53 protein-coding genes (2 of these 53 only partly in view) are annotated in these 55,066 nt (G+C 71.6%); 29 read left to right on the top strand and 24 right to left on the bottom strand.

The features are described 5' to 3' along the window. A protein-coding gene (locus CP970_RS38645; RefSeq protein ID WP_055554083.1) for a right-handed parallel beta-helix repeat-containing protein crosses the window boundary here: on the top strand, nucleotides 1-1,009 show its 3' portion. The gene continues 1,400 nt to the left of window position 1, outside the view; only the last 1,009 of its 2,409 coding nucleotides appear in the window; its start codon lies off the left edge, out of view; it ends in the stop codon at nucleotides 1,007-1,009. Here the strand turns inward: CP970_RS38645 and CP970_RS38640 are convergent. Further along, entirely contained in the window at nucleotides 969-3,263 is a 2,295-nt protein-coding gene (locus CP970_RS38640) for a hypothetical protein (RefSeq protein WP_224059377.1), read from the bottom strand. The genes CP970_RS38645 and CP970_RS38640 overlap by 41 nt on opposite strands. A gap of 283 nt (nucleotides 3,264-3,546) precedes the next feature. Between CP970_RS38640 and CP970_RS38635 the strand changes: the two genes are divergently transcribed. Next, entirely contained in the window at nucleotides 3,547-4,443 is an 897-nt protein-coding gene (locus tag CP970_RS38635) for a DeoR/GlpR family DNA-binding transcription regulator (RefSeq protein ID WP_055554079.1), read from the top strand. Between the two features lie 88 nt (nucleotides 4,444-4,531). Beyond that, nucleotides 4,532-5,011, top strand: coding sequence for an SRPBCC family protein (locus tag CP970_RS38630; protein WP_055554077.1), 480 nt, complete (start codon nucleotides 4,532-4,534; stop codon nucleotides 5,009-5,011). Between the two features lie 29 nt (nucleotides 5,012-5,040). Here the strand turns inward: CP970_RS38630 and CP970_RS38625 are convergent, their stop codons facing one another. Further along, the gene (locus CP970_RS38625; protein WP_055554074.1) at nucleotides 5,041-6,138 is read right to left on the bottom strand and encodes an L-cysteine desulfhydrase Cds1; all 1,098 of its coding nucleotides are present in this window, start codon (nucleotides 6,136-6,138) and stop codon (nucleotides 5,041-5,043) included. 329 nt (nucleotides 6,139-6,467) lie between these two features. Here CP970_RS38625 and CP970_RS38620 point away from each other — a divergent pair, with 329 nt between their 5' ends. Continuing rightward, a complete protein-coding gene (locus CP970_RS38620; RefSeq protein WP_055554072.1) occupies nucleotides 6,468-6,797 on the top strand; it encodes a hypothetical protein in 330 nt (109 codons plus the stop codon). A gap of 197 nt (nucleotides 6,798-6,994) precedes the next feature. Further along, on the top strand, nucleotides 6,995-7,474 hold the full coding sequence (locus tag CP970_RS38615; protein WP_079043913.1) for an ATP-binding protein: 480 nt from the start codon (nucleotides 6,995-6,997) through the stop codon (nucleotides 7,472-7,474). A gap of 32 nt (nucleotides 7,475-7,506) precedes the next feature. Here the strand turns inward: CP970_RS38615 and CP970_RS38610 are convergent, their stop codons facing one another. Genes CP970_RS38610 through CP970_RS38600 form a run of 3 tightly spaced genes read right to left on the bottom strand, consistent with a single transcriptional unit; the run spans nucleotide 7,507 to nucleotide 11,164 of the window. Then, nucleotides 7,507-10,077, bottom strand: coding sequence for an ABC transporter permease (locus CP970_RS38610; protein ID WP_055554068.1), 2,571 nt, complete (start codon nucleotides 10,075-10,077; stop codon nucleotides 7,507-7,509). Continuing rightward, the gene (locus CP970_RS38605; RefSeq protein ID WP_055554066.1) at nucleotides 10,074-10,874 is read right to left on the bottom strand and encodes an ABC transporter ATP-binding protein; all 801 of its coding nucleotides are present in this window, start codon (nucleotides 10,872-10,874) and stop codon (nucleotides 10,074-10,076) included. The genes CP970_RS38610 and CP970_RS38605 overlap by 4 nt, the downstream gene beginning before the upstream one ends. Next, nucleotides 10,871-11,164: an SHOCT domain-containing protein gene (locus tag CP970_RS38600; protein WP_055554064.1), complete on the bottom strand. Its 294-nt coding sequence runs from the start codon at nucleotides 11,162-11,164 to the stop codon at nucleotides 10,871-10,873. Before CP970_RS38600 ends, CP970_RS38605 begins: the two co-directional genes overlap by 4 nt. A 161-nt stretch (nucleotides 11,165-11,325) precedes the next feature. Between CP970_RS38600 and CP970_RS38595 the strand changes: the two genes are divergently transcribed. Genes CP970_RS38595 through CP970_RS38580 form a run of 4 tightly spaced genes read left to right on the top strand, consistent with a single transcriptional unit; the run spans nucleotide 11,326 to nucleotide 13,895 of the window. Continuing rightward, complete coding sequence (locus tag CP970_RS38595) at nucleotides 11,326-11,913, top strand: TetR/AcrR family transcriptional regulator (RefSeq protein WP_055554061.1); 588 nt, start codon at nucleotides 11,326-11,328, stop codon at nucleotides 11,911-11,913. A 31-nt stretch (nucleotides 11,914-11,944) separates the two neighbouring features. After that, nucleotides 11,945-12,340, top strand: a complete 396-nt coding sequence (locus tag CP970_RS38590; RefSeq protein WP_055554059.1) for a (R)-mandelonitrile lyase — start codon at nucleotides 11,945-11,947, stop codon at nucleotides 12,338-12,340. A 47-nt stretch (nucleotides 12,341-12,387) separates the two neighbouring features. Beyond that, a complete protein-coding gene (locus CP970_RS38585; RefSeq protein WP_055554056.1) occupies nucleotides 12,388-12,972 on the top strand; it encodes a DUF4865 family protein in 585 nt (194 codons plus the stop codon). After that, complete coding sequence (locus CP970_RS38580) at nucleotides 12,969-13,895, top strand: phosphotriesterase family protein (protein ID WP_107099078.1); 927 nt, start codon at nucleotides 12,969-12,971, stop codon at nucleotides 13,893-13,895. Before CP970_RS38585 ends, CP970_RS38580 begins: the two co-directional genes overlap by 4 nt. On the opposite strand, the gene CP970_RS38575 is transcribed toward CP970_RS38580, so the two are convergent. Further along, nucleotides 13,888-14,469: a DUF4352 domain-containing protein gene (locus tag CP970_RS38575; RefSeq protein WP_063806209.1), complete on the bottom strand. Its 582-nt coding sequence runs from the start codon at nucleotides 14,467-14,469 to the stop codon at nucleotides 13,888-13,890. The two genes, CP970_RS38580 and CP970_RS38575, sit on opposite strands and share 8 nt — an antisense overlap. Before the next feature lie 225 nt (nucleotides 14,470-14,694). Between CP970_RS38575 and CP970_RS38570 the strand changes: the two genes are divergently transcribed. After that, the gene (locus tag CP970_RS38570) at nucleotides 14,695-15,294 is read left to right on the top strand and encodes a TetR/AcrR family transcriptional regulator (protein ID WP_055554052.1); all 600 of its coding nucleotides are present in this window, start codon (nucleotides 14,695-14,697) and stop codon (nucleotides 15,292-15,294) included. A gap of 112 nt (nucleotides 15,295-15,406) precedes the next feature. Then, nucleotides 15,407-16,633 (top strand): MFS transporter, encoded by a 1,227-nt coding sequence (locus CP970_RS38565; RefSeq protein WP_055554050.1) that lies wholly within the window; start codon nucleotides 15,407-15,409, stop codon nucleotides 16,631-16,633. On the opposite strand, the gene CP970_RS38560 is transcribed toward CP970_RS38565, so the two are convergent. Then, nucleotides 16,630-17,862 carry an ROK family protein gene (locus CP970_RS38560; protein ID WP_055554048.1) on the bottom strand — a complete coding sequence of 411 codons (1,233 nt, stop codon included), beginning with the start codon at nucleotides 17,860-17,862 and terminating at the stop codon, nucleotides 16,630-16,632. The two genes, CP970_RS38565 and CP970_RS38560, sit on opposite strands and share 4 nt — an antisense overlap. Nucleotides 17,863-18,003: 141 nt before the next feature. Here CP970_RS38560 and CP970_RS38555 point away from each other — a divergent pair, with 141 nt between their 5' ends. Continuing rightward, nucleotides 18,004-19,284 carry an MFS transporter gene (locus CP970_RS38555; RefSeq protein WP_055554046.1) on the top strand — a complete coding sequence of 427 codons (1,281 nt, stop codon included), beginning with the start codon at nucleotides 18,004-18,006 and terminating at the stop codon, nucleotides 19,282-19,284. Nucleotides 19,285-19,358: 74 nt separating this feature from the next. Next, the gene (locus CP970_RS38550) at nucleotides 19,359-20,105 is read left to right on the top strand and encodes a maleylpyruvate isomerase family mycothiol-dependent enzyme (protein WP_055554094.1); all 747 of its coding nucleotides are present in this window, start codon (nucleotides 19,359-19,361) and stop codon (nucleotides 20,103-20,105) included. Between the two features lie 27 nt (nucleotides 20,106-20,132). Here the strand turns inward: CP970_RS38550 and CP970_RS38545 are convergent, their stop codons facing one another. Further along, nucleotides 20,133-20,534: a MarR family winged helix-turn-helix transcriptional regulator gene (locus tag CP970_RS38545; RefSeq protein WP_055554044.1), complete on the bottom strand. Its 402-nt coding sequence runs from the start codon at nucleotides 20,532-20,534 to the stop codon at nucleotides 20,133-20,135. Between the two features lie 89 nt (nucleotides 20,535-20,623). Between CP970_RS38545 and CP970_RS38540 the strand changes: the two genes are divergently transcribed. Next, nucleotides 20,624-22,144 (top strand): MFS transporter, encoded by a 1,521-nt coding sequence (locus CP970_RS38540; protein WP_079043911.1) that lies wholly within the window; start codon nucleotides 20,624-20,626, stop codon nucleotides 22,142-22,144. A 149-nt stretch (nucleotides 22,145-22,293) separates the two neighbouring features. Then, entirely contained in the window at nucleotides 22,294-22,743 is a 450-nt protein-coding gene (locus tag CP970_RS38535; RefSeq protein WP_055554092.1) for a nitroreductase family deazaflavin-dependent oxidoreductase, read from the top strand. A 50-nt stretch (nucleotides 22,744-22,793) separates the two neighbouring features. On the opposite strand, the gene CP970_RS38530 is transcribed toward CP970_RS38535, so the two are convergent. From CP970_RS38530 to CP970_RS38520, 3 genes are all read right to left on the bottom strand, one after another. After that, nucleotides 22,794-23,459: a response regulator transcription factor gene (locus CP970_RS38530; protein ID WP_055554042.1), complete on the bottom strand. Its 666-nt coding sequence runs from the start codon at nucleotides 23,457-23,459 to the stop codon at nucleotides 22,794-22,796. Continuing rightward, the gene (locus CP970_RS38525; protein ID WP_107099077.1) at nucleotides 23,456-24,769 is read right to left on the bottom strand and encodes a sensor histidine kinase; all 1,314 of its coding nucleotides are present in this window, start codon (nucleotides 24,767-24,769) and stop codon (nucleotides 23,456-23,458) included. The genes CP970_RS38530 and CP970_RS38525 overlap by 4 nt, the downstream gene beginning before the upstream one ends. Nucleotides 24,770-24,907: 138 nt before the next feature. Beyond that, entirely contained in the window at nucleotides 24,908-25,615 is a 708-nt protein-coding gene (locus CP970_RS38520) for a TetR/AcrR family transcriptional regulator (RefSeq protein ID WP_055554039.1), read from the bottom strand. Between the two features lie 182 nt (nucleotides 25,616-25,797). On the opposite strand from CP970_RS38520, the gene CP970_RS38515 reads away from it, so the two are divergent. After that, entirely contained in the window at nucleotides 25,798-26,334 is a 537-nt protein-coding gene (locus tag CP970_RS38515) for a nitroreductase/quinone reductase family protein (protein WP_055554037.1), read from the top strand. A gap of 24 nt (nucleotides 26,335-26,358) precedes the next feature. On the opposite strand, the gene CP970_RS38510 is transcribed toward CP970_RS38515, so the two are convergent. Next, nucleotides 26,359-27,561 (bottom strand): geranylgeranyl reductase family protein, encoded by a 1,203-nt coding sequence (locus CP970_RS38510; RefSeq protein ID WP_055554035.1) that lies wholly within the window; start codon nucleotides 27,559-27,561, stop codon nucleotides 26,359-26,361. Between the two features lie 135 nt (nucleotides 27,562-27,696). Here CP970_RS38510 and CP970_RS38505 point away from each other — a divergent pair, with 135 nt between their 5' ends. Both CP970_RS38505 and CP970_RS38500 read left to right on the top strand, forming a co-directional pair. Next, nucleotides 27,697-29,052 carry a dipeptidase gene (locus CP970_RS38505; protein ID WP_055554033.1) on the top strand — a complete coding sequence of 452 codons (1,356 nt, stop codon included), beginning with the start codon at nucleotides 27,697-27,699 and terminating at the stop codon, nucleotides 29,050-29,052. A 105-nt stretch (nucleotides 29,053-29,157) separates the two neighbouring features. Then, nucleotides 29,158-29,985: a DJ-1/PfpI family protein gene (locus CP970_RS38500; RefSeq protein WP_055554825.1), complete on the top strand. Its 828-nt coding sequence runs from the start codon at nucleotides 29,158-29,160 to the stop codon at nucleotides 29,983-29,985. A gap of 73 nt (nucleotides 29,986-30,058) precedes the next feature. Here the strand turns inward: CP970_RS38500 and CP970_RS38495 are convergent, their stop codons facing one another. Together CP970_RS38495 and CP970_RS44455 are read right to left on the bottom strand one after the other, a co-directional pair. Beyond that, nucleotides 30,059-31,117 carry an NUDIX hydrolase gene (locus CP970_RS38495; protein WP_055554818.1) on the bottom strand — a complete coding sequence of 353 codons (1,059 nt, stop codon included), beginning with the start codon at nucleotides 31,115-31,117 and terminating at the stop codon, nucleotides 30,059-30,061. After that, on the bottom strand, nucleotides 31,114-31,272 hold the full coding sequence (locus tag CP970_RS44455; RefSeq protein WP_157877818.1) for a hypothetical protein: 159 nt from the start codon (nucleotides 31,270-31,272) through the stop codon (nucleotides 31,114-31,116). Before CP970_RS44455 ends, CP970_RS38495 begins: the two co-directional genes overlap by 4 nt. 154 nt (nucleotides 31,273-31,426) lie before the next feature. Between CP970_RS44455 and CP970_RS38490 the strand changes: the two genes are divergently transcribed. Next, entirely contained in the window at nucleotides 31,427-31,816 is a 390-nt protein-coding gene (locus CP970_RS38490; RefSeq protein WP_150494526.1) for a hypothetical protein, read from the top strand. 2 nt (nucleotides 31,817-31,818) lie between these two features. Here CP970_RS38490 and CP970_RS38485 read toward each other — a convergent pair whose 3' ends face one another. From CP970_RS38485 to CP970_RS38465, 5 genes are all read right to left on the bottom strand, one after another. Continuing rightward, on the bottom strand, nucleotides 31,819-32,889 hold the full coding sequence (locus CP970_RS38485) for a hypothetical protein (RefSeq protein WP_150494524.1): 1,071 nt from the start codon (nucleotides 32,887-32,889) through the stop codon (nucleotides 31,819-31,821). Nucleotides 32,890-33,012: 123 nt separating this feature from the next. Beyond that, a complete protein-coding gene (locus CP970_RS38480; RefSeq protein ID WP_055543641.1) occupies nucleotides 33,013-33,921 on the bottom strand; it encodes an endonuclease/exonuclease/phosphatase family protein in 909 nt (302 codons plus the stop codon). A 24-nt stretch (nucleotides 33,922-33,945) separates the two neighbouring features. Then, on the bottom strand, nucleotides 33,946-34,182 hold the full coding sequence (locus CP970_RS38475) for a hypothetical protein (protein WP_055543642.1): 237 nt from the start codon (nucleotides 34,180-34,182) through the stop codon (nucleotides 33,946-33,948). Nucleotides 34,183-34,218: 36 nt separating this feature from the next. Next, the gene (locus CP970_RS38470) at nucleotides 34,219-35,574 is read right to left on the bottom strand and encodes an ABC transporter ATP-binding protein (RefSeq protein ID WP_079043111.1); all 1,356 of its coding nucleotides are present in this window, start codon (nucleotides 35,572-35,574) and stop codon (nucleotides 34,219-34,221) included. Between the two features lie 125 nt (nucleotides 35,575-35,699). Further along, a complete protein-coding gene (locus CP970_RS38465; protein WP_055543643.1) occupies nucleotides 35,700-37,433 on the bottom strand; it encodes an ABC transporter permease in 1,734 nt (577 codons plus the stop codon). A gap of 538 nt (nucleotides 37,434-37,971) precedes the next feature. Here CP970_RS38465 and CP970_RS38460 point away from each other — a divergent pair. From CP970_RS38460 to CP970_RS38440, 5 genes are all read left to right on the top strand, one after another. Beyond that, nucleotides 37,972-38,649, top strand: coding sequence for a response regulator transcription factor (locus CP970_RS38460; protein WP_055543644.1), 678 nt, complete (start codon nucleotides 37,972-37,974; stop codon nucleotides 38,647-38,649). Beyond that, nucleotides 38,639-40,090 carry a sensor histidine kinase gene (locus CP970_RS38455; RefSeq protein WP_055543645.1) on the top strand — a complete coding sequence of 484 codons (1,452 nt, stop codon included), beginning with the start codon at nucleotides 38,639-38,641 and terminating at the stop codon, nucleotides 40,088-40,090. Before CP970_RS38460 ends, CP970_RS38455 begins: the two co-directional genes overlap by 11 nt. 79 nt (nucleotides 40,091-40,169) lie before the next feature. Continuing rightward, nucleotides 40,170-41,396 (top strand): LCP family protein, encoded by a 1,227-nt coding sequence (locus tag CP970_RS38450; RefSeq protein WP_107098800.1) that lies wholly within the window; start codon nucleotides 40,170-40,172, stop codon nucleotides 41,394-41,396. Continuing rightward, a complete protein-coding gene (locus CP970_RS38445; protein WP_063805979.1) occupies nucleotides 41,384-42,781 on the top strand; it encodes an FtsW/RodA/SpoVE family cell cycle protein in 1,398 nt (465 codons plus the stop codon). The genes CP970_RS38450 and CP970_RS38445 overlap by 13 nt, the downstream gene beginning before the upstream one ends. A 179-nt stretch (nucleotides 42,782-42,960) precedes the next feature. Then, nucleotides 42,961-43,350: an STAS domain-containing protein gene (locus tag CP970_RS38440; RefSeq protein WP_055543646.1), complete on the top strand. Its 390-nt coding sequence runs from the start codon at nucleotides 42,961-42,963 to the stop codon at nucleotides 43,348-43,350. On the opposite strand, the gene CP970_RS38435 is transcribed toward CP970_RS38440, so the two are convergent. Further along, nucleotides 43,309-44,007, bottom strand: a complete 699-nt coding sequence (locus tag CP970_RS38435) for a TetR/AcrR family transcriptional regulator (protein WP_055543647.1) — start codon at nucleotides 44,005-44,007, stop codon at nucleotides 43,309-43,311. The genes CP970_RS38440 and CP970_RS38435 overlap by 42 nt on opposite strands. A 106-nt stretch (nucleotides 44,008-44,113) precedes the next feature. Here CP970_RS38435 and CP970_RS38430 point away from each other — a divergent pair, with 106 nt between their 5' ends. Further along, nucleotides 44,114-45,577: an MFS transporter gene (locus CP970_RS38430; protein WP_224058950.1), complete on the top strand. Its 1,464-nt coding sequence runs from the start codon at nucleotides 44,114-44,116 to the stop codon at nucleotides 45,575-45,577. A 114-nt stretch (nucleotides 45,578-45,691) separates the two neighbouring features. Next, entirely contained in the window at nucleotides 45,692-45,883 is a 192-nt protein-coding gene (locus tag CP970_RS38425; RefSeq protein WP_055543648.1) for a CsbD family protein, read from the top strand. Nucleotides 45,884-45,959: 76 nt separating this feature from the next. Here the strand turns inward: CP970_RS38425 and CP970_RS38420 are convergent, their stop codons facing one another. The 3 genes from CP970_RS38420 to CP970_RS38410 are packed head-to-tail and all read right to left on the bottom strand — an operon-like array spanning nucleotide 45,960 to nucleotide 49,092. After that, nucleotides 45,960-46,892, bottom strand: coding sequence for a carbohydrate ABC transporter permease (locus CP970_RS38420; RefSeq protein WP_055543649.1), 933 nt, complete (start codon nucleotides 46,890-46,892; stop codon nucleotides 45,960-45,962). Beyond that, nucleotides 46,889-47,821, bottom strand: coding sequence for a carbohydrate ABC transporter permease (locus CP970_RS38415; protein ID WP_079043113.1), 933 nt, complete (start codon nucleotides 47,819-47,821; stop codon nucleotides 46,889-46,891). The genes CP970_RS38420 and CP970_RS38415 overlap by 4 nt, the downstream gene beginning before the upstream one ends. A 2-nt stretch (nucleotides 47,822-47,823) precedes the next feature. After that, the gene (locus CP970_RS38410; RefSeq protein WP_055543650.1) at nucleotides 47,824-49,092 is read right to left on the bottom strand and encodes an ABC transporter substrate-binding protein; all 1,269 of its coding nucleotides are present in this window, start codon (nucleotides 49,090-49,092) and stop codon (nucleotides 47,824-47,826) included. Nucleotides 49,093-49,359: 267 nt separating this feature from the next. On the opposite strand from CP970_RS38410, the gene CP970_RS38405 reads away from it, so the two are divergent. Next, on the top strand, nucleotides 49,360-51,477 hold the full coding sequence (locus CP970_RS38405; RefSeq protein WP_191095006.1) for an NPCBM/NEW2 domain-containing protein: 2,118 nt from the start codon (nucleotides 49,360-49,362) through the stop codon (nucleotides 51,475-51,477). Between the two features lie 260 nt (nucleotides 51,478-51,737). Here CP970_RS38405 and CP970_RS38400 read toward each other — a convergent pair whose 3' ends face one another. Beyond that, on the bottom strand, nucleotides 51,738-52,700 hold the full coding sequence (locus CP970_RS38400; RefSeq protein WP_150494522.1) for an ROK family protein: 963 nt from the start codon (nucleotides 52,698-52,700) through the stop codon (nucleotides 51,738-51,740). A gap of 116 nt (nucleotides 52,701-52,816) precedes the next feature. Between CP970_RS38400 and CP970_RS38395 the strand changes: the two genes are divergently transcribed. Continuing rightward, nucleotides 52,817-53,875: a LacI family DNA-binding transcriptional regulator gene (locus CP970_RS38395; protein WP_055544678.1), complete on the top strand. Its 1,059-nt coding sequence runs from the start codon at nucleotides 52,817-52,819 to the stop codon at nucleotides 53,873-53,875. Between the two features lie 94 nt (nucleotides 53,876-53,969). Next, a protein-coding gene (locus tag CP970_RS38390; protein ID WP_055544675.1) for a hypothetical protein crosses the window boundary here: on the top strand, nucleotides 53,970-55,066 show its 5' portion. Its footprint extends 739 nt past the window's final position; the window shows 1,097 of its 1,836 coding nt (coding positions 1-1,097); it begins with the start codon at nucleotides 53,970-53,972; the stop codon falls past the right edge of the window.

Below are 55,066 nucleotides of genomic sequence, written 5' to 3'. Positions count from 1 at the left end.
GCGCGGCGGCTTCGAGTTCTCTGAGGAGGGGCCGCTCGTCGAGGACTGCACGAGCGACGAGAGCGGCGGCCTGCGGACGCCGACGTCCGCCGCGCAGGAGACTCCCGCCGTACAGACGGCCACGCAGACCGTCGGGCTGCTCGGCTCCGTGCCCGCCCAGCAGGCTCCGGGGCCCGCGGCGCCCGAGCCTGCCGCCACCCGCGCCTCCAAGGAGGTGCTCGGCGAACTCGACGCCCTGGTCGGCCTGGACAGCGTCAAGCGCGAGGTGCGCGCCCTCACCGACATGATCGAGGTGGGCAGGCGCAGGCAGCAGGCCGGGCTCAAGGCCGCGTCGGTCCGGCGCCATCTGGTCTTCACCGGCTCCCCCGGCACGGGCAAGACCACCGTCGCACGGCTCTACGGCGAGATCCTCGCCTCTCTCGGCGTCCTGCGGAGCGGCCACCTCGTCGAGGTGTCCCGCGTCGACCTGGTCGGCGAGCACATCGGCTCGACGGCGATCCGTACGCAGGAGGCCTTCGACCGGGCGCGCGGCGGTGTGCTGTTCATCGACGAGGCCTACGCGCTCTCGCCCGAGGACTCCGGACGCGACTTCGGCCGTGAGGCCATCGACACGCTGGTGAAGCTGATGGAGGACCACCGCGAGGCCGTGGTGGTGATCGTCGCGGGTTACACCGAGGAGATGCGGCGCTTCCTCTCGGTCAACCCCGGTGTGGCGTCCCGTTTCTCGCGGACCATCACCTTCAGCGACTATCTGCCCGAGGAACTCCTGCGGATCGTGGAGCAGCAGGCCGACGAGCACGAGTACCGCCTCGGCACGGGTGCTTCCGAGGCGCTCCTGAAGTACTTCACCGCGCTCCCCAAGGGGCCCGCGTTCGGCAACGGCCGCACCGCGCGGCAGACCTTCGAGGCGATGGTGGAGCGGCACGCGGGACGAGTCGCCCAGGTCGGCGAGCCGAGCACGGACGATCTCACGCTGCTGTATCCGGAGGATCTGCCGGAGCTGGTGTGACGGCTTCCGGCACCTGCGGGACCTCCGCGCCCGGCGGTCGTGGCGGCGGCACGCTGTGCTTGAGGCGGGCGAGCAGCCTGGCGCGTTCCTCCGCGAAGGCCGGGTCGGTCTGGTACTCGCCGTGGCCCAGGATCGGCGCGGGCAGCGGGTGCGCCTCCGTACGGCCGTAGGCGAGCGGGTCCTTGAGGGCGTCCCTGTCGACCTGCGGGCCGCATTCGCCGGGCAGGCGTACGGGGCCGCCGATCGGGTCCGTGGCGCGGTACAGATTGCGCCAGCAGTCGACCTCGCGGTGCAGTGAGGTGAGGGCCGCGGGGCCGAAGTGGGCGGGGAACCAGCGGCCGTAAAGCCGTTCGAGCGGCGAGCCGTAGGTGAGCAGGGCGACGCGTCTGCGGACCGAGGGGCGCAGCTGCCAGGCGGCGGCCGCGGCCAGGACGCTGCCCTGGGAGTGCCCGGAGAGGACGAGCCTGCCGCCCGTGGAGCGCGTCCAGGCGGCCATGCGCCAGGTCAGGTCGGGCACCGCGCGCTCGGCGTAGCAGGGCGGGGCGAAGGGGTGGGCCGCGCGCGGCCAGAAGGTGCCGACGTCCCAGAGGATGCCGATGGTGCGGCGGGCCGAGGGGTCGCGGTAGGCGCGGCGGCCCCAGGTGACGAAGAGTATGAAGCCGAGGCCGATCAGCCAGGAGCCGAGCGCCTGCGCGGTCTGCGCGGCCGCCTCCACCACGTCGGGCTCGCCCCGCGCGGCCTTGCCCGGCACCTTCTCGGTCAGCCACGCGCCGGTGAGGGCGCCCGTGCCGAGCAGCAGCGTCACCGCGGAGATGATGCCGACGAGCACGGGTGCGCGGTCGGTGAGGGTGGCACGCGCGCGTTTGCTCGCGATGCGCCGGGTGCGCTCGGAGTCCTCGCGCTCTTCCTCGTCCGGGTAGTCGAGGGCCACCCGCTCCATCTCGCGGCGCTTGAGCCGCAGCGTGCGGATGCCGAACCAGGCGCACAGCAGCGCGACGACGACCAGGAGCGGCGGAATCACGGAGGCCTGCCAGGTCAGCAGGACCGGCGGCCCGTCGATGGTGCCGCCCGCGCCCGGCGAGCCCCCGCCGTCCAGCCAGTCGGCGACGCGCTGGGCGCCGCCGCCGGACATCACGCCGCCGAGCGCGCAGGCCAGCATGGCGACGGCGGGGCCGCCGAAGCCGCGGATGGCGGTGCGCGAGTCGGGCGACGTGCGGAACAGGAAGTACGCCACCACCGCGAGGGCGAGGACCAGGATGCCCTGCACGAGCGCGATGCCGCCGAACGTCGCGTCGCCCGGCAGCCTTCCCTCGGAGCGCCAGCCGGGGCGCGACCACCCCGCGTAGAGCAGCACGAGCCCGAGCAGCGCGAGCGCGCTCACCGGGAGCCAGCGCACCAGGGTCCTGTCGAGCCCGCGGTCGAGCTTATTCTCGCTGCGCCCCCTGCGGCACACCACCCACACCACAACGGCCCCGCCGAGCAGCAGGGTTGAGTTCAGGAGCCAGCCCAGGGAGTCGAGCAGGCCGGGGCCGCCGGGACGCCGGTCCTGGCGGGCGGCCGGGGCACCGACCGCCGCGGCGACGGTGAGGAACCCGGCGGCCGTGTGGGCCGCGCGCAGCCGGGCCACCAGCCTGCGGCCGTACCAGAAGCCGGGCCTGCCGAGCGCGGTACGGCTGGTCTCCTCCTCCGGGTCGGCCTGGTGGGGCAGCGGCCGCACGGACTCGTACGCGCTCCAGGTCCGGTGCGAGAGGTACCAGAGCAGGCCGGTGAGCGCGGCGGGCACGAGCGCGGCGAGGGCGAGGCGGCGGCCGGGCTGGGACCACCAGCCGCCGTGTCCCTGGGCGTCGGCCGACAGGAAGCCGAGCCAGGCGCGCTCGTCGGCGCACTGCGGGGTGCCCGCGCACTGCCAGGCCGTCAGGTCGAGCGCGACCTCGCAGGCCGCGGCGACGAGCAGCACGGTGAGGGTGAGGCCGGTGAGGCGGACCAGGAGGCCGTAGGTGCGTACGAGCCGCTTGCGGTGGCGGGAGGTGGGGCGCATCCAGTGCGCGAGGTTGACCACCATGAAGGGCAGGAGCAGCAGCCACAGGGCGCGCGAGCCGTTGCCCGAGGTGAGGTTGCACCAGACGTACGCCTCGGGCACGGGTTTGCCCCGGTAGTCGTCGGGGCGCCGCTCGGCGTCGACGTCCTCCGTGCGGCGGAAGACGGCCGCCGTCTCGTCCCCGGAGACCCGCACGGTCCGCGGATCGCCGAGCATCTCTTCCGGTGTGGTTCCCCCGACTCCATGGACCAGGAGTTCCAGGGCGGTCTCGTCCTGCGTCGCACGCTCCACTGTTCAGCTTCCCCCGAGATGCGTGGTGTACGGGGGACAAGGATCCCGGCTCTCGGGCCCCGGCGCATCGACCGTCACGGAATCTCCCCGTTCCGGCCGCGCGCACGCCCTGCGGGCGGTGGCACGGGTGTCGGTGCCGCGTGCGAGGATGAGGCAGCGCGCCGGACGGGCGCGAGGGGTGTGACGAGGCAGAAGGGCCTGACCGGGATTGAGCGAGAATCAGAACCTCCTCGCCGAGCAGCGCCGTGCCCTGATCCTCGACGAGGTGCGCCGCCGCGGCGGGGTCCGCGTCAACGAACTCACCCGCAAGCTGGGTGTCTCGGACATGACGGTCCGCCGCGACCTCGACGCGCTCGCCCGCCAGGGTGTCCTGGAGAAGGTGCACGGCGGCGCGGTGCCCGTGGTCGAGGCGAGCACGCACGAGCCGGGCTTCGAGGCCAAGTCCGGGCTCGAGCTGACCGCCAAGGAGGACATCGCGCGGACCGCGGCGTCGCTGGTGTCGCCGGGCACGGCGATCGCGCTCTCCGGCGGCACGACGACGTACGCGCTCGCACACCACCTCCTCGACGTGCCGGATCTGACGGTGGTCACCAACTCGGTCCGGGTCGCGGACGTCTTCCACTCCGCGCAGCGCAGCTCGGGCCAGCGCCAGGGCGCGGCGACGGTCGTCCTCACCGGCGGCGTGCGCACCCCTTCGGACTCGCTGGTGGGCCCGGTGGCCGACCAGGCGATCGGCGCACTCCACTTCGACGTCCTCTTCCTCGGTGTGCACGGCATATCGCCGGAGGCCGGTCTGTCGACGCCGAACCTCGCAGAGGCGGAGACCAACCGGCGTCTCGTGCAGTCGGCGCGGCGCGTCATCGTGGTCGCCGACCACACCAAGTGGGGCACGGTGGGCCTGAGTTCGTTCGCCGCACTGACCCAGGTCGACACGCTGGTGACGGACGCGGGGCTGCCCGCGGACGCGCGTACGGAGATCTCCGAGCATCTGCACCGCCTTGTGGTCGCGGGCGAGCCGGAGAGCGCGGCCGGCGCCTACGACACCGAGGACACGACCGGCGAGGCGGCCGCGGCCGAAGCGGCTGGTCCGGCGGCGGATCTGTAACGGCCGGGCCCACGCAGACATCTGACGGGCCGCCAGCTATGGTGGCCATGCCGGGTCACCGCCCTATTCCGCTGGGGGTCAGCGTTCGATGGCACGCCAACTGAGCCCTGTGGGGCTTGAGTTCATAGAGTCCGCTCCACTGCGCCTGGTCTTCGCGCGCGAGGTGAGCGCATCCCCCGAGGCCGTCTATCGCGCCCTCGCCGACGAGGTGACCGACTGGCCGCGGTGGTTCACCGCGGTCACCCTGTGCAGGCCCACCGACGGCGGCAAGGGCCGCGAGGTCCACCTCAAGGGCGGCACCCGCTTCCAGGAGTCGATCCTCGTGGCCGAGGGTCCCGAGCGGTACGCCTACCGCATCGACGAGTCGAACGCGCCAGGACTGCGCGCCCTCGTCGAGGAATGGCGGCTCACCCCGGCGGGACCGGGCACCCGCGTGCAGTGGACGTTCGCCGTGGACGGTACCGCCGTGTTCCGGGGCACGCTCAAGCTCGGCCGCTCGGGCCTCGGCCGGGCGTTCCGCGACGCGGTCACGGCGCTCGACCGGCGGCTCGCGGCGGCCGAGGCGTAACGACCGCCCGGGACACTCGGGACATCGCCCTACTCGGGCCACGCCCCCGTCGCGAGCAGCGTCTCGATCGCCTGCCCGTACGGTGCGATGTCCAGGCCCTGTTCGGCCAGCCACCGGTCCGAGTAGTACTTGTCCAGATAGCGGTCCCCGCCGTCGCAGATCAGGGTGACGACGCTGCCGGTGCGGCCCGCCGCCACCATCTCGGCGACGATCTTCAGGGCGCTCCACAGGCCCGTGCCGGTGGAGCCGCCCGCCTTGCGGCCGATGGCCTGCTCCAGGGCGCGCACGGCGGCGACGGACGCCGCGTCCGGCACCTTCATCATGCGGTCGATCGCGCCGGGCACGAAGCTCGGCTCCATGCGGGGCCTTCCGATGCCCTCGATGCGTGATCCGCAGTCGCTCGTCGCGTCCGGGTCGTTCTTGGTCCACCCGTCGAAGAAACAGGAGTTCTCCGGGTCGGCGACGCAGATGCGGGTGTCGTGCTGGTTGTAGTGCACGTAGCGCGCGATGGTCGCCGACGTGCCGCCGGTACCCGCCGTGGCGACGATCCACGCGGGCTCGGGGTAGCGCTCCAACTTCAGCTGCTGGTACATGGATTCGGCGATGTTGTTGTTGCCGCGCCAGTCGGTGGCCCGTTCCGCGTACGTGAACTGGTCCATGTAGTGGCCGCCGGTCTCGACGGCCAGGGCGGCCGACTCGGCGTACATCGTGCGGGAGTCGTCCACGAAGTGGCACCCGCCACCGTGGAATTCGATCAGTCGGCACTTCTCGGCGCTGGTCGTACGCGGCATCACCGCGATGAAGGGCACGCCGATCAGCTTGGCGAAGTAGGCCTCGGAGACGGCCGTCGAGCCGCTGGACGCCTCGATGACAGGGCGCCCGGGCCGGATCCAGCCGTTGCACAGGCCGTACAGGAAGAGCGAGCGGGCGAGGCGGTGCTTGAGGCTGCCGGTGGGGTGGGTGGACTCGTCCTTGAGGTACAGGTCGATGCCCCACTGTTCGGGCAGCGGGAAGCGCAGCAGGTGGGTGTCGGCCGAGCGGTTGGCGTCGGCCTGGACCTTGCGGACGGCTTCTTTCAGCCAGGCACGGTACTCGTCGTCGCTGTGGTCCACGTCGAGCGTGGGCATCGGTTCGTCGGCTCGAACGGGGTGGGGGGTGCTCACCGCGGAACTCCTTCGCGTCGTGCCGGACGCGATTCGACGCGGCCGTACACCTCGATCTTAAACACCCTCCGCACGCTTCTCACCTGCATAAACACACCTTTGAGCACCTCAAAGGCACTGCTGGCGCAGCGGTCGGCAAAGGTCAGGAGTAGCCTCGGTAAAGGTCTCTTCGACCTGGCGGGACGTCGTCATGCGTACTGGTGCTCGACGCCGGGTGCGGGCAGACTGCGACGCAGCGGGACGCCCGTCCCGATCGAAGCGATTCACCGAAGCGCACTAGGGGGCGGAGCGTCATGGCGGAGCCGGAGTTCACAGCCACAGGCGTGCGGATCGGGCGGCGCTTGCGCTCCCTCACCCGGGCGGGACAGGTCCGGATCACCGACGGCAGGCTGGAGTTGCTCACCAGCTACGGCACGGAGATCGACAGCGCGCCGGTGCAGGCGGTGCGCACGGGCAAGCCCTGGTTCGCCGCGGACGACAGGGCCCTCGCCGATGTGAACGGCAAGCGATATCTGCTCACCCTCGGCGAGCGCGAACCGGCCCCGGGCGAGGGCGGACCGCCGACGGTGCGCGGCTTCCTCGACGCCGTCCGCAGGGCCGCCGGGCAGCGGCCGCGAGGCTGAGCGGACCCGCGGCACCCTCGCGCGAGTTGCACGCCCGCACCCCCTGAGTCACTCTGGTCTCACAACATCACTCTGGGTTTACCGGCGATGACGCTGCGAACCAGCCCGCCGGCCATACAGCAGGCGGCAGACCACGCGGCCCCCTGCTGGATCCGAACGTCGTCTTCTTCCGGACCTCAATTCGGGGAGTCGCAGCCGTGATCAGCCAGCCAAGCAGGCATTGCACGGTAGAGCTCCAAGCCCTGCCGTCGCGGATCGGCCAGGTCCGCAGAATCGTCTCTGCGCAGTTGCGCTACTGGCATCTCGATCCCTTGATAGACCAGGCCGCCCTCGGCGTCACCGAGCTGCTCACCAACGTCCACCGGCACGCCGAGCCGGACAAGGTGTGCACGGTGGAGATCGAGCTGTTGCTCGACCGCCTCACGGTGTCCGTGCACGACCACGATCCCCGGCTGCCCCAGCTGCGCGACGCGGAACCCTTCGCCACCTGTGGCCGCGGGCTCGCGATGGTCGCGGCGGTGAGCGAGAGCTGGGGCGTGCGCCCGCAGGGCGCGGCGGGAAAGATCGTCTGGTTCACGCTGCCCGCCTCCTCCCCCGCGGTGGCCCTGCCCGCCTGTCCCGGCTACGGCGCGGTGTCGGCGGAACACGCTCCCGCCCGGTCGGCCGTTGCCGGCTGACCGGGCGGTGACCCGCACCCGCCGCCCGGGCGTCACTCGGTGGCGATGGCCCGCAGCACATCGAGGCGCGCGGCCCGCCGAGCGGGACGCAGGCCCGCCAAGGCTCCCGCGGCCAGGCCCACCAGGGCGACCACCGCGAGCCGCGTCGGCGGAAGCGCGAACGCGAAGGCGCTGTCGGTCGCGCCGTCGGACGCCTTGACCAGCACCCAGCCGAGGAAGCCGCCGAGCGCGAGCCCGCCCGCCGTGCCGAACGCGGCGACCAGCACCGACTCCCAGCGGACCATGGCCCGCAGCTGCGCCCTGGTCTGTCCGACGGCACGCAACAGGCCGAGTTCGCGGGTGCGTTCGTGGACCGCGAGGGTCAGCGTGTTGGCGATGCCGAGCAGCGCGATGAGCACGGCGAGGGCGAGCAGCGCGTAGACGAGGGTCAGCATCATGTCGATGCCACCGGCCGCCGACTGCGCGTACTCGTCGCGGGTCTGCACATCCGGATTCCCGTACTCCTGCGCGGTCTTGGCGATCGCCGCCTTGCCTTCGGCCGTGCTCACGCCGTCCTTGAACGTCACGGAGACGAGGCTGTCGGCGTCCTGGGCGCGGTGCGGGGCCCAGGCCTGCCTGCTGATGACGTAGTCGCCCGCGAGCTCGGAGCGCCCGAAGACGGCGCGGACCGTGAAGGTGTCCTTCGTGCCGTCGGCGAAGGCGAGTCGCGCCTTGGAGCCGACCTTCAGGTCCAGCTTGTCGGCCTCCGCGCGGGTGATCGCGATGCCGTGGTCGCCGAGCGCGTCCAGGGACCCGTCGACCGTGCCGAGGTCGAAGGACTTGACGAAGGGTCCGGGGTCGGTGACGGTCAGCGCGCGGCCCTCGCCGTTGACCTCCGCGGCGCCCTTGCCGAGGCCGACGGCGGTCGCCACCTCGGGCCGCTCGGCGAGCGCGGGGGCCAGCTTCGGGCTCAGGCCGCTGCCGCCCGCGCCGAATCCCGGGGTGCTGATCGCGACGTCGCCCGCGAAGGAGCGGTTCACGGTCTGGTCCATGGTCGCCTTCAGTGAGGCGCCGAAGACCGTGAACAGGGAGACGACGGCGACGCCGATCATCAGGGCGCTCGCGGTGGCGGCGGTCCGCTTGGGGCTGCGCAGGGCGTTGCGCCTGGCGAGCCCGCCCGTGACGCCGCGAAGCCGGTCGAGGGGCCCGCCGATGATCCTTACCGCCCGCGAGGACGCGACGGGGCCGAGCACCACGAACGCCGCGAGGGCGAGGACGGCGCCCGCGCCCGCCAGCCACACCGAGGGGCTGACGAGGACACCGGTCAGGGCGAGGCCGACGGCCGCCAGCGCCAGGCCCGCGCCCGCGAAGGCCCGCGCCCGCGAGGCCCCGGAGTGATCCACCGCGGTCTCCCGCAGCGCGGCCAGGGGCGCCGTGCGCCCGGCGCGTACGGCGGGCAGCAGCGCGGAGCCGAGACAGACCACGACGCCGACGGCGAGCGGCAGCAGCATGGAGAGCGCGCTGATCACCAAGTCACCCTCGGGAAAGGGGAATCCGATGGCGGGGAAGAGTGCCTGGAGCCCTGCCGCGATCCCGATGCCGCCCGCGAGACCCGCGGCCGACGCGACCACGGCGACGGCGCTCGCCTCGACGAGGGTCGACGCGGTGACCTGGCGGCGCGATGCGCCGAGCGCGCGGAGCAGCGCGTTCTCGCGGGTGCGCTGGGCGACGACGATGGCGAAGGTGTTGTGGATGCTGAAGGTCGCCACGAGCAGGGCGACCCCGGAGAACACCAGCAGGAAGCTGGTGAACAGGGAGAGGAACTGGCCGGAGATGTTCTCCGTGTTCTCCGCCGCCGACTCCTCGCCCGTGATGGCCTCGACTCCCTTGGGCAGTACGGGAGTCAGCGCGTCCACGAGTTCCCGCTGGCTCACTCCGGGGCCCGCCCGCACCTGGATGGTCGAGGCCTCGCCGGGCTTCGGCGTCAGGTACTTCTCCGCGTCGGCCCGTGTCATGCCGGTGAAGGTGGTCTGCGCCATACCGTCCGCGCCGCCGAAGGTCGCGAGTCCCACGATCTTCACCTGGACGGGGTCGGGAGTGCGCAGGGTCGTGGTGTCGCCGATCTTCAGGTCTCCGGAGTCGGCGGCGCCCCGGTTGATCACGACCTCGCCGGGGGCGGCGGGGACGCGCCCTTCGGCGAGCTGGTACGCGTTCAGCTGTGCGTCGTCGATCCAGTTGCCCGCGAGCGTGGGCGGGCCCTTGCCGCCGATGGGCTCGCCGTCCTTGCCGAGCAGCTGGCCCGCGCCCTGGATGTCGGGGGCCGCGGCCGCGACGCCTTCGGTCTTCTCGATCTTCCCGACCAGGGAGGTGCTCACGGGCTTGCGGGTGCCCTGGCTGTCGTCGGGGGTGGTGATGGTGTCCGCGCCGCGGACGACCGCGTCGGTGCCGCTCGTCGCGTTGCCGAACATCGTGTCGAAGCTGGCGCGCAGGGTGTCGCCCATGACGAGGGTGCCCGCCAGGAAGGCGACGCCGAGCATGACGGCCAGGAACGTACCGGCGAAGCGCCGCTTGTGGCCGCGCAGCGAGGACAGGCTGATGCGCGCGGAGGCGCCGAAGGAGCTCATGACGACGTCCTCCTGCCGGGCCGCGTGGCGGACGGTTCCGTGTCGAGCACCTTCAGGCGGTCGAGGACCAGATCCGCGGTCGGCGCCTCCATCCGGTCCACGAGCCGCCCGTCGGCCAGGAAGACGACCTCGTCGGCGTGGGCGGCCGCCACCGGGTCGTGGGTGACCATGACGACGGTGCGGCCCATCCCGCGCACGGCGCGGCCGAGGAGTCCGAGGACCTCCTCGCCCGCGCGCGAGTCCAGGTTCCCGGTGGGCTCGTCGGCGAAGACGACGTCGGGCTGTCCGGCGAACGCCCGTGCCACGGCGACGCGTTGCTGCTGTCCGCCGGAGAGCTCGGCGGGCCTGTGGTGCAGCCGGTCGCGCAGGCCGACGACGTCGATCAGGGCCTCGGTCCACTCGCGGTCGCCGCGGGTGCCCGCGAGGTCCATGGGCAGCGTGATGTTCTCGGCGACGGTCAGCGTCGGCACCAGGTTGAAGGCCTGGAAGACGAAGCCGATCCGGTCGCGGCGCAGCAGCGTGAGGCGCCGGTCATCCAGGGCGCCGAGCTCGGTGTCGCCGATGAACGCGGCGCCCGAGGTGAGCGTGTCGAGCCCGGCCGCGCAGTGCATCAGCGTGGACTTGCCCGACCCGGACGGGCCCATGATGGCGGTGAAGCGTCCGGCGGGAAAGCCGACGTCCACTCCGTCCAGGGCCCGTACGGCGGTGTCGCCGCTGCCGTAGGCCTTCACTGCGTCGGTGACGCGGGCGGCGTCCGTGCGCACGGGGGCCGCGATCCGTCCGGTCGAGGTGCTCATGCCGCGCCGCCCTTGGAGGTACGGCCGAACTCCTCGTTCAGGACGGTCAGTCGGCGCCAGTACTCGTCCTCGTCGATCTCGCCGGAGGCGAAACGGCGGCCGAGCACGGCGATGGGCGACTGCTCCCCGAGGCCCGCCGGGTGCCCCGCGGCCCGGAAGGGTCCGCGGCGGCCACGCCACACGGTGCGGCGGAGCAGGGTGACGGCGCCGACGACGACGGCCGCCCAGATCAGCGGGAAGAAGAGGATCCACGGGCCGGGCCCGCCGTCCCATTGCGCCAGGGTCTGCATCTGAAGTCATCTCCTCTAGAGCGGTTTCTCCGACGCCTCCAAGGTCGCTCCGGCAGGGCCCCCACGTCGTCGTACGGGCAGCGGCACCCCGCGTACCACCGCGGGAGTACGCATGGCGCGCCCGGCTGCTCCCTCGATGACTGACTTCTGTACCTACTAGTATGTACAGTGTCCTCATGAGCACTCCGGAGCGACTGATCGAGGCCACCCGCGAGCTCCTGTGGGAGCGCGGTTACGTGGGCACGAGCCCCAAGGCCATCCAGCAGCACGCGGGCGCGGGCCAGGGCAGCATGTACCACCACTTCGCGGGGAAGCCGGATCTGGCACTCGCCGCGATCCGGCGCACGGCCGAGGAGATGCGCGCCACCGCGGAAGCCGTGCTCGCCGGGCCCGGTTCGGCGTACGAGCGCGTGGAGGCGTACCTGCTGCGCGAGCGCGACGTGCTGCGGGGCTGCCCGGTCGGCAGGCTCACGATGGACCCCGACGTCATCGCGAGCGACGAGCTGCGCGCACCCGTCACGGAGACCCTCGACTGGCTGCGCGACCGGCTCGCCGGAATCGTCCAAGAGGGCTGCGACCAGGGCGAGTTCACGCCGTCCCTGAACGCGGGCGAGATCGCCTCGGCGATCGTCGCGACGGTCCAGGGCGGCTACGTCCTGGCCCGTTCTGCCGGATCGCCCGCCGCGTTCGACGCGGGCGTGCGCGGGCTGCTCGCGCTGCTACGGGCGGCCGCACCCGCCCGCCCGTAACCCACCCCACCACCGAGCAAGGATCCCTACGGTGCACATCACCCGAACCCGCCCGGACAGCAAGCAGGGCCCCGCCGAGCACTTCACCGGCGCGGTCTGGCTCGACGAGATCGCCGCACCCGAACTCCCTTCCCGGCTGCGGATGTTCAGCGTGCACTTCGCACCGGGCGCCCGCACGGCCTGGCACACCCATCCACACGGCCAGGTCCTCCACGTCACCGAGGGCGAGGGACGCGTACAGCGCGAAGGGGGTCCCGTCGAGCCGATCCGTGCGGGCGACACCGTCTGGATCGAGCCGGGCGAGCGGCACTGGCACGGGGCGGGGCCGCGCACGTTCATGACGCATCTGGCGGCGGTCGAGGCGGCCGTGGACGGCACGACCGTGACCTGGGGCGAACTGGTCGACGACGCCGACCCCAACAGCTGACCCGGTAGCCAACCGACAGTCCCCACACACTCTTTGAGGAGTACGCCGTGCACGCCATGCAGTACGAGATCACCCTGCCCGCCGACTACGACATGGGCATCATCCGCCACCGGGTGGCGACGAAGGGGCACTTGCTCGACGACTTCCCCGGGCTGGGCCTCAAGGCGTATCTGACGCGCGAACGCGGCAGGGACGGCTCGCCCGTGAACCAGTACGCGCCGTTCTACCTCTGGAACAGCCCCGAGGGCATGAACTCCTTCCTCTGGGGGCCGGGGTTCAGGGGTCTCGCGGACGACTTCGGACGGCCCGACGTACGGAACTGGACGGTCCTCGCCTACGAGGAGGGAGCCGCCGCATCGGCCACGCCCAAGGCGGCGATCCGACGCGCGCAGCGGATACCGGCACGCACCCCACTGCCGGAGTACGCCGTCGAACTCGCCCACGAGGCGGAGCGGCTGGCCCGGCAGGACGGGGCGGTGAGCGCGGCGGTCGCCATCGACCCGCATGCCTGGGAGGCGGTGCACTTCTCGCTCTGGGACCACGCTTCGCCGCACGGCGTCGGTGACGTCTTCGACGTCCTGCACCTGTCGGCACCGGAGCGGGACGAGCTGACGCGGGGTCGGCAGTGGTGAGCGCGCCCCGCACCGTACGGACGGTCCTCGGCGACATCCCCCCTGCCGAGCTCGGCACGTGTGACGCGCATGACCACGTGTTCATCAGGAGTCCTCAACTGCCGGGCCAGGAGCTGGACTCGGCCGACGCGGCGGCCCGCGAGCTGGCGGCGTTCGGCGCGGCGGGCGGGCAGAGCGTCATCCAGTGGACTCCGTACGGGATGGGGCGCCGTGCCGGACGGCTGCCCGCGCTGGCCCGATCGACGGGCATACGGATCGTCGCAGCGACGGGACTGCACCAAGCGGCCCACTACACACCGGAGTTGCTCGACGAGCTGCGCGGCGAGGGTCTCACGGACGTCTTCATCCGCGAACTCACCGCAGGCATCGGCGACTCGGGCGTGCGGGCCGGTCTCATCAAGGTCGCGGGCGGCTTCCACGGGCTCGACGCGCACGCCCGGTGGACCATGCGCTCTGCGGCCGAGGCGCACCACGCCACGGGCGCCCCGATCACCGTCCACCTGGAGCTGGGCACCGGCGCCCTGGACGTACTCGACCTGCTCTGCGGCGAACTGGACGTCCCGCCGGAGCGAGTGGTCCTCGGCCACCTGAATCGCTCTCCCGACCTGCTGATCCACCATCAGGCTGCGCAAGCAGGCGCCTATTTGGCCTTCGACGGTCCGTCCCGCGCCCACCACGCCACGGACTGGCGCATGCCGGACGCCGTACGGGCGCTCGCCGAAGCGGGCTTCGGCGACCGGCTGCTCCTGGGCGGTGACACGACCACGGCGGGGGCCCGCTCGGTGAACGGCGGCCCCGGCATGCCCCACCTGCTGCGCGGAGTGCGTCCCCGTCTCGAACTCGCCGTGGGCCAGGAGCTGGTGGAGCGGATCCTGACGGTCAATCCGGGGCGGGCGTTCGGGGTGCGGTGGGGCGTCAGCTGACCTTCCACTGGCCGGTGTCGGGGGCGAACCCCGAATCGGGTGTCCACTGCACGTTCACGACGACGGACGACTTCGGGATCTCGAAGACCAGCCAGCCCCTGGCCGTGTCACCGGGCGGAAGTTTGAGGGACGCGGACATCGAAGGACCAGCGGTCACCTCGACGACGGTGGCATGGAAGCCCTGCCCCTTCTTGTCGGTCACCTGCGCACCGTTGCTGGGGGCGTCCTGATAGGTCTTGCCTCCCTTGTTGACCAGCTTCAGGCGGGCGGCGACCCACTTCTTGCCCGCGGCCGGTTTGAGGAAATCGTTGGACGACTCCGCGGAGGCGACGAACTTCTCCATGGTCGCGTCGAGCCGGGTGCCGCTGTTCAGGCCCTTCAGCGAGAGCGTGTCGCCGAGCTCGGCCTTGCCGTCGTCCGCGTCGGGCTTCTTGGACTTCGAACCGCCCTTGGAATCGGCCGACTTGGACGTGGACTTCGGGTCGGTGACGACGCCGCCGTCATCACCACCGCAGGAGGCCGTGGTGCCGAGTGCGAGGACTGAGAGGACGACGGCTGCGATGAGTCGGCGCATCGTGACCTCCTCGGGAAGTGCCGGTAGGAGGAGGCTCATGGTGAACCCGCCGGGCGCCGGGGGGAGGCCCCCTCGTGGGCATCGTGCGGGAACCGGTACTGGAATGCCACCGGCATGTGACCTTCCGATGTTCTCGCCCGGCGCGCGCCAGCCCTTGCGCACGTATCGCACCGTGCGCCCCACGCCGTATTGCACCGCACGTTCCAAAACGGGTACGGTTCCCCCATGGCCCGACCGAGGACTTTCGACGAGGAGCGGGCCCTGGACGCGGCGATGCACGCCTTCTGGGTGAAGGGCTACGAGGCCACCTCGACCCAGGACCTGTGCGAAGCCACCGGACTGGGCCGCAGCAGCATCTACAACACGTTCAGCAGCAAGCACGACCTCTTCCGGCGGGCCCTCGCCCGCTACATGGAGACGATGAACGCCGGTCAGACCGCGATCCTCGACGACGTGGAGCGGCCCGCGACGGAGCGGCTGCGCGCACTGTTCGACCGGGTCATCGACGGCGAGTTCGCGACCCGGCAGGACGATCACAGCATCGGCTGCCTGACCGTGAACACGACCGTCGGGCTCGCCTCCCGCGACGCGGAGGCGGCCGGGATGCTGGCGCGCGACCTGGAGTTCCGGCTCGCGTCACTGGGCGCCGTCGTCCGGTCGGGGCAGCTCGCCGGTGACATCACGCCGAAGCGCGACGCCGACACCCTCGCCCGCTACCTCAACGCCGTCATCGGCGGCATGCGCGTCTCCGCGCAGGGCGGCGCCGACCGCGCCGCCCTGGAGGCGATCGCCGGGACCGCGCTCGACGCGCTGGCGGTGCACTGACCGGCACGAGCCGCCGGAACCGCCCCCACAGGGCCCTCCGCGCCTCCATGCCTCCGCATGCCCTTTTTTTGTACTGATCTATCCAATACTCATGCCTGACAGGAGCCCACCCATGCCCCGCGCCGTATACGTACTGGCCCTCGGCATCTTCGCCATGGTGACCAGCGAATTCGTGGTCGCAGGACTGATGCCCCAGATGGCCGACGGGCTCGACGCCACCATCCCCGAGATCGGTTATCTCATCACCGCCTTCGCGGCGGCGATGGCCTTCGGCGGACCCGTCCTCACCGTGGCCGTACTGAAGATGCGTCAGAAGTCCGCCCTGATGGTGCTGTTCGGCATCTTCCTGGCGGGCAACGTGCTCGCCGCGCTCGCGCCCGACTACCGCACCATGCTGGTGGCCCGCGTGCTCACCGGCATCGCCTCGCAGGCGTTCTTCGGCGTCTCCATCTCGCTGGGCTCGCGCATCACCCGCCCCGAAGTGCGCGGCCGCGCCGTCGCCGTGGTCCTCAACGGGCTGATGCTGGGGACCCTGCTCGGGCTTCCGTTCGCCACCGTCGTCGGCGAACACCTGGGCTGGCGCGCCGCGTTCTGGGCCATCACCGCGCTGACCGTACTGGCCGCTCTCGCCACGCTGGCGTTCGTGCCGCACACGGACGGCGAGGCCGAGGAGGCCGGTGGCGGCCTCCGTCAGGAGGTGGGCGCCTTCCGCAGCCCGCGCCTCTGGCTCGTCATGATCACCAGCACCTTCACCATCGGCGCGACCTTCTCCGCCTTCAGCTACCTCAACCCGATCCTCACCAAGGTCACGGGCTTCTCCACCGGCACCGTCCCGCTGCTGCTCATCGCGTACGGCGCGGCCACCGTCATCGGCAACACCGTCGTCGGCAGGCTCGCCGACCGCCGCGCCCTGCCCGTACTCGTGGTGGGTCTCGCGCTCAACCTGACCTTCCTCGTCGGGTTCGCGCTCTTCGCCCAACTGACCGTCCCCGCCGTGCTGTTCATGCTGGGCGTCGGCCTGGTCGGCGTCACCATGAACCCGGCCCTGATCACCCGGGTGCAGCGGGCCAGCAACGCGCGGCCGCTGGTCAACACCGTCCACTCGTCGTTCATCACGCTCGGCGTCATCATCGCCACGTCCGTCGGCGGACCCGCCATCGACGCGCACGGCCTGCGGGCGCCCCTGTGGATCGGCGCGGGCCTCGCGGTCCTCGGGCTCGGCACGCTCCTTCCCGACCTGCTGCACCGCCGGACGGCGGACCGATCCGGCGCCGATGACGCGGCCGAGCCCGCCCGACTGGACGACCAGCCCGCCGAGCGCAGCACCCAGCCCGTCTAACCCAGCGCCGCCAAGGGGTCGTCGAGCACCGGCTGCCAGGCCAGCTCGGCGGCCCCCACCAGGCTGTTGTAGTCCAGCGTGCACGCCAGGATCGGCACGCCGCCGCTGCGCCCCCACAGGCTCCGGTCGGCGACGACGGCGCGCAGCCGCTCCGGGTCCGCCTCCAGGAGCGTGCGGTGCAGGCCGCCCAGGATGATCCGGTCGGGGTTGAGGATGTTGACCAGACCCGCGAGCCCGAGGCCGAGGCGGTCGATGAGGACCTCGGCCGCCGAGCGCACGGAGGGGTCCGCGTAGGAGCCGCGGATCAGTTCGCGAGCCTGTACGAGCAAACCCTCGGGGCCCGGCGCGCGCCCGGCCTCCGTCAGGAAGGCGAGGGGGTCGGTCTCCACGTCGAGGCAGCCGCGGCCGCCGCAGTAACAGGCCTGCCCCTCGGAGTTCACCGTGAGGTGCCCGACCTCCAGGGCGAGGCCCGAACTGCCCGTGTGCAGACGGCCGTCGAGGACCAGGGCGCCGCCGACCCCGCGGTGCCCGGTCGCCACACAGAGCAGGTCGCGGGCGCCGCGCCCGGCGCCGTGCCGGTGCTCGGCGAGCGCGGCGAGGTTCACGTCGTTGGCGGCGAACGCCGGTCCCTCGATGCCCGCTTCGCGGACGCGATCGGCGAAGATCTCACGGACGTGCGAGCCCGCTGGCCAGGCGAGGTGCAGCGGATTGAGCGCCGTGCCCTCGGGCTCGGCGACCGCCGACGGCACCGCGAGACCCGCGCCCACACACCGCCTGCCGGTCTCGCGCAGCAGCCGGGCGCCCGCCTCGACCACCGATCCGAGCACCTGGGCGGGGTCGGCGCCGACGGCCTCGCAGCCGGGCGCGGTCGCCACGATGCGGCCGCCGAGCCCGACCAGGGCCGCCCGGAACCCGTCCGCGTGCACCTGCGCGGCGAGCGCGACGGGCCCCGTCTCGACGACGGAGAGCCGGTGCGAGGGCCTGCCCTGCGAACCCGCGGCCGCGCTCGGCTTCGCGTCGATCCTGATCAGGCCGAGCGCCTCCAGTTCGGCGGCGACGGCACCCGCGGTGGCGCGGGTGACCCCGAGCTCGGCGGTGAGCACGGCACGGGTGGGGGCCCGGCCGGTGTGGACGAGTTCGAGCGCGGGACCCAGCGCGCCGCGCCCCCGCTCCAGACGGGTGCGCGTGGACACTTCCCCCTCGCCGCGGGGGGCAGCCTTGCCGTTCATGTGGGCGAGTCTCCCATGATCCGTACACCGCCTCGCCGTTCAGCCGTCATCCGCTCCTCCTCCGCCCTTCGGCGACCGCACATCTTCGGCCATCGCGCCATCGTGTTGTGCGCGACCCGGGAACACCCCTAGTGTGACTTTGTGCCGCTACGAAACAAACTCGGGACCGCAGCGCCGCGGCCCACCGCCCCCGGCCTGCGCCGCCTGCGCGTCGCGCTGACCGTCTTCTTCGCGCTCGACGGCTTCGTCTTCGCGGGCTGGGTCGTCCGCATCCCCGCGATCAAGGACCAGACCGGGGCGTCGGCGAGCCAGCTGGGCCTCGCGCTGCTCGCCGTCTCCGCGGGCGCGGTGATCACGATGACGCTCACGGGACGGCTCTGCAGGCGCTACGGCAGCCTCCAGACGACCGTGGCCTGCGGTGTGCTGCTCCCGCTCAGCGTCGCGCTGCCGCCGCTGACCGACTCGGTGCTCGTACTTGGCCTCGTCCTGCTGTTCTTCGGCGCGGCGTACGGCGGGATCAGCGTCGCGATGAACAGCGCGGCGGTCGATCTGGTGGCCGCGCTGCGCCGCCCCGTGATGCCCAGCTTCCACGCGGCGTTCAGCCTCGGCGGCATGATCGGCGCAGGCCTCGGCGGCCTGGTCGCGGGCCACCTCTCCCCCACGCCCCACCTGCTCGGCATCACGGTCGTCGGCCTGGCGGTCACCGCGGTCACCGCGCCCGTACTGCTGCGGGACGGCGCGCCGGACCGGCTGCGCGAGCACTCCTCGAACCCGGACGCGCGCCCGGCCCCTGGCGCCCGGGCGCCCCACCGCATGGACCGCCGCACCCGCGGCCTCGTGCTGGTCTTCGGGCTCATCGCGCTGTGCACCGCGTACGGCGAGGGCGCGATCGCGGACTGGGGCCCGCTGCACCTGGAGCAGGACCTGCACGCGCACCCGGGCGTGGCCGCCGCGAGCTACTCCTGCTTCGCCTTCGCCATGACCATCGGGCGCCTCTCCGGCACCACGCTCCTCGAACGCCTCGGCAGGACTCGCACGGTGGTCGGCGGCGGCGCCACGGCCTGCGTCGGCATGCTGCTCGGCGCGCTCGCCCCCTCGACGGGCCTCGCGCTCGCCGGTTTCGCCGTCACCGGGCTCGGACTCGCCAACATCTTCCCCGTGGCCGTGGAACGCGCGGGCGCGCTCGCCGGTCCCGGCGGGGTCGCCGCCGCCTCGACGCTCGGCTACGGCGGCATGCTGGTGGGGCCGCCGCTGATCGGCTTCATGGCGGACTGGTACTCGCTGCCCGCGGCGCTGACCAGCGTCGCGCTGCTCGCCGCCACGGCCGCGCTCATCGGCTTCGCGACGCGGCACACCGAGCGTACGGAGCATGCGGAGCCCGCCGCACGTACAGAGCGTACGGAGCGTACGGAAACGGTCTGACATCATCCGGAGGTTCCGGTTCGGGCTCGCCCCATCCAGCGGAATCTCCCGCCAGAATCTTCCGCATGACGACGATGGAGATTTCCGCACTCATCCAAGTGGTCGACGACGAAGGCCAGTTGCTCGCGCGGGCCGCCGAGGAGGCGGGGACCGAGGCGAAGGTGCCCACCTGTCCCGGCTGGCAGGTGCGGGACCTGCTGCGGCACACCGGGATGGTGCACCGCTGGGCCGCCGCGTTCATCACGGAGCGGCGCACCGCGTACCAGCTCGGCGGCGAGGTTCCCGATCTCGAAGGGGACGCGCTCGTCGGCTGGTTCCGGCAGGGGCACGCCGCGCTCGTCGAGACGCTCAACGGCGCGCCGCCGGACGTCGAGTGCTGGGCCTTCCTGCCCGCCCCCTCGCCGCTGGCCTTCTGGGCCCGGCGGCAGGCGCACGAGACGACGGTCCACCGGATGGACGCCGAGTCGGCGCGCGGCGGTACGTCGTTTTCGCCGATCCGCACCGCGTTCGCGGTGGACGGGATCGAGGAGCTGCTGTTCGGCTTCCACGCGCGGTCCAGGAGTCAGGTGCGCAGCGACGTACCGCGGGTGCTGCGGGTGCGGGCCACGGACGCGCCCGGGGAGGGGAGCTGGACGGTGCGGCTCTCGGAAGGGCCGCCCGTCACCGAGCGCGGCTCGACGGCTCCCGCCGACTGCGAGGTGTCCGGTCCCGCGGCGCGGCTCTATCCGGCGCTGTGGAACCGACTGCCGTTCCCCGAGGTGAGCGGGGACCGTTCGCTCGCGGCGCTGTGGCGCGAGAAGTCGGCCATCGTCATGAGCTGACCGCCGCCGACGCGCCCCGCGCGAGCGTCAGTCCGTAGTCCCCGCGAGCATGCGCTTGAGGACCGCCCGCTGCAAGGGCCGCACCTCCGTGTGGAGTTCGCGCCCCTTGTCCGTCAGGGAGACGCGCACGCCGCGCCGGTCCTCGCTGCACATGCCGCGCTCCACGAGGCCGTCCTTCTCCAGACGTCCGATCAGGCGGGAGAGCGCGCTCTGGCTCAGATGGACGTGCGAGGAGATCTCCTGGACGCGGAATGTGCAGCCGCCGTCGTCCGACGAGCCCTCCGCGAGGACGTCGAGCACCTCGAAGTCGCTCGCTCCCAGGCCGTGCGGATGGAGCTCACGATCGAGCTCGCACAGGGTACGCGCATGCACCGCGAGGATGTCGCGCCATTGGTCCACGAGCCCTTGCTCGGCCGTTTTCGCCGCCATGACATCGCAAGGTAGCAGAGAATCCGCACTTTGTTGCATTGGAATTAAATGCGCTTGCATCCAATGCATGTGCATGTACCTTACTGCCCATGACTTCTCCGCTCACAGCTGTCTCCACGTCCCCGGAGCGCTGGACCCCGCGTCTGTGGGGCACTCTGCTGGTGCTCTGCGCCGCGATGTTCCTCGACGCACTCGACGTATCGATGGTCGGCGTCGCCCTGCCCTCCATCGGCTCCGAACTCGACCTCTCCACCTCGACCCTGCAGTGGGTCGTCAGCGGCTACATCCTCGGCTACGGGGGACTCCTCCTCCTCGGCGGACGGGCCGCCGACCTGCTCGGCCGCCGCCGGGTCTTCCTGATCGCGCTCGCCGTCTTCGCGCTCGCCTCGCTGCTCGGCGGCTTCGTCGACTCCGGGCCACTGCTCATCGCGAGCCGCTTCATCAAGGGGCTGAGCGCCGCGTTCACCGCACCCGCCGGTCTCTCCATCATCACCACGACGTTCGCCGAGGGCCCGGTCCGCAACCGCGCGCTCACCATCTACACCACCTGCGCCGCCACCGGCTTCTCCATGGGCCTGGTCCTCTCCGGCCTGCTCACCGAGGCCAGTTGGCGCCTGACCATGCTGCTGCCCGCGCCCATCGCCCTGCTCGCGCTGGTCGCGGGCATCAAGCTGATCCCGCGCAGCGCCCGCGAGAAGAACACCGGCGGCTACGACATCCCGGGCGCCATCACCGGCACCGCGGCCATGCTGCTGCTCGTCTTCACCGTCGTGGAGGCCCCCGAGGCGGGCTGGGCCTCGGCCCGCACGCTCCTGTCGTTCCTCGTCGCCGCCGCGCTGCTCGCCGTCTTCGTACGCGTCGAACTGCGCAGCGCCAGCCCGCTGATCCGGCTCGGCGTACTGCGCTCGGGACCTCAACTGCGGGCACAGCTGGGCGCGATGACGTTCTTCGGCGGCTACGTCTCCTTCCAGTTCCTGGCCACGCAGTACTTCCAGTCGCTGCTCGGCTGGTCCGCCCTTGAGACCGCGCTCGCCTTCCTGCCCGCGGGCGCGCTCGTCGCCCTGTCGTCGACGAAGGTCGGCTCGGTCATCGACCGGTTCGGCACCCCGCGGGTCATCGTGGCCGGGTTCGTGCTGCTCGTTGCCTCCTACGCGCTCTTCCTCCGGATCAGTCTGACCCCGGCGTACGCGGCGGTGGTCCTGCCGTCGATGATCCTGCTCGGCTTCGCGTGCGCCCTGGTCTTCCCCTCGCTCAACATCCAGGCCACCAACGGCGTGGACGACGACGAGCAGGGCATGGTGTCCGGCCTGCTCAACACCTCGATCCAGGTGGGCGGCGCGATCTTCCTCGCGGTCGTCACCGCCGTGGTCACCGCGTCGTCGCACGACGGCGACGCGTCGCCGCAGGCAGTCCTGGACACCTTCCGGCCCGGCCTGATCGTGGTCACCGCCATCGCGGTCGCGGGACTCCTCGTCATGCTCACCGGGCTGCGGACGTCGCGTACGCGGGAGAGTGCCGTCGTCGCCAAGTCGGTGCCGCAGGGGGCGGCGGATCAGGGGCTGGCAGACCTGGAGCCGGTGGAACGGGAGCCGGTGGCCGCCCGAGACTGACCCCTTGACGCCCCAACTGGCCGCTCCTGGCAGGCAATTGCTCGCCCGCCGGGAGCGGCCACCGTATCTCCCCGGTCGTGGGCGCCGGGCGTTTTACCCGACCACCTGTGGGGCAGCACACTTCATGACGTGACGATGGGGTGAAGGCGATGCCTCTTGAGGGCGAGTACGGACCGAGTCCGGCGCAATGGATCCGCGATCAGGTCGAGTTGTACGAGAGTTCGGGCGGCACCGAGGGATCGACGCTCTGGGACACGGGCCTGCCCGTCGTCATCCTCACGACGCGGGGCGCGAAGAGCGGCAAGATCCGCAAGATCCCGCTGATGCGCGTCGAGCACGAGGGGCGGTACGCGGCCGTGGCCTCGAAGGGCGGCTTCCCCCGCCACCCGGTCTGGTACTTCAACCTCATCTCCGACCCGCACGTGGAGCTCCAAGACGGGGCCGTACGCCGGGACATGACGGCCCGTGAGATCACCGGGGACGAGAAGTCCGAGTGGTGGGAGCGCGCGGTCGCCGCGTTTCCGCAGTACGCCGAGTACCAGGAGAAGACCGACCGGGTGATCCCCGTCTTCGTACTGGAGCCGCCCGCGAGCGGGTAGGAACCCGACGCTTCCTCCCTACCGCTTCGACTTCTCCTTCGTACGGGCCGTCATCCCAGCCAGCCGGGCCGCACCAGGCCCGTCTCGTACGCGGTGACGACGAGCTGGGCACGGTCCCGGGCGTGGAGTTTGACCATCGCGCGTGAGACGTGGGTCTTCGCGGTGAGCGGGCTGACGACGAGGCGGCGGGCGATCTCCTCGTTGGTGAGGCCGACGCCGACCAGCGCCATCACCTCCCGCTCCCGCTCGGTGAGTTCGCCGAGCGCGTCGGCGGCCGCGGGCTCCTTGGAGCGGGCCGCGAACTCGGCGATGAGACGGCGCGTCACCCCCGGCGAGAGCAGCGCGTCGCCCTCGACCACGGCCCTTACGGCGCGCAGCAGTTCGTCCGGCTCGGTGTCCTTGACGAGGAAGCCGGACGCCCCGGCGCGGATCGCCTCGAAGACGTACTCGTCGAGCTCGAAGGTGGTCAGCATGACCACCTTCACCCCGTCCAGGTCCGGCTCCTCGGTGATGCGCCGGGTCGCCGCGAGGCCGTCGAGCCGCGGCATGCGGATGTCCATCAGGACGACGTCGGGGCGCAGCTCGCGCACCAGCCGCACCGCCTCCTCGCCGTCCGCGGCCTCCCCCGCCACCGCGATGTCCGCCTGGGCGTCGAGGAGCGCCTTGAAGCCTGCCCTGACCAGGGACTGGTCGTCGGCGAGCAGTACGCGGATCACTGGTCCTCCCGGGGTGCGGTGCGGGTCGTGGCGTCCCGGTCCGCCACCAGGGGCAGTACGGCGGTCACGCGGAAGCCGCCGTCCGGGCGCGGGCCCGCCTCGATCGTGCCATCCAGGGCCGCGGCGCGCTCCCGCATCCCGGCAAGTCCGTTGCCGCTGCCGCCCGCGTCGGTGCCGGTGGCGGGGCCGTCGTCGTCGATGCGCAGGGTGAGTGCGGCGGCGTTGCCAGGCGCGCCGCGGTCCGACTTCGCCTTGTCGTAGCGCACCAGCACGCGCGCGTGGCGTGAGACGGAGTGCCGTACGACGTTGGTCAGCGCCTCCTGGACGATGCGGAACGCGGCGAGGTCGAGACCGGGCGGCAGTTTCGCGCGGGCGCCCTCGGTGGTGACGTCGACGGTGAGGCCCGTGCTCCGCGCCTGCTCGACGAGTTCGGGGAGCCGGTCGAGGCCCGGCGCGGGGGCGCGGGGCGCGTCGCCGGGGGCGCGCAGGGTGTCGAGGACCTGGCGCACCTCGCCGAGCGCCTCCTTGCTCGCCGCCTTGATGGTGGTCAGCGCGGTGCGGGCCTGTTCGGGGTCGGAGTCGAGCAGGGCGAGGCCCACGCCCGCCTGGACGTTGATGACGGAGATGCTGTGCGCGAGCACGTCGTGCAGCTCGCGCGCCATCCGCAGCCGCTCCTCGTCCGCACGCCGCCTGGCGGCCTGCGCGCGCTCGGCGCCCTCCTTGACCCACTGTTCACGGCGCACGCGGGCGAGTTCGGACACCGCCACGATCGCGACGACCCAGACGGCGACCGCGACCTCCTCGCTCCAGGGCCTCGCGCCGTCGTCGCCGGGCGGCAGCCACCGGTAGAGCCAGTGCGCGATCAGCAGGTGTCCGGCCCACAGCGCGCCCACGGCGCTCCAGACCGCACGGCGGTGGCCCGCCACGACCGCGGCGAAGCAGCCCACGGCGACGGCGAGGAAGACGGGTCCGTACGGGTATCCGGCGCCGATGTAGATCAGTGTGAGTCCGGCGGTGGCCCAGGCGACGGACCGCGGGAAGCGGTGCCGGAACAGCAGCACCGCCGTGGCCAGGAACAGGAGCACCCTGGCGTAGGGGTCGAGCTGCTCGCGTCCGCTCTGGGCGTGCCCGGCGAACCCGGAGCCGATCTGGACGAACACGGTGAGCGCGAGCGTCGTCAGCCAGGGCAGCCGACGGCCCCCGCTCGCGCCGTCGCCCTGGTTCCACCACGGCGGCCCGTGCCGCCACATCGACGGTCCGCCCCATCCCGGGGACGGACCGTCGGCCCTGCGTTCGCGCTGCTCGTCCATGGCGGCCACGCTAGACCGGGCGGCGGCCCGGGGGCGTCCGACGGGCGTGGTGATCACGCGTACTCCCGTGGGAGTACGCGGTGGGAGTAGGCGGTGCCGGGCGCGCTTCCTCTTCTCCCCGCTTCCGGTTCCCGGCGCTCACCCCTGCGGCAACAGCCCCACGCCTCGGGCGAGTTGCGTCACCGCGTGCGAGAAGAACGCCTCACGGTCCTCGACCACCCGGCTGAACTGCCCGAACACCTCGAAACCCACAAGGCCGAACAGCTGCGCCCACGCCGCGACCATCGCGGTGGCGGCGGCAGGCGGCAGGTCGGGCGCCAGATCGGCCGCGAGCCGCTCCCCCTCCGTACGCAACCCGCCGGGCAGGGGCTGCACGGCGATCCCCCGCCCCCGATGGGCGTCCCGCACGATGTCGACGAGCAACTGCCCCACCCGCGCGGCGGCCCGCACCGTGGAGTCCGGCGCACGGTAACCGGGCACGGGCGAGCCGTAGATGAGCGCGTACTCGTGCGGATGCGCCAGCGCCCAGACACGCACCGCCTCGCACACCGCCGTCCACCGGCGTACGGGTTCCTGCCCGGCGACTTCCGCGTGCGCGGCCTCGGCGGCGGCGCCGATCGAGTCGTACGCGTCGATGATGAGCGCGGTCAGCAGGTCGTCACGGCTGGGGAAGTACCGGTAGAGCGCGGACGAGACCATGCCGAGCTCGCGGGCGACGGCGCGCAGCGAGAGCTTGGCGGCGCCCTCGGCAGCGAGCTGTCTCCGGGCTTCGTCCTTGATCGCCACGGTGACTTCTTCGCGGGCTCGGGCCCGGGCTCCCTTGGTGACACTGGTGTTGCGGCTCATGTGGACCAGTCTGCCACGGGGGTGGATCGGTGCACACATTCAGGAGCGGTGCACATGTTCAGAAGCAGTGCACACTTTAGAGAGCACTGCTCTTGCTTTGGATCGCCAATCTCCGACACACTGCTCTCAAGCAAGAGCAGCGCTCTCGAAACCCCGGTCCGTGCCACCCGCTGGAGGTCCACATGTCCGCGTCCGCGACTCCGCCCCCGTACTACCTCAAGGGCAGCCCGCTCACCGTCCGCCTCAACAGCGTCATGGGCTGGCTCGCGCGGCACGGAGTCAGCCTGATGGGCAGCGCCGAGCTCTCCGTGCGGGGCCGCAAGAGCGGCAAGATGCAGCGCATTCCCGTCAACCCGTACACGCACAAGGGCGAGCTGGGTGACCAGGGCGGCCAGGGCCAGTACCTCGTGTCGGCGCGCGGGCACTCCCAGTGGGTGCGGAACATGCGCGTCGCGGGTGGCGGGGAGTTGCGTGTGGGGCGCAAGGTGCGGGAGTTCACCGCGGTGGAGGTGCCCGACGCCGAGAAGCTGCCGCTGCTGCGCGGCTATCTGGAGCGGTGGGGCTGGGAGGTCAACCAGTACTTCAAGGGCGTGACCGCCAAGTCCTCCGACGAGGAGATCCTGGCGGCCGCGCCCGATCACCCCGTCTTCCGGATCACCGTGATGGGCGCGAAGAAGCACGGAAAGGGCAAGGGCGAGGGCGACGGCCAGGGGAAGTAGGGCCTCCCCGCGGCCTCCCCGGCCCTAGCGGTCCAGCGTCCCCAGGGCGCGGCCCGCGAGCGGGTGCGTGCGGACCAGTTCGGCCAGGGTCGTCGAGCCGCGGGTGATCCTCGCGAACGCGTTCCACGCGGGACGGAAGCCGGTGATCGCCGCGTGCAGCATGCCCGGGCGGCGCTCGAAGACCTGGAGCATCCGGCGGCCCACGCTCATCTCGACGCCGAGCCCCGCCTTGATCGCGAAGGCGTAGTTCAGCGCCTGGCGCCGCGCGTCCACCGCGTCGTGCGCCTCGGCGATGCGCACCGCCCACTCCCCCGCGAGGCGGCCGGAGCGCAGGGCGAAGGAGATGCCCTCGCGGGTCCACGGCTCCAGGAGGCCCGCCGCGTCGCCGCAGACCAGGACCCGGCCGCGGGAGAGCGGCGAGTCGTCGGCGCGGCAGCGCGTCAGATGCCCGGAAGAGATGCTGGGCTCGAAGCCCGCGAGGCCGAGCCGGGCGATGAAGTCCTCCAAGTACCGCTTGGTGGCAGCGCCTTCGCCGCGCGCGGAGATCACGCCGACGGTGAGCGTGTCACCCTTGGGGAACACCCAGCCGTAACTGCCCGGCATCGGGCCCCAGTCGATGAGGACGCGGCCCGCCCAGTCCTCGGCGACGGTCTTCGGCACCGGGATCTCGGCCTCCAGACCGAGATCGACCTGGTCGAGCTTCACGCCGACGTGCGCCCCTATGCGGCTCGCGCTGCCGTCGGCGCCGACCACCGAGCGGGCCAGGACGGTCTCGCCACCCTGCAGCATGACGGCGACGGTACGCCGGTCGGGCACGTCCGGGCCGTGCTGCTCCACGCGCGCGACGGTGACGCCGGTGCGCAGCTCGGCGCCCGCCTTCTGCGCGTGCTCGACGAGCTGCTGGTCGAACTCCGGGCGGTTGATCAGGCCGAACAGCATCTGCCGCGAGCGGCGGGTGCGGCTGAACTTGCCGTCCAGGGAGAACGTCACCGCGTGCACCCGGTCCTGCAGGGGCAGATCGAAGCCGGGCGGCAGGGAGTCGCGCGAGGGACCGATGATGCCGCCGCCGCACGTCTTGTAGCGGGGCAGTTCGGCCTTCTCGAGGAGCAGGACGCTGCGTCCCGCGACGGCTGCCGCGTAGGCCGCCGAGGCCCCCGCGGGGCCCGCTCCGACCACCACGACATCCCACACGTGCCGGGCGTCGTCCGCTGTGTTCTCGCTGCTCACGTTGGTCTACCGCTCCTGATCCAGCTGTTGGCCGCGCTTTCCCCAGGCATCCTACGGCGACCCCTTCGGAGCGCCGCCTGTGGGAGGATCACATGTACCCACACGTACAACGTCGCACCTACGAGGAGCGTGCCCATGTCGCCGAATCCGATCGCCGAGACCGTCGCCTCACTCATGCCGAAGGCGAAGGCGGAGCTCACCGAACTGGTGGCCTTCAAGTCGGTGGCGGACTTCGAGCAGTTCCCCAAGAGCGAGAGCGAGGCCGCCGCGAACTGGGTGGCCGACGCGCTCCGCACCGAGGGCTTCGAGGACGTCGCGCTGCTCGACACCCCCGACGGAACGCAGTCGGTGTACGGCTGCCTGCCGGGCCCCGAGGGCGCCCCGACGGTCCTGCTCTACGCGCACTACGACGTGCAGCCGCCCCTCGACGAGGCCGCCTGGGCCACCCCGCCCTTCGAGCTCACCGAGCGCGACGGACGCTGGTACGGCCGCGGCAGCGCCGACTGCAAGGGCGGCGTCATCATGCACCTGCTCGCGCTGCGCGCCCTCAAGGCGAACGGCGGCGTGCCGGTGCACGTCAAGGTGATCGCGGAGGGCTCGGAGGAACAGGGCACGGGCGGTCTCGAGCGGTACGCGGAGGAGCACCCCGAACTGCTCACCGCCGACACCATCGTGATCGGCGACGCGGGCAACTTCCGGGTGGGCACGCCCACGGTGACCTCGACGCTGCGCGGCATGACGCTCGTGCGTGTCAGCGTCGACACCCTCGAAGGCAATCTGCACTCCGGGCAGTTCGGCGGCGCGGCACCCGACGCGCTCGCGGCGCTGGTGCGCGTCCTCGACTCGCTGCGCGCCGAGGACGGCTCGACGACGGTCGACGGCCTGACCGGCGACGCCGACTGGGACGGTCTTCAGTACGAAGAGGCCGCTTTCCGCAAGGACGCCAAGGTCCTCGACGGCGTCGAGCTCATCGGCGGGGGCACGGTCGCCGACCGGATCTGGGCCCGCCCCGCCGTCACCGTCCTGGGCATCGACTGCCCGCCGGTGGTCGGCGCGACCCCGTCCGTGCAGGCGGGCGCGCGGGCGCTGATCAGCCTGCGGGTGCCGCCGGGCGTGGACGCCGCCGAGGCGACGAAGCTGCTCATGGCTCATGTGGAGGCGCACACTCCGTGGGGCGCGCGGGTGCGCACGGAGCAGATCGGGCAGGGCCAGCCGTTCCGCGCGGACACGGCGAGCCCGGCGTACGCGGCCATGGCTGAGGCGATGGGCGAGGCCTACCCGGGCGAGGAGATGCAGTACGCGGGCCAGGGCGGCTCGATCCCGCTCTGCAACACCCTCGCCTCGCTCTACCCGGAGGCGGAGATCCTGCTGATCGGTCTGAGCGAGCCCGAGGCGCAGATCCACGCGGTCAACGAGAGCGTGTCTCCTCAGGAGTTGGAGCGGCTCTCCGTCGCCGAGGCGCTGTTCCTGCGGAAGTACGCGGCGAGCTGACCGCGGCACTCATCCGACGACTTCGCCCCTCGCGGGAACCCGGCCGTGGTGACGTACGACTACTGGTACGTCAACTGCTGTTTGAGCGAGGGGCGTTGGTCGGTCATGAGTGCGGATGAGACGGATGAGACACGGCGGAAGCCGAGCCGTCGCGGGCTGCTGCGGGGCGCGGCGGCCGGGGCCGTGGGGGCGGGGGTCGTCGCCGCCGGGGCGACGGCCGGGCCCGCGTGGGCGGCCTCCGGCGAAGGTGCGGCGTCCGGTGAGGGTGCTGCGGCCGGTGACGGGCGCGTCCAAGTGGCGGTGCTGCTCTACGACGGGTTCACCGCGCTGGACGCGGTGGGCCCCTACGAGGTGCTGTGCCGTGTGCCGGGCGTGCGGGTGACGATGGTCGGCCGCGCCGGGAAGGGGCCCGTCCGCACGGACACCGGCGAGTTGAGCCTGGTCGCGGAGCGGGCGATGCGGGACGTGCGCCGGGCCGACGTGCTGCTGATTCCCGGCGGCGGGAACCGCGGTGTCCTGGCGATGATGGCCGACACCGAGGTCCACGACTGGATCCGCCGCATCCACCGTCGTTCGGTGTGGACGACGTCGGTGTGCACGGGTTCGCTGATCCTCGGGGCGACCGGTCTGCTGCGCGGTCTGCCCGCCACCACGTACTGGGCCTCGCGCCCGTTCCTGAAGGACGCGGGCGCGACGTACACGCCGGGGCGTTTCGTGGAGACCGGGAAGATCATCACGGCCGCCGGGGTCTCCGCCGGTATCGACATGGGTCTCCATCTCGCCGCCCGGCTGTCCGACGAGAAGGTGGCACAGGCGATGCAGCTCGCGGTCGAGTACGACCCGGAGCCGCCGTACGACACCGGGAGTCCGGAGAAGGCGGACGCGGCGACGCGGGAGCTGGCGCTGAAGCTGCTGGACGACGCGGCCACGTGACGTCGAAGGCGCCTGACGACGCGGCGACCTGCCGTCGCGGGCGCCTGACGTCGCAGCCACGTGACGTCGCGTCTCAGCCCCCGACCGGAACACCTGCCTCCAGGTAGAGGGCGGCGCCGCGCTCCCGCGCGCGCAGGGCCCAGCGCAGCCGTTCGTAGCGGACGGCGGGCAGCAGGACGGCGGCTTCCTCCTCGGTGACGAAGCGGCAGCCGCGCAGTTCGGGTCCGGGGAGCAGCATGCGACGGGCCTGATCGCTGTCGAGCCGCCCTCCGTCGAAGAGGAACCGCATCCCCCCGTACCCGGGCGGCGCGGGCGGCTCCCAGTCGGCGACGAGCAGCCGGGGAACTCCGGTGAGCTGGATGCCGGTCTCCTCGGCGACCTCGCGCACGCCCGCGCGCGCGGGGGCCTCGCCCGGTTCGACGACGCCGCCGGGAAACTCCCAGCCCGCCTTGTACGTCGGGTCGACGAGCAGCACCCGGTCCCGCTCGTCGAAGAGCAGCACGCCCGCGGCGACGGTCTCCGCGGTGGGTTCGGGCGTCTGCACGATGTCGCAGACGGCGGCGGCGCCGGTGCGGATCGCCTCGGCGACGCACTTGGCGCTCTCGTAGGGGGTGAGGGCGCTGGTGTCGACGCGGTGGGCGTCGGTGCCGAGCCAGCCAGCGAGCGCCGCGCGGTAGGGCTCGATGTGATCGAACGACCACTGCCGCACGCGCAGGTCACCGTCGGGCTGCTCTCCGTCGGGCAGCTCCAGGGACACGTCGCGGCCGGTTATTCGCGCGCGCAGGATCGTTTCGTCCGGGGCGAGCAGGACATGGCGTACGGAGATCCTGCGCGAGGCGAGACCCCCGAAGATCTCGTCGCGGTACTCCTGGCGCAGCAGCGTCATCGGCACCACCAGGACGCCGCCCACCTCGGCGAGCAGCGCGGCCGCCGTGTCGACGACGAGGCGGCGCCAGATCGGCAGGTCCTGGTAGTCGCCCACTTCGGAGAGGCGCTTGGGCGGCAGCAGGTACGGCAGGGCGCCGCCGATGACCTCGGGGTCGAACAGCGTGCTGTTCGGGATCAGCTCGATCAGTTCCCGTGCGGCACTGGTCTTGCCCGCACCGAACGCGCCGTTGATCCAGACGATCATTCATTCTCCAGCGCTGGAAGGCCGCTGAACAGCGGCGGAGCCTCATTCAGAAGATCATCTGGGGACGAGATGGGAAACGGCGGCGTACACAGTCCGGCCCCCACTACCTCCTTCTCCCAAACGGACTGAAGGTACTCCACGATCCGCTCTTCCATGGCGAGCGTCACCTCACTGTATGTGCCTTCAATGCCCGGCGGTCCGTGGCCCATGCGCGCCGTCCCGCGTCGGGTACCGGTCGAGGTCCAACAGCCGCTGTTGTTGGCTGGAGACGAGGCCGCCACGCCGCTGTCGGGTCTAGGCTCACGGCTCATGGCGGCGGACGACTTGAACGACAGTGAGCTGTGGCCGGTTCCTCCGGCGTGGCTGATGGCCTGCGACCAGTGCACGAGCCTCTACCAGCGGATGATCGCCACCCGGGAGGCAGTCGCGGAGGCCGAGCTGACCACGTCAGGGGTGGTGGATTGCGACCCGTTCGACTCGGGCCTGTCCGCCCAGCTGGCTCTCGGCCATCACATGGGGCGCGAACACACGGATCTGCTCCCCGACTTCGACCCCGCGTGCCCTCGGTGCACAGCGTGCCAGGAGAACCTGGAGCGGCCTGCCAGATCTGAGGGCGCCGCCCTCTACGCGGTGACGGCCGCGGCTGAGCACCGGGCGCGACACCTGATCGTGCCGCCCGCGCTGACCGTTCGGCTCTGACGTCAGCCCGGCGCCATGGCCGTGTGCACCAGCTCCGTGTAGGTGCGGCGCAGCACGATCAGTGATTCCTGGGCCTCTCGGTAGGCGTCCGCGTCGGGGCCGCTGCGGTGTGCCAGGGTGCGCAGGGGCGCGCAGTCGCGGTCCAGGGCGGACAGGCGGCAGCGGTGCTCGGCGGGCAGGTGGCGGCGCAGTTGTTGACGGCTCGTGCCGCCCTGGCGGCCGCCGATGCCGAGGACGGTGTCCGCCGCCAGGAGGATCGGCGGCTCCAGCGCGCCCCGCTCGGCGAGCGAGCGCAGCACGCCCCGCTGCTGCGCGGTCGTCGGCGCCATCGCCAACTTCACCGTCTCCGTGCGCAGTTGTCCGCGCAGTACGTGCTGGATGCGGGTGAACCTGCACAGCGCCATGGCCACGGTCTCGTCGCCGGGGCCCCGGCCCGCCAGGCTCTCGGCGATGCGCAGCAGCCAGATCCCCTGGGCCTCCAGGCGCACCGCGGCCAGCATGAACCGGTCGATGCGGGACAGCGGTTGACCCGCTGGCGACCAGCGGACGATGGGCACGAGGACCTCGCAGCGGGCCAGCTGGTCGGTGGTCCTGGTGCGCTGCGACTTGTGCCGAGGGGCCCAGTTGAGCAGGGCGAGCGTGGGCAGCGCCACGAATCTCTCGTGGTCGCCGCGGTGGGCGAGCGAGGCCCACAGTCCGAGGAAGTCCTGTCGCGCGACCCGCCGGGACTCCGGTGCGAGAGGGTCGAGGTCGGACCAGCCGCAGGCCGCCGCGATGACGGCCACGCGCATCGCGGCGGCCCTGGCCCGCGGCGGCGAGAGCCGGTTGACACGCTGGCGCAGGACCGCGAGTTCGCCCGCTCTGCCCGAGCGCTCGACCAGCTTCCTGGCCTCCTCGGGAGCGCGCGCCACGGCCGCGGCGTGGGCCAGTACGTCCAGGTCGGTCCATGCCCCCGCCAGGACCTGCGCGGGCAGGCGTTCGGGCAGGAAGCCCGGCGGGCGTGGCTCGTCCGAGGGGTCGTGGACGCGCGCCACGGCGGAACCCGCCGGGACATCCATCGCTGTCGGCGCCATGGGAAACTGCCTTTCTGCGGGAGCGGATTCCGAGTCCGTACGGTGTGGTGTCGTGTGGTGTGGCTCGCTGCCGTGCGGTGCGGCCTTTTGATGATGTGGTGTCGTTCCTGAACGCCCGCTGAGCTATCTGAAGCGCAGTCCCGTCAGGACCGGGCGGTGGTCGCTGCCGAGGTCCGGCAGGACCCTGGTGCCGGTCGCCTCGAGACCGCGCGTCAGGACGTGGTCGATGCGGACGACGGGGAACGCGGCGGGCCAGGTGAACCCGGTCCCCCTGCCCGCCCCTTCCCGCGCGTCCGTGAGGTCGCGGGCCAGCGGGGCGAGGCCCCGGTCGCGCAGGCTGCCGTTGAGGTCGCCGAGCAGCACCACGCGCCGTACCGGGTCGGCGTCGACCCGCTCGGCGAGTTCGGCGGCGCTCGCGTCCCGGTCGCGCACGGCGAACCCCTTGCCGGGGGTCACCCTCACCGAGGGCAGGCGCACCGCGTACACGGCCGTGTCACCGCCGGGAGTACGGGCGACGGCGCGCAGCGCGTGCGGCCAGGCGCCGCCCAGGTGCAGCGCCTCGACGTCCGTGAGCGGGTAACGCGACCACAGGCCAAGGGTGTTGCGGGTGGCGTTGTGGGGATAGGTGGCGTCGAGCTGCTTCTCGTACTCCTTCATCGCGGCTCTGGGCACTTTCTCCAGGGCCACGACATCGGCGTGTGTGTCGATCACCTGGCGGGCGACCTCGCGCGGGGCGGTCCGGTCGCCGCCGACATTGAGGGTCAGGACCTGGACGTCGGCCTGCGCCGGGGCCTGTTCGGGGAGGAGGGCCTGGCCGAAGAGGCCCGCCCAGACCGTCGCGGGGACCAGCGCGGCGGCCAGGCCCGTGCGCGAGCGGCGCAGCGCCGCCCCCAGGACGAGGAACGGGATGCCCAGGCCGAACCAGGGCAGGGCGGTCTCGACGAGGCTGCCGATGTGGCCCGGCGCGTCGGGCACGACGCCGGGGAAGGCGAGCAGTCCCGCGAGGAGGAAGGCGGGGAGGACGATGCGCATGAGTGGTCGTACCGTCTGCCGCCCTCAGATCCGGCCGCCGGCCGCGCGCCGTGCACAGGCGCCCCAGCCGACCAGGGCGAACCCCACGGCGGTCACCGAGGCGCCGAGCAGCGCGCCGCAGATGACGTACGCCGCGGCGGGCGGGGCGAAGCTCACGGCGGCGAGCAGCGCGGCCGAGACGCCGGTCAGCGCGGCGGCCGCAGGACCCGACCGGGTGAGGGTCCTTACGGGCTTCAGAGCATTCAGCTTCAGAGCATTCATGGGATGCGCCTCCAATGAAATGAGGGGTACGGCGGGTCAGGCGGCGTGGCCGGGGCGGCTCTCCGCGGGCAGCAGCAGGACGCGGTCGCGGGCGTCGTACTCGAAGAGTTCGGCGTACCTGCCCCAGGCGATCGCGGTGTCGAGCCCGCGCGCCTGGGCGTGCTGCGCGCCGCTCGCGTCGAGCCGGTCGTGGAGGTAGCGCTCGCGCAGCCGTCCGTTGTCGGAGGCCGTCAGGAGCGTGCGGACGGTGGCGATGAGCGGCACGTTGGCCAGCGAGGCCGCCGCGAAGAGGTGCTTGCGCGTGAGGATGTCGGCGCGGGCGAAACCGCGCCCGGTGGCGGTCAGCGTGAGCTTCCCGGCCCCGATCCTGGCGTAGGCGAGCAACTCGGCCGCCTCGATGAGCGGCATCAGATCGTCCACTTCGTACGACAACGCGTCGGCCAGGACGGCGAGTTCGACGGCGCCGCCCCTGCCGTCCACCTCTTCGAGGAGACCGGCGAGGGTGTCCACTTCGGCGCGCGGCAGCGGCGCCGAGCCCCACAGCGGGTCGTGCCCCTCGGCGCCCGCGGTCCCTGAGCGCTCGCCGGTCAGGGCCTCGTAGGCGTCCTCGACGAGGGTGCCGAAGCCGGGGGTGTGGCGGTTGCGGGGCCGGGGCAGGTCCACCGGAAGGACGCGCTGGATGGTGCCGGGGTCGGTGCCGAGGACGAGGATCCGGTCGGCGAGCTGTACGGCCTCCTCGATGGAGTGGGTGACCAGGAGGGCGGTGCGGGTGGGGCTTTCGGGGTGGGTGAGCAGTTCGAGGAGTTCGTTGCGGAGCGTCTGCGCGGTCAGTACGTCGAGCGCCGAGAACGGCTCGTCCATGAGGAGCACGTCCGGCTCCACGACCAGGGCGCGGGCGAACCCGACGCGCTGGCGCATGCCGCCGGAGAGTTCCTTGGGGTAGGCGTTCTCGAAGCCGTCGAGGCCGACCATGTCGATGGCGCCGAGGGCCCGCTCCCTGCGCTCGGCGGCCGCCACTCCCCTTGCCTGCAGCCCGAGTTCGACGTTCTGCTGCACGGTCAGCCAGGGCATCAGGGCGAAGGACTGGAAGAGCATGGCCGTGCCGGGGTTGGGGCCGTTCACCTGGCTGCCCCGGTAGTGCACGGTGCCGCTGGTGGGGGCGAGGAGCCCCGCGATGTGCCGCAGCAGCGTCGACTTGCCCGAGCCCGACTTGCCGAGGAGCGCGACGACTTCGCCCTCGTGCAGCGTGAGGCCGATGTCCTTCAGGACCGGCAGCCGGTCCCCGCAGGGTGCGGTGAAGTCCTTGGAGAGACCGGTCACGGTGATGACCGGGGTGCGGGCGCCGGGGTCCCGCTCGCTGACGACCGTCGGGGTGGTGGCGGAGGCGTTCATGGGGGTGCTCCTCAGGGATGCGGTGAGGTGACGGGGATAGGTGACGCTGGCGCCGGGGTCAGGGCGGGCGCGGTCGTGGAGGCGCGGGCCGAGCGGGCAGCGCCTGATCGCGAGGCAGCGCCGGATCACAGCGCGCACCGGTTCTGCGCGTAGCGGTACAGACGGCGCCACACCAGCCGGTTGATGACGACCACGTACACGCTCATCACGACCGCGCCGAGGAAGTTGCGGGCGAAGTCTCCCGAGTCCGTTGCCTGGGTGATGTACGCGCCGATGCCGACGGCGGTCAGCGTGGTGGTGCCGTACGAGACCGACTCGCCCGGGATGGACGCGTTCCAGGCGCCGCCGGACGCCGTCAGGGCGCCGGTCGTGTACGAGGGGAACACCGCGGGCAGGATCAGCCGCTTCCAGCGCAGCCAGCCCCGCAGCCCCAGGTCGTCGGCCGCCTCGCGCAGGTCTCCGGGGATGGAGCTCGCGCCCGCGATCACGTTGAACAGGACGTACCACTGCGCGCCGAGCGCCATCAGGGCGATCGCGCCCCAGTTGAGGGAGATGCCGGAGGCGCCGAGGACCACGACGGCGAGCGGGAAGAGGAAGTTGGACGGGAAGGAGGCCAGGACCTGCACGACGGGCTGGGCGATCCGGTTGACCTTGGGGTTCATCCCGATCCAGGCACCGATCGGCACCCAGACCAGGGTGGCGAAGACCACGAGCGCCATGACCCGGCCATACGTGATGAGCGCGAGCCAGGCCGCGTGCCCGATCTCGCCGACCGGCACGTTGTCGAGGATGTACGCGAACGCCCGCCACACGATCAGACCGACGGCCATCGCGTAGAGCACGTGGAAGACCAGGTCGGCACGCCTGCGGCGGACCGGGTCGTGCCGCAGCCGCCCGGGGCTCGTGCCGAGGACGCGCATGGCCCGGTCGAGCCGCTCACCGGCCGGACGCAGCACGCGGCCGAGCAGCGCGGGCAGGGTGGAGCGGCGCAGCAGGTTCAGGAACCAGCTGCGGGGCTGCTCGGCGATCTCGCAGTCCTCGGTGCGGAACCTCTCGGCCCATGCCGTGATGGGCCGCCAGAAGAAGAAGTTGACGGAGACGACCATCGTGATCATGACGACGACCGCCAGGGCGACGCGGCCGCCCTGGCCGTTGTCCAGGGCCTGCGCCACGTAGGAGCCCACGCCCGGCAGGCCGTTGTCCTTGCCGTTGACGCTGATCGTCTCGGAGGCGGAGAGCGCGAACCAGGCCGCGCCGAAGCTGATCATGCCGTTCCAGACCTGGGCGATCATGCCGCTGGGCACGTCCACCTTCCAGAACCGCTGCCAGCGGGTGAGCCGCATCAGCCGCGCGGCCTCGTCCAGTTCCCTGGACTGGGTGGTGAGCGACTGGTAGAAGGCCATCGCCATGTTCCACACGAGTGCCGTGAACACCGCGAAGACCGAGGCGAGTTCGAGCCCGATCGTGGAGTGCGGGAACATCGCGATGAACCCGGTGACGGTGATGCTCAGGAAGGTGAGCACCGGCACCGACTGAAGGATGTCGATGGCAGGCACGATGACCTTGGCCGCGCGCCGCGAGCGGGCCGCCCAGGTGCCGAAGACGATGGTGAACAGGACGGCGGGCACCAGGCCCGCGAACATCCGCAGCAGCGAACGGCCCGCGTAGTAGGGCAGTTGGCCCGGATCGGTGGAGACGACGGGCGGCGCGGCGGCGTCGTACGGCTGGTCGGCGGAAGCGCCGATCCGGGCCGCGCAGTAGAAGACGGCCACGACGCCGAGCAGGACGAGGAGGTCGACGGGGCGCATACGGGCGACGCGCACGGCGCCGCGGGAGGGGAACTGGCGGAGCTTCGACATGAGGGGAACCCGGTGGGTAGTGCGGGCCTGGCGGCGGCGGTGGCGCGGCGCGATGTCATCGCGGGACGGCACGGCGGTACGGCAGCACGGCGGCGGGCCCGCGCGGGGGCGGGGGTCGCGGAAACCGCGGATACGGGTGAGGGACGCGGGTCCGCCACTGCGCGGGGCGCGGGCGGCGGGCGAGCCGCCTCGTCGGCCGGGCGCCGGAGGGGGCACGGTGGCTGAGCGCCGCCCCAGGAGAGCGCGCTAGCGGACGCGGCGGCGTGACGCGCGACTAGGAGGGTCGCCGTAGGGCACAACGACCACCTCCTCTGCTCATCGGGCGGCCCCTGGCCGCACACGGCACGCTCCTCGCGCCGCCTCTCCACCATGCCGAAGGAACACTGAACCCCGGCTGAGCCAGCTGAAGCCCGCTTCAGGAACCCCGCGGCCCGCTGCCCTTCCTGAACGCGTCTTCAGGATCTTCAGAGACAGCTCAGCAGACCCGCCCTACCCTGGCGATCCTCACCCCATTTACTAGATATGTGATATTTGAGCCGTGAAGATCCTGGTCATCGAGGACGAGCATGCGCTCGCCGACACCCTGCGCCGGGCCATCTCGTCGGACGGCCACTGGGTCGACGTCGCCCACGACGGACACTCCGGACTCGAGCTGGCCCTGACCGGCGGCTACGACGTGATCGTGCTCGACCTGATGCTGCCCGGCCTCAGCGGTCTCGAGGTCTGCCGACGGCTGCGGAACCTCGACGACCACGCGCTCGTCCTCATCCTGACCGCCAAGGACGGCGAGTACGACGAGGCCGACGGGCTCGACGCGGGCGCGGACGACTATCTGACCAAGCCGTTCTCCCTCGTCGTGCTGCTCGCGCGGCTGCGCGCGCTCGGCCGTCGCGCCGGGCGCGAGCGGGCCTCGACGCTGCAGGTCGGCGACCTGACGCTGGACGTCGGCGCCCGCCTCTGCAAGCGCGGCGAGCGGACGGTCGAGCTGACCGCGCGGGAGGTCGACGTGCTCGGCTGCCTGATGGCGGCGGGCGGCGGCACGGTCTCCAAGCAGGGCATCCTCGACGAGGTCTGGGCATCGCCCGCGGACCTCGACCCCAACATCGTCGAGGTGTACGTCAGCTCCCTGCGCAAGAAGATCGACGCGCCCTTCGACCGCCACACGATCCGCACCGTGCGCGGCGTCGGCTACCGGCTGGCACCCGATGCGCCCTGAGGCCTCCCCCGGACCGGCCACCACGGGAGCGGGCCGCCGCTTCCGCCCCAGCCTGCCCCGGCCCCGCACCCTGCGGGCCAGAGCCACCGCCGCCGCCGTACTGACGATGGTGTTCGCCCTCGCCGTCGGCGGCGGCTGGCTCTACCTCACGCTGCGCGACAACGTCCTGGACAACGCGGCCGACCGCACCGAGCTCGCCGCACGGCAGACCGTCGCCGCCCTCATGACCGGGACGGACAAGCTCCCCTCCGACCTGCCGGAGCCGGACGACGGAGTCGACGCGGTGCTCGTCCTCGACGCCCACGGCCGCGCCCTCGCCAGCACCGCCCCCGACCCGGCCACCCGCGCCGCGCGCCTCGCGGACTTCCGCCCCGCCCGCGGCGAGGACTCCGCGGTGCGCGAGCTCTCCGAGAGCGCGGCGGCGGCGAGTCACCGCAGCGTGGTGGCCGTGGTGCGCGCGCCCTCGCCACAGGGCGACCGCTACGTCTACGCGCTGACCATGCTGAACGCCGAGTCCGACGCCAGTCACGCGCTCGCCGTCACCCTCCTCGTCGGCGGCCCGCTCGTCGTCGTCCTCACCGGCCTCATCTCCTGGGGCGTGACCGGTTCGGCGCTGCGGCCCGTCGAGGCCATCCGCAGGGAGCTCGCCGCCGTCACCGCGGACCGGCTCAGCCGCCGGGTGCCCGCGCCTGGCGGCAAGGACGAGATCACCCGGCTCGCCCGTACGGTCAACGACACCCTGGAACGCCTGGAGCGCTCGGTCACCCTGCAGCGCCAATTCGTCGCCGACGCCTCGCACGAGCTGCGCAATCCGATCGCGGCCGTCCGCGCCGAACTCGAACTGGCCCTCCTGCGCCAGGATCCCGAGGAGACGGTGGCCTCCCTTCGGCAGGCCCTCGCGAGCACCGTCCGCCTGGAGCGGATCGCCGCCGATCTGCTGCTCCTGGCCCGCCTCGACACACAGCAGGCGCCGAAGGCGCAGCAGACCACGGCGACGCCGCTGGTGGACCTGTCGCTGCTCACCGCGGAGGAGATCGCGCGGCGCCGCTCGGCCAGGGTCCCGCTACGTCTCACGGCCGACGCACCCGTCTCCGTACGCGGGGACAGCGGTCAGCTGGAGCGGCTGCTCGCCAATCTGCTCGACAACGCGCAGCGCTTCGCGGACTCCGAGGTCCGCGTCACCGCGCGGACCGATCCGGCGAGCGGCACGGCCGTGCTCGAAGTGGCCGACGACGGGCCCGGCATCCCGCCCGAGGCCGCGGAGAAGGTCTTCGACCGGTTCGCGCGCCTGGAGGAGGACCGCAACCGGGACCGCGGGGGCACCGGTCTCGGCCTGGCCATCGCCCGCGAGATCGCGCAGGCGCACGGCGGGACCCTGCGCGTGGCTCCCAGCCCGCGCGGCGCGCTCCTCGTCCTGCGCCTCCCCGCGGCCCGTATGTGACACCTGTTCCCACGTCTTGCTGAAGCGCCCTTCCGGTTCCTCAGAATCCCCTCAGCAACGGGCCCGCAGGATCGTCTCCATGTCCCCGCACCCGCCCCGAGCAACCGGCCCCCGGCACCGCGCGCGTGCCCACCCAGCGCGTCAGCGACGGCGTTCGCGCCGGGCCCGGCTGCTGCGCACGCTGCTGGTGCTGACCGCCGTCCTGATGCTCGGCGGCGGCGCGGCGGCCTGGTACATGTACCGCGAGCTGGACAGCATCGGCTCATCGGCGGCCCTCGGCCCCGACGCGCCCAAGTCCACGGACGGCTCCACGAACATCCTGCTCATGGGCCTGGACACCCGCAAGGACCAGAACGGGGACGAACTCCCCCGGGACGTCCTGAAGAAGCTGCACGCGGGCAGCTCGGAGATCGGCGGCTACAACGCCAACACACTGATCCTGCTGCACGTGCCCGCCGACGGCGGCAAGGCCAAGGGCTTCTCCATCCCGCGCGACGACCTCGTCGACATACCGGGGCACGGCAAGGACAAGATCAAGAAGGCGTACGGCCTGGCCAAGGCGGACGAGGAGAACCGGCTGCTCAAGCGCGGCGTGAAGGACCGGCACGAGCTGGAGCAGGCGGGACGCGAAGCGGGCAGGCGGTCCCAGATCGAGACGGTGCGCACCTTCCTCGGCGTGCCCGTCGACCACTTCGCCGAGGTCAATCTCGCGGGCTTCTACCATCTGGCCGACGCCCTGGGCGGCGTCGAGGTCTGCCTCAACCACCCCGTCAAGGATCGCTATTCGGGCGCCGACTTCCCCGCGGGCGAACAGAAACTGAACGCCCAGGAGGCGCTGGCCTTCGTACGGCAGCGGCACGGTCTGACCCGCGGCGACCTGGACCGCACCCGCCGCCAGCAGGCGTTCCTCGCGTCGGCGCTGCACCAGGCCAACAGCCTGGGCACGCTGACCAACCCCGGCCGTCTCCTGGACCTCAAGGACGTGGTCAAGGAGAACGTGGTGCTCGACAAGGGCTGGGGCGTGTTCTCCTTCGTCAAGGAGGCCAGGAACCTGACGGGCGGCAACGTGGAGTTCACCACCCTGCCGGTGGAGTCCTTCGCCCGGCACAACGGCGAGGACGTCAACATCGTCGACCGCGACCTGGTACGCCGACGCGTCCAGGAACAGACAGGACAGCTCAAACCCGAACACGACGCGGAGAAGCACGACGCGAAGAAGGACAGCGCGGAGAAGGACAGCGCGGAGAAGGACTCCGGTCACGACGACCCGAAGGTCTCCGGTGGCGGTGTGCCGTGCGTGGACTGAACCCCCGGCGCACCGAAGCGGGACTGCTCACCCTCGCCGTCGCCGTCGTCGTCCTTGGCCACGCGAGCGCGGGCCTCGCGCTCAGCGGCGAGCTGCCCGGACAGCTGCTCGGCTTCGCCGCGTCCCAGGTCTGCCTGGCCGCCGCCGCCCACCTCGCCGTACGCCGCTACACGCCGTACGCGGATCCGCTCATCCTCCCGCTCGCCTTCCTGCTCACCGGCCTCAGCCTGGTCCTGCTCGCCCGCCTCGATCCGGCGTACGCCGCGCGCTACGACTCGGCGCCCGCGAGCACCGGACAGCTCGTGTGGACCGTCCTCGCGGTGGCAGCCGCCGTCCTGCTCCTGAAGTTCCTGCGCAACTACCGTCGGCTGCAGCGCTATCTGTACGTCGCGATGGCGGTGTCGCTCGCCCTCCTGATGGCGCCCGCGTTCTTCCCCGGCGACACCTACGGCGCCAAGCGCTGGGTCTATCTCGGCCCGTTCTCCTTCCAGCCGGGCGAGTTCGCCAAGGTCACCATCGTGATCTTCTTCGCGGCCTTCCTGGTGCCGCGGCGCGACGCGCTGGCCCTCACCGGGCGGCGCGTGCTCGGCCTGACCCTGCCGCACGGCAGGCACTTCGGCCCGATCGCCGCCGTGTGGCTGCTGAGCCTGCTCGTACTGGTCTTCGAGCGAGACCTGGGCACCTCGCTGCTGTTCTTCGGCGTCTTCATCGTCATGCTCTACATCGCCACGGAGCGCACCAGTTGGGTGGTGTGCGGGATCGCCATGGCGGCGGTCGGCGCCACCGCGGTCGGCGCGACGGAACCGCACGTACGCGGCCGGATCCTCGCCTGGCTGCACCCCTTCGACATCTACCTGCCGCCCGATCAGCGTCCGCCCGGCCTCGTCTCCGACCAGGCGGCGCAGGCCCTGTTCGGCTTCGGCAGCGGCGGCGTCACCGGGACGGGGCTCGGGCAGGGGCACCCCGAACTCATCGGGTTCGCCGGGCGCAGCGACTTCATCCTCACCACCGTCGGCGAGGAGCTCGGGCTCGCCGGGATGACGGCCGTGCTGCTGCTCTACACCCTGCTCGTCCAGCGTGGTCTGCGTACGGCCATCGCCTGCGACAACCCGTTCGGGAAGCTGCTCGCCGCGGGGCTCTCCCTGGTGCTCGCGCTGCAGGTGTTCATCGTGACGGCGGGCGTGACCGGTCTCATGCCTTTCACCGGCAAGGCATTGCCGTTCCTCGCCCAGGGCGGCTCTTCGATGGTCGCGAACTGGCTTCTCGTCTCGCTGCTCCTGGTCGTGAGCCATCAGGCGGGGGCGAAACACCAGGCCCGGACAGACCAGTTCCATCACGACATAGCGGAACCGACCAACCCCTCCCCCAAACTGTCAAGGATTTAGGGCCCACTTCACCCCATCGTGTGGTGCGGCGCTTCCATGAATCGTTCCCGCACGCCAGAGTGCACCAGCCCCCGCTAGCGTGATCCGACAGACGCCCCGGCCCCCGGCGATCTCAAGGACATGACCGGCCCGTCGCGCCTCCCACTCCAGGAGTCCGACGCAGGCGCTGGGGGGGATGGATGCTACAGACAGAGCTGGGCAAGTACGAACCAGAGGGACCCGGTCCACCGCCGAGCGTCTACGGGCTCGACGGAGCGATCGTGGTCGAACTCCACGGCGACGTGGACCTCGTGGCCTATCAGCAGACGGTGTCACTGATGGACGCCGCCGCCTCGGGGGCCGAACTGCTGGTCGTCATCGACCTCAGCCAGGTCACCTTCTTCGACTGCTCCGGCATCTCCCTGCTGATGCGGACCCGTCGGCGGGTGCGGGGCAGGGGCGGCGACCTGCGCGTGGTGTGCACGGATCCGCTGACCCTGCGCATGCTGCGCATCACCAGGCTCACGCCGCTCCTGTGCCCCGTGCCGTCACTGGGGGCGGCGCTGCGCGGGCCGTTCGGCGAGAACTGATCCGTCCGGCGCGGCCGGTTCGTGGTGCCGCTGGTAGCGGCCGCGCCAACGCGGCGTCGCGGCACCGCCCATGACCGTCATCACCACGTCGTGGGCCAGTGAGTCCGTGACGGGCAGGTGCCCGAAGAGCACCCGGTGGTACGTGGTGGCGCCGAGCAGGTCCAGGAGCAGGTCGATGTCCGCGTCGGCGCGGATGTCGCCCCGCTCGATGCCGCGGCGCAGCGCCGCCTCGGTGGTCGCCCGCCTCGGACGGAAGATCGTCTCGGTGAACACCCGGTCCAGTGCGGGATCGTCGGCCAGGTCGGCCATCAGCGCCGGGAGCGTACGCCGCCCGAGGCGGCCGCCGAAGGCACGGCTGAGGGTGTCGATGCCCTCGATCAGATCGCAGTGCGTGCAGCCGGTGTCGGGCGTGGGCGCCGTGCCCATCGTGTCGGCGAGGGCCGCGATGACGAGGTGCTGCCGGGAGGCCCAACGCCGCCTGATCGCGGGCTTGGTCGTGCCCGCGCGGCGCGCCACCGCCTCCATCGTCAGGCCGGGATAGCCGACGTCCTGCAGCAACTCCTGCGTCGCCGACAGGATCGCGTCGTCGAGCCGGGTGTCGCGCGGGCGTCCCGCGGGGCGGGTGGCGGCGCGGGACGCGGGATCGGGTGTTGCCATGCGAAGCAGTATAGGTAGCATGTGTTTTCGTTCCGGTCCGGATCGAAATGTAAATACGGATCGGAACGCGAGCCGAAGCGTCAGCCGCTACGCAAGGAGCCCCGTCTTGTCCGAGCAGAAGTCGACCGCCGACCGCGTGCGCACGGAGCCCGCTGCCTTGACCGACACCACCCACGGCCCCCAGCGTGGAAAAGCCCACGAGAGCGTGCTCACGGGCCGCTATGCCGCGCTGACTTGGGGCATCGTCCTCTCGGTCGGCCTGGTGGCCTTCGAGTCGATGGGCGTGGCCACCGTCCTTCCCGAGATCGCCGGAAACCTCGGCGGCCTGGGGGCCTACGGCTGGGGCCTTTCCGCGCTGATGCTGGCCAATCTGATCGGTACGGTCGCGGCGGGCCGGGCCGCCGACCGGCGCGGTCCCGCCCGGCCGCTGGCCATCGGCCTCACCGTCTTCGCCGTCGGTTGCGCGGTGGCCGGTGCCGCACCCAACTGGCCGCTCTTCCTTGCCGGGCGCTTCCTCCAGGGCCTCGGCGTCGGTGCCGTCATGGCCCTCGCGTACACCGCCATCTCCCTGGCCTATCCCCAGCACCTGCGGGCCCGGATGTTCGCGCTCGTCTCGGGTGCCTGGACGGTGCCCTCGCTGATCGGCCCGACCATCGCGGCGGTGATCGCCGACGGGATCTCCTGGCGCGGCGTGTTCGTCCTCCTGCTCCCCCTCGTCGCGCTGGCCGCCGCGCTCGCCCTGCCGCAGCTGCGCCGCCTGGGCGGGCCCGACCCGGCACCGGCGGGGGAACAAGGACCGTGGTGGGCCACGCCGGTCGCGCGCAGCGTGCTGCTCGCCGCCGGTACGGCCGTCTTCCTGGCCGGTCTCGAACTCCGTACGGTCGCCCTGCTGATTCCGCTGGCCGCGGTCGGCGCCGTCGTCGCGGTCGGCGCCCTGCGCTCGGTCACACCGCCCGGCACGCTCACCGTGCGCCGCGGAGTGCCGACGGGGGTGGTGCTGCGGTTCCTGTTGTGCGGCGCGTACTTCGGCAGCGAGGCGTTCCTGCCCCTCGGCCTGGTCGAGCTGCGGGAGTTGAGCGCGACCGAGGCCGGGCTCGGTCTCTCGGCGGGCGCGATCACCTGGGTGGCGGGCGCGGCCTGGCAGGGCAAGGCGGACGGCCGTTGGAGCGGGCGGTCGCGCGCGGTGCCGATCGCGGCCGGGTTCGCGGTGCTGCTCGCGGGCATCGTCGTGATGGCGCTCGGCATCCTGGTCGAGGCCACACCGGCCCTGACGGCCGTCGCGGGCTGGGCGATCGGCGGTGCGGGCATGGGCGTCGCCTTCAACGCGGCGACGACCGACACGATGGAACAGGCCTCAGCCGATCGCCAGGGCGAGGCGAGCGGATCGATGCAGCTCGCGCAGACGCTCGCGGTGGCGGTCCTCAGCGGCCTGGGCGGCGCGGCGGTGGCCCTCAGCGACGCACACGGCTCTTCGGTCTCGACCGCGCTGACGGCGACGTTCGCACTGACCGGCGCGCTGGCGGCGGCCGGAATCCTGGTGGCTCACCGGATCAGGGTCGGGGCGCCGTGAGGGGCGAAGGGCCAGCTCACGGCGTCGTCACGGAGCGCCACCGTCCAGCGCGCGGGATGGGGGCCGTCGGCCTACGTTGATCGGGTACCCCGAACGGCAGCGTGAGGAGTGGTCATGGGTGACGACGGCACCATGGACAAGCTCAAGGGCAAGGCCAAGGAGATGCTCGGCAAGGCCACCGGCGACGAGCGGCAGCAGGCCGAGGGCAAGACCGACCAGGCCAAGGGCAGTGTCAAGGACGCGATGGACTCCCTGAAGGACCGCGCGGAGGGCATGAAGGATTCCCTCAAGCGCGACGATTCCTGACGCTTCCCGCCGAGCCCCGCCGCTGGTCGGCGGGGCTCTGGCGTGCGCCGGGCGGCTCGTGGCGCATGGCCTGCCTTCACCCCTTGCTCGCTCCCAGCGTGAGCCCCGCGATGAAGTGCCGCTGAAGGAGCAGGAAGACCAGGACCGTGGGGAGGGCCACCAGGACCGAACCCGCGGCCAACAAGTTGTAGTCCGTGAAGAATTGACCGCGGAGGTTGTTCAGCGATGACGTGATCGGGAGCTTGTCCGGGTTCGAGATGAAGATCAGGGCCCAGAGGAAGTCGTTGTAGATCCAGGTGAATTCGAGGGTCGCCAGGGCCGCGAGGGCCGGGCGGCACAGCGGCAGGGTGATCCGCCAGAACTGGGTCCACACCCCCGCGCCGTCCACGATCGCCGCCTCCAGGATCTCCTTCGGGAGCGTCCGCATGAAGTTGGAGAGGACGAATACGCAGAAGCCGATCTGGAAGCCGACGTTGACGAGGATGAGCGCCCAGAACGAGTCGTAGAGGGTGAGCGAGTCGGACATCCACCAGGGCAGCGGAATCTTGAGGAACAGTGCGTAGAGCGGGGTCACGAGGACCTGCGGGGGCAGCAGGTTTCCCGCGGTGAACAGCATCAGCAGGACCAGTCCGCCGCGGATCCGCACCCGTGAGACGGCGAAGGCGACGAACGACGCGAGGAAGAGGGTGATGAGGACCGCGGGAACGGCGATCAGCAGGGTGTTGGTGAAGTACTTGCCCATGCCGGATTCGGTGTAGGCCTGGCGGTAGTAGTCGAAGGAAAGGCGCTCGGGCCAGGAGAAGTAGCCGTGTTCCGCCGTCTCCTCGTACGGGCGCAACGACGCGTAGACGGCGAGGAGGAGGGGCGCGAGGAAGGCGAGGGAGACGGCCGCCAGGAAGAGCGGGACCCCGAACCGGCCCCTGCGGCGCGGGCGTTCGGCGCGCGGCGACCCGGAGGAAGGACGGGTGGACGCGCGGCCGGGAGAGGCGGGACGCAGGTCTGCGGTCATCGGTCGCGCGCACCTCGCAGCTCTTGGACCAGGAACGTCACGATGAATCCCAGGGAGACGGTGAGCAGGACGACCGCGATGGCTGAGCCGAATCCGATGCGGCTGGCCTCGCCGATGATGTTGTCGGTGATGAGGACGGAGAGGAGTTCGAGCCCGTTTCGGCCCTTGTTCACCGCGTACACGATGTCGAAGGCCCGCAGCGCTTCGATGACCGTGATCACACCGACGATGACATTGACGGGACGCAGCGTCGGAAAGACGACGCGGAAGAAGGTCTGGCGGGTGTTCGCCCCGTCGATCGCGGCCGCTTCCTTGAGCGCGGGATCGACCGATTTGAGCCCGGCCAGATAGAGGATCATCACGTATCCGGTGTGCCGCCAGCTCGCGGCGATCATCATCATCCAGATGTTGAGGTCGGAATTGCCGAGCCAGTCGATGGGGTCGCTCTCATTGCCGAGCGCCGTATTGATCACGCCCTGGTCCGTACCGAGAAGCAGTTGCGCCATAAAGCCGACGACGGCGAGCGAGAGCACCACCGGCATGTACAGCACGGACTGGTAGAAGCGGCTGAACCGTACGCCCCGGTCGATGAGGACGGCGAGCAGCAGTCCGAACGGAGTGGCCACGAGGCCGAGAAAGGCGATCCAGAGCAGGTTGTGGCGGACAGCGGGCCAGAAGGCCGGATAGTTGTCGACGAGGCTTTCGTAGTTCTTGCCGCCCACCCACTGGATGTCGCCGATGCCGTCCCACGAGGTGAAGGACAGGCCGATGGAGGCCAGTGTCGGCCCCCACACGATGACGGCTTCGAGGAGGACGGGAATTCCCAGGAGTACGCCGAGGACGATGGTGTCGCGGCGCGTGAAGCGCCGCGGGCCCCGCCGCCCGGCGCGTCCGGCTGCTTTCGACGGCACGGAACGCGATCCCCTCATGGTCAGCCGGCGGCCTGCGCGAAGATGTCCTTCTTCTGCCGCTCGATGCGGTTGACGAGACCGTCGACGTCCTGGGGATCGTCGATGAAGTCCTGCAGCGCCTTGATCATGACGGTCTGCGCGAAGTCGGGACGGGTGTCCCTGTCGAGGAACTGCGAGATCTGCTTCGCCCCGGAGACCAGTTCGGCGGACTTCTTCTGCAGGGCGCTGTACTTGGCGGTGTCGGCCTTGTCGTTGACCGCGACGTTGTTCGGGTCGCCGGCCAGATAGACCTCTTCGGCCCCGGGCGTTCCCAGCCATTCCAGGAGGTCTTTCCCCGCGTCGACGTTCCTGGCCTTCTTCGCGATCAGGAACCCGTCGATCGGCGCCTCCACGGCGTCCTGTCCGTGCGCGGGGTCGATCTCCGGAAAGGCGAAGAAGTCGATGTCGTCCCGCTCGTCGGCCGGGAACTGCTGCCCCGGGTGCGGCATTCCGAAGACCGCCATGCCCGTCCTGCGCTTCTGCAGGCCCTGCCCCGCCTCTTCCCAGGTGCGGCCGAGGGCGCCCTTTTGGTAGTAGGGCATGAGTTCGCGCCACAGGTCGAAGACCTTCTTGACCTTGGTGTCCGTCCAGGCTTCCTCGCCCGCCATCAGGCCCTTGTGGAAGTCGTATCCGTTCAGGCGCATGTTGATGTAGTCGAAGGTGCCCATGGCGGGCCAGCCGTCCTTGTCGCAGAAGGCGACCGGGATCCCGTCCTTGTGCATCTTCTTGGCGAGCGCGATGAACTCGTCCCAGTTCTTGGCCTGTTCGTATCCCTGTTTCGCAAAGAGACTCTTGCGGTGGAAGACGGCCCATGGGTAGTAGTAGTACGGCACGAAGTACTGCTTGCCGTCGTGCGTGGACTGATCCTTCAGCGCCTGGGAGAAGCCACTGAATCCCTTCCACACATCGCTGATGTCGACCAGCAGACCCTTCTCCGCGAAGTACTGCATGCGATATCCGGCGAACCACATGAAGACGTCGTCCGGGGTGGCCCGCAGATAGCGCGTGATGTTCTGCTGGAATTCGTTGTGCTCTGTGGTGTGGACCTTGACGGTCTTGCCGGTCTTCTTCTTGTACGCGTCGAAGGCGTCCTGGAACGCCTTCTTCGGCACCGCGTCCGAGGAGTTGGAGCCCATCGTGACTTCGTTCTTGTTGCCGCCGGGTCCGTCGCCGCAGGCGGTGAGCAGGGCGGGAAGGGTGACCGCCCCGGCTCCGGCGGCCACACCGCGCAGGACATTCCGCCGGGACATCCGATGTCCTGTCATGCTTCGGGGCACGACGGGACCGCTGAACGATGACTGTGCCATGTCCCCCTCCTCGGGGTGCAACCAAACACAACCGAACGCGAGGGTTGGATCCCACTCCCAAGAGGCACCGCAGTCAAGGGTTTTGGCGCCAGGCGGCCGAACCGTTACCGCTCCCCTTCCAACAGACTCCAACACGCCCTACCGTAAGCGCGCACGCATGACACGTTCACGCAAACCCCCCATCTTTCGCGAGTACGGAGGAACGTAACGATGCGTCATCGCCCATTCCGCACAACCCGCCGAAGAGTGGTCGGATCGCTCGCCACCGGGCTGCTGTGTGCGGCCGGTCTCGCCGCGCCCGCGTCCGCCGCCGCGGACCGCGCGCCTTCCGTGCCTTCCACCACTTCCACGCCTTCCGCCACTTCCGCGTCCGCGCGCGACGCGGCGGACAGGGCCTCCACCTCCGCCGATCCCGGCGCGCGGCTCCCCGACGGCCTCGCCCGCACGCCTCCTATGGGCTTCAACAACTGGAACTCCACCCACTGCAGGGCCGAGTTCGACGAGGCGATGGTCAAGGGGATCGCGGACATCTTCGTCGAGAAGGGGCTCAAGGACGCCGGATACCAGTACGTCAACCTCGACGACTGCTGGGCGCTGCCCGCGCGCGACGCGAACGGCAAGCTGGTGCCCGACCCCAAGCGATTCCCCAACGGCATCAAGGCGGTCGCCGACTACGTGCACGCCAAGGGCCTGAAGCTCGGCATCTACACCAGCGCGGGCACCAAGACCTGCAACCCGGCCGGTTTCCCCGGCGCGCTCGGCCACGAGCGCAGCGACGCCCAGCAGTTCGCCGACTGGGGCGTCGACTACCTCAAGTACGACAACTGCAACAACCAGGGCGTCGACGCCAAGCAGCGCTACATCGCGATGCGCGACGCGCTGAAGGCCGCGTCCGACGCGGTCGGCAGGCCCATCGTCTACAGCATCTGCGAGTGGGGCGAGAACAAGCCCTGGGAGTGGGCCGCCGACGTCGGTCACCTGTGGCGCACCACCGGTGACATCAGCGACAGCTGGGGCTCGATGCTGGCGATCATGAAGCAGAACCTGCCGCTCGCCAAGTACGCGGGCCCCGGCCGCTGGAACGACCCCGACATGCTCGAGGTCGGCAACGGCGGCATGAGCGGCACGGAGTACCGCACGCACTTCTCGATGTGGTCGATCATGGCCGCGCCGCTGCTCATCGGCTCCGATCTGCGCAAGGCGACGCCGGAGACCTACGAGATCCTCGGCAACAAGGAGGTCATCGCCGTCGACCAGGACCCCCTGGGCAAGCAGGGCGAGGTCCTCTCGACGCAGAACGGCCGCTGGGTCGTCGCCAAGGAGATGAAGGACGGCAGCCGCGCCGTCGCCCTCTTCAACGAGACCGGCACCGCCCAGTCCATCGCCACCACCGCGAAGGCCGTCGGCCTTCCCGCCGCCGACGGGTACACGCTGCGCGACCTGTGGCAGCACAAGAGCTACAACACCGCGGGCGCCATCTCGGCGACCGTGCCCGCGCACGGCACGGTACTGCTGCGCGTGTCTGCGGACGGCACGTGGGCCAAGAACCCGCCTGCCGTCGAACTCGGCGCGGACGGAGCCGCGTTGGTGGAGGCGGGCAAGCAGAGCGCGCTCACCTCCAAGGTGACCAATCTCGGCCGCACCGCCGCCAAGAACGTGTCGGTCGCGCTCACCGGACCCTCGGGCTGGGGCCTGAAGGCCACCTCGCCGACCACCGCGCGCTCGCTGGGCACCGGCAAGGCGCTCACCACGTCCTGGGCTGTGACGGCCCCCGCGGGCACGGCCCCCGGCAAGTACGACCTGACGCTCAAGTCCACCTACCGCTCGCCCCAGGGTGCCCGCGCCGAGAGCGTCCTGCCCCTGACGGCCGACGTCGTCGTCGCGCCGCCCGCGGGCGCTTCGGCACTGGGTGACCTGCCGTGGATCACCGCGACCAACGGCTGGGGTCCCGTCGAACGCAACACCAGCAACGGCGAGAACGTCGGCGGCGACGGCAACCCGATCACCATCGGCGGCAAGGTGTACGCCAAGGGGCTCGGCGTCCACGCGGACAGCGCGGTGGAGTACTACACCGGCGGCACCTGCGAGAAGGTCACCGCGCAGGTCGGCCTCGACGACGAGAAGCTCCTCAAGGGCACGGTCGTCTTCGAGATCTGGGCGGACGGCAAGAAGACAGCGTCCACCGGAGTCCTCACCAACGCCATGCCCGCGCAGGAACTGTCGGCCGACGTGACCGGTGCCCGGGTGGTCCGCCTCGTCGTCACGGACGGCGGCGACGGCAACGACTCGGACCACGCGGACTGGGCGGAGGCGACGCTGAGTTGCTGAGGTGAGGTGGGGTCGGGGTGGGGTGCCGGGGGACGATGTGTGGTGCTGCAGGCCGACGTGCGGCCTGCGCCCTGCGGGCCAACGTACGGCCTGCGGCCGACGTGCGACGCCACGGGCCGACCCGCGGCGCCACGGCAGGACATGCGGCGCGGCGAGCCAACGTGCCGCGCGGCAGGCCGAGTTACCAATGGCCCCGCCCACGGGCCGCAGCCACGGGCCGGGCGGAAGCCCCGCCCGGCCCACCCCGCCCCCAACACCCCCTACGCAGGCCTCAGTTCCACGGCCGCCGCGCTCGACCCACCGCCGAGCGCGGCCGCCGCCGCTCCGACCAGGCCCGCGTCCGTACCCATCAGCGCGGGTGCCACGGTCAGTTGGCGTACGAAGGAGAGCGTGGCGTAGTCGTGCAGGGCGCGGCGCAGTGGGGTGAAGAGGATGTCGCCCGCCTTCGCCACTCCCCCGCCGATCACCGCGATGTCGATCTCGACGAGCGTCGCCGTGGCGGCGATGCCCGCGGCGAGCGCCTGGGCCGCGCGCTCGAAGGAGGCGAGGGCCACCGGGTCGCCCGCGCGCGCGGCGGTCGCCACCGCGGCCGCCGACGTGTCGCCGTCCGGGCCCGGTACCCAGCCGCCCTCGACGGCCCGGCGGGCGATGTTCGGGCCGCTCGCTATCCGCTCGACACAGCCGCGCGCCCCGCACGGGCACGGGTCGCCGTCGAGATCCACGCTGATGTGGCCGATGTGCCCCGCGTTGCCCGTGGGGCCGGGGTGCAGCGCGCCGCCGAGGACCAGGCCGCCGCCGACGCCCGTGGACACCACCATGCACAGCGCGTTGTCGTGGCCGCGGGCCGCGCCCTGCCAGTGTTCGGCCGCGGTCATCGCGACACCGTCGCCGACGAGGGCGACGGGCAGGCCGCCGGTGACCGCGCGGACCCGGTCGACCAGGGGATAGTCGCGCCAGCCGGGGATGTTGACGGGGCTGACGGTACCCGCTGAGGCGTCCACGGGGCCCGCGCTGCCGATGCCCACCGTGCCTGCTCTGGACCACAGTTGACTTGACGTCAGCTCGCCGAGGACCTCCTCGACCGCCCGCATGACCGTGCCGCCCTCCTCGCGCGAGGGCGTCGGCCGCTGGGCGCGCAGCACGATCCGGCCGTGGCCGTCCACCAAGGCTCCGGCGATCTTGGTGCCGCCGATGTCGAGTGCGGCGACGAGGTCCATGTGCATCTGTGTCGGGTCTCCTGGTGTATGGGCAGGCCGGAGAGTGCGTTGGACAGTCTCTCTCGCATCTGACAACGTTGTCCAGGCTCTATGCTCGACGCCACATGCTCATGGACCACCTCATGGACGACAGGACAGGACAGCGCACCGTGGCCGAGACCGCCCCCCGACGACCCGAGAACCGCTACGGCAACCGTCCCACCATGAAGGACGTCGCCGCGCGCGCGGGCGTGGGCCTCAAGACGGTCTCCCGTGTCGTGAACGGAGAGCCCGGGGTCACCCCCGACACCGAACGCCGCGTACAGGAGGCCATCGAGGCGCTGGGCTTCCGCCGCAACGACAGCGCGCGCGTGCTCCGCAAGGGCCGCACCGCCAGCATCGGCCTCGTACTCGAAGATCTCGCCGACCCCTTCTACGGCCCGCTGAGCCGCGCCGTGGAGGAGGTCGCGCGGGCGCACGGCGCGCTGCTCATCAACGGATCGAGCGCCGAAGACCCGGACCGCGAACAGGAGTTGGTGCTCGCGCTGTGCGCCCGCCGGGTCGACGGGCTCGTGGTCATCCCGGCCGGTGACGACCATCGCTATCTGGAGCCGGAGATCGCCGCCGGTGTCGCCACCGTCTTCGTCGACCGGCCCGCCGGGAAGATCGACGCCGACGTCGTGCTCTCCGACAGCTTCGGCGGCGCGCGGGACGGCGTCGCCCACCTCATCGCGCACGGCCACCGCCGCATCGGCTTCATCGGCGACCAGCCGCGCATCCACACCGCCATAGAGCGGCTGCGCGGCTATCGCGCCGCCATGGAGGACGCCGGGATCGAGCTGTCGGAGTCCTGGGTCTCGCTCGGCGCCACAGGGCCCGAGCGGGTCCAGGCCGCCGCCACCGCGATGATCACGGGCCCGGAGCCGGTGACCGCCATCTTCGCGGGCAACAACCGCGTGACGGTGACGGTGGTGCGCGTGCTCGCCGACCACGAACGGCCCGTCGCCCTGGTCGGGTTCGACGACATCGAGCTGGCCGATCTGCTGGGCATCACCGTCGTCGCGCAGGACGCGGCCGCCCTCGGCCGCACCGCCGCGGAGCGCCTCTTCCGGCATCTGGACGGCGCCGAAGAGGCGCCCGCCCGGATCGAGTTGCGGACGGCGTTGATCCCCCGCGGTTCCGGGGAGATTCCGCCCGCGTGATCAATGTGCCCTCCGCCGCGCCTCGATCTTCATAGGATGTCCGCTCAGCAGGAGTCGTTGCACCACAGGAACTCGCCCTGAGGCAGGGAGCACCGTGGACGATCGCACGCTCGACACACTCGGTCTTGCCGAAGCCCCTCGTGACCACCCCTTGATCTACCCGGGCCGGTGGCCCACGGAGTCCGGACTGCTCTACAGGAACCGGCTGTTGCGGCTGAGCCCCGTGAAGGGTCGGCGGCTGGCGAAGTGGTCGGTCGACGCGCCTCCCGAGGGCTTCCCCGGCGACCCGGGGCAGCCCGGTCCCATGCCGCTCAACCACGCGCTGATGATCGCCAACGAACCGCTGGTGGGCGAGCGCTATCCCGTGCTGTCCGTCGGTTCGAACGCGTCCCCCGCGCAGCTGCGCCACAAGATGCGCGGCGCCGGGGTATCGGCCACCATCCCCATGATCATGGCCAAGGTCCGGGGCATCGGCATCGGCGCCTCCCCTTACGTCAACCCGCTCGGATACGTCGCGACCGCGCCGTACGCGGATCCCGGCGCCACCCGGCACCTGTTCCTCACCTGGCTCGACGCGGCCCAGCTGGAGGTCATCGACGCCTCGGAGGGAATCTCTCTGCCGGGCGGCGAATACCAGCGGGCCGCGCTGCCCGGCCGGGGACCGTTCGAGGCGGAGCTGCCGTCCGGCGAGCTGCTGAGCGAGCTGTACGTCTACGTCAACATGCGGGGCGTTCTTCGGGAGCCTTCCGGGGCACCGCGCCCGCACGAGGGCGAAGTGGACCTCCTCACCCGGATCCTCGCGGAGTCGGACGGCCTGCGCGCACTGTTCGGTGACACCCCTGAGGCCTTCTGCGCCGCCGCGCGCGGCAATGAATCCCTCTGTGACGAGGGCACTCGCCTGTTCGCCCGCGAAGACCGAATAACGAAGTCGGACCTCGAGGAATACGCCTCGGACGCGTTACGTCTCCACGTGTACGACGACATCCACCCGCTCAACCCGCTGCCCCCGGAAAGCTTCATGACCGGCCGGACGCCCGATGCCTTCGACCATCGCGGCGCGGGCGCGATCAGGATCTCCGCCAAGCTCGCCGACGACCTGGGCCACCCGCAGCAGGCGCTCGTGCAGAAGGCCACGCCGCCCGCGCGTCAGGAGCGCCTCGGGGCCCTCGCCCGTGTCGTGGTCGCCGGGGA

The organism is Streptomyces kanamyceticus (genome assembly GCF_008704495.1).
GTDB classification, from domain to species: Bacteria; Actinomycetota; Actinomycetes; order Streptomycetales; family Streptomycetaceae; genus Streptomyces; species Streptomyces kanamyceticus.
The sequence above is the reverse complement of the archived record's forward strand: the minus strand, read 5'-3'. Positions and strand labels throughout refer to the sequence as shown.

What these genes read in the sequence shown, in the direction of transcription:
- CP970_RS38515 (WP_055554037.1), top strand. Translation starts at nt 25,798, where the DNA reads ATGTCCGCGTCCGCGACTCCGCCCCCGTACTACCTCAAGGGCAGCCCG.
- CP970_RS38425 (WP_055543648.1), top strand. Translation starts at nt 45,692, where the DNA reads ATGGGTGACGACGGCACCATGGACAAGCTCAAGGGCAAGGCCAAGGAG.
- CP970_RS38420 (WP_055543649.1), bottom strand. Translation starts at nt 46,892, where the DNA reads ATGACCGCAGACCTGCGTCCCGCCTCTCCCGGCCGCGCGTCCACCCGT.
- CP970_RS38475 (WP_055543642.1), bottom strand. Translation starts at nt 34,182, where the DNA reads ATGAATGCTCTGAAGCTGAATGCTCTGAAGCCCGTAAGGACCCTCACC.
- CP970_RS38625 (WP_055554074.1), bottom strand. Translation starts at nt 6,138, where the DNA reads ATGCCCACGCTCGACGTGGACCACAGCGACGACGAGTACCGTGCCTGG.
- CP970_RS38435 (WP_055543647.1), bottom strand. Translation starts at nt 44,007, where the DNA reads ATGGCAACACCCGATCCCGCGTCCCGCGCCGCCACCCGCCCCGCGGGA.
- CP970_RS38405 (WP_191095006.1), top strand. Translation starts at nt 49,360, where the DNA reads ATGCGTCATCGCCCATTCCGCACAACCCGCCGAAGAGTGGTCGGATCG.
- CP970_RS38495 (WP_055554818.1), bottom strand. Translation starts at nt 31,117, where the DNA reads ATGATCGTCTGGATCAACGGCGCGTTCGGTGCGGGCAAGACCAGTGCC.
- CP970_RS38575 (WP_063806209.1), bottom strand. Translation starts at nt 14,469, where the DNA reads ATGCGCCGACTCATCGCAGCCGTCGTCCTCTCAGTCCTCGCACTCGGC.
- CP970_RS38595 (WP_055554061.1), top strand. Translation starts at nt 11,326, where the DNA reads ATGTACAGTGTCCTCATGAGCACTCCGGAGCGACTGATCGAGGCCACC.
- CP970_RS44455 (WP_157877818.1), bottom strand. Translation starts at nt 31,272, where the DNA reads ATGGAAGAGCGGATCGTGGAGTACCTTCAGTCCGTTTGGGAGAAGGAG.
- CP970_RS38630 (WP_055554077.1), top strand. Translation starts at nt 4,532, where the DNA reads ATGGCACGCCAACTGAGCCCTGTGGGGCTTGAGTTCATAGAGTCCGCT.
- CP970_RS38545 (WP_055554044.1), bottom strand. Translation starts at nt 20,534, where the DNA reads ATGGCGGCGAAAACGGCCGAGCAAGGGCTCGTGGACCAATGGCGCGAC.
- CP970_RS38520 (WP_055554039.1), bottom strand. Translation starts at nt 25,615, where the DNA reads ATGAGCCGCAACACCAGTGTCACCAAGGGAGCCCGGGCCCGAGCCCGC.
- CP970_RS38535 (WP_055554092.1), top strand. Translation starts at nt 22,294, where the DNA reads ATGCCTCTTGAGGGCGAGTACGGACCGAGTCCGGCGCAATGGATCCGC.
- CP970_RS38500 (WP_055554825.1), top strand. Translation starts at nt 29,158, where the DNA reads ATGAGTGCGGATGAGACGGATGAGACACGGCGGAAGCCGAGCCGTCGC.
- CP970_RS38455 (WP_055543645.1), top strand. Translation starts at nt 38,639, where the DNA reads ATGCGCCCTGAGGCCTCCCCCGGACCGGCCACCACGGGAGCGGGCCGC.
- CP970_RS38605 (WP_055554066.1), bottom strand. Translation starts at nt 10,874, where the DNA reads ATGAGCACCTCGACCGGACGGATCGCGGCCCCCGTGCGCACGGACGCC.
- CP970_RS38540 (WP_079043911.1), top strand. Translation starts at nt 20,624, where the DNA reads ATGACTTCTCCGCTCACAGCTGTCTCCACGTCCCCGGAGCGCTGGACC.
- CP970_RS38440 (WP_055543646.1), top strand. Translation starts at nt 42,961, where the DNA reads ATGCTACAGACAGAGCTGGGCAAGTACGAACCAGAGGGACCCGGTCCA.
- CP970_RS38395 (WP_055544678.1), top strand. Translation starts at nt 52,817, where the DNA reads ATGGACGACAGGACAGGACAGCGCACCGTGGCCGAGACCGCCCCCCGA.
- CP970_RS38505 (WP_055554033.1), top strand. Translation starts at nt 27,697, where the DNA reads ATGTCGCCGAATCCGATCGCCGAGACCGTCGCCTCACTCATGCCGAAG.
- CP970_RS38560 (WP_055554048.1), bottom strand. Translation starts at nt 17,862, where the DNA reads ATGAACGGCAAGGCTGCCCCCCGCGGCGAGGGGGAAGTGTCCACGCGC.
- CP970_RS38410 (WP_055543650.1), bottom strand. Translation starts at nt 49,092, where the DNA reads ATGTCCCGGCGGAATGTCCTGCGCGGTGTGGCCGCCGGAGCCGGGGCG.
- CP970_RS38480 (WP_055543641.1), bottom strand. Translation starts at nt 33,921, where the DNA reads ATGCGCATCGTCCTCCCCGCCTTCCTCCTCGCGGGACTGCTCGCCTTC.
- CP970_RS38565 (WP_055554050.1), top strand. Translation starts at nt 15,407, where the DNA reads ATGCCCCGCGCCGTATACGTACTGGCCCTCGGCATCTTCGCCATGGTG.
- CP970_RS38415 (WP_079043113.1), bottom strand. Translation starts at nt 47,821, where the DNA reads ATGAGGGGATCGCGTTCCGTGCCGTCGAAAGCAGCCGGACGCGCCGGG.
- CP970_RS38450 (WP_107098800.1), top strand. Translation starts at nt 40,170, where the DNA reads ATGTCCCCGCACCCGCCCCGAGCAACCGGCCCCCGGCACCGCGCGCGT.
- CP970_RS38525 (WP_107099077.1), bottom strand. Translation starts at nt 24,769, where the DNA reads ATGGACGAGCAGCGCGAACGCAGGGCCGACGGTCCGTCCCCGGGATGG.
- CP970_RS38600 (WP_055554064.1), bottom strand. Translation starts at nt 11,164, where the DNA reads ATGCAGACCCTGGCGCAATGGGACGGCGGGCCCGGCCCGTGGATCCTC.
- CP970_RS38570 (WP_055554052.1), top strand. Translation starts at nt 14,695, where the DNA reads ATGGCCCGACCGAGGACTTTCGACGAGGAGCGGGCCCTGGACGCGGCG.
- CP970_RS38485 (WP_150494524.1), bottom strand. Translation starts at nt 32,889, where the DNA reads ATGGCGCCGACAGCGATGGATGTCCCGGCGGGTTCCGCCGTGGCGCGC.
- CP970_RS38400 (WP_150494522.1), bottom strand. Translation starts at nt 52,700, where the DNA reads ATGCACATGGACCTCGTCGCCGCACTCGACATCGGCGGCACCAAGATC.
- CP970_RS38620 (WP_055554072.1), top strand. Translation starts at nt 6,468, where the DNA reads ATGGCGGAGCCGGAGTTCACAGCCACAGGCGTGCGGATCGGGCGGCGC.
- CP970_RS38640 (WP_224059377.1), bottom strand. Translation starts at nt 3,263, where the DNA reads ATGCTCGGCGATCCGCGGACCGTGCGGGTCTCCGGGGACGAGACGGCG.
- CP970_RS38610 (WP_055554068.1), bottom strand. Translation starts at nt 10,077, where the DNA reads ATGAGCTCCTTCGGCGCCTCCGCGCGCATCAGCCTGTCCTCGCTGCGC.
- CP970_RS38550 (WP_055554094.1), top strand. Translation starts at nt 19,359, where the DNA reads ATGGAGATTTCCGCACTCATCCAAGTGGTCGACGACGAAGGCCAGTTG.
- CP970_RS38465 (WP_055543643.1), bottom strand. Translation starts at nt 37,433, where the DNA reads ATGTCGAAGCTCCGCCAGTTCCCCTCCCGCGGCGCCGTGCGCGTCGCC.
- CP970_RS38490 (WP_150494526.1), top strand. Translation starts at nt 31,427, where the DNA reads ATGGCGGCGGACGACTTGAACGACAGTGAGCTGTGGCCGGTTCCTCCG.
- CP970_RS38470 (WP_079043111.1), bottom strand. Translation starts at nt 35,574, where the DNA reads ATGAACGCCTCCGCCACCACCCCGACGGTCGTCAGCGAGCGGGACCCC.